Genomic DNA, 50,917 nt, shown 5'->3' on the forward strand with positions numbered 1-50,917 from the left:
AGGCCGGCGGCGCCGACTGGCAGACCATCATGTACGAGGGCTACGCCCCCGGCGGCATCGCGGTGCTGATCGAGTGCCTCACCGACAATCGCAACCGTGCGGCCTCCGAGGTCCGTGTCGCGCTGACCCGCAACGGCGGCTCGCTGGCCGACCCGGGCTCGGTGTCCTACATGTTCAACCGCAAGGGCGTCGTGCTCGTCCCCAAGGGCGAGCTGGGTGAGGACGACGTGCTGACCGCGGTCCTCGACGCGGGCGCCGAGGAGGTCAACGACCTGGGCGACCAGTTCGAGGTGGTCTCCGAGGCCACCGACCTCGTCCCGGTCCGCAAGGCCCTGCAGGAGGCCGGGATCGACTACGACTCGGCCGAGTCGAGCTTCATGCCGACGATGAACGTCCCGCTCGACGAGGACGGCGCCCGCAAGGTCTTCAGGCTGATCGACGCCCTTGAGGACAGTGACGACGTGCAGAACGTCTGGGCCAACTTCGACGTCTCCGACGAGGTCATGGAGAAGCTCGAAGCGTGACGGCCGGAGATCCAGTGTGATCTTGTGGTGTCCATGAGATTTACCCGTGTGCTCCAGGGCAGATCTCGTGGACAATGGGAAATCCTGATCTGATCTACGCCGTGGCGGGCATCGCCGCTCTGTTCGCGGCCACCCTGCCACGGTTGCTCAACCGTCTTCCCTTCTCGCTCCCCCTGGCGTGCCTGCTGGGCGGCGTCCTCCTGTACGTCCTTCCCCTACGGCTGCCGGAACCCGATCCGGTGGTCCATCGGGCGCTCATCGAGCACGCCGCCGAGCTCTGCGTGCTGGTCTCACTCATGGGGGCGGGGCTGGCCGTCAACCGGCCCTTCGGACTCCGCGGCTGGTCCTCGACCTGGCGCCTGCTGGGGGTGACCCTCCCGCTGACCGTGTTGGGCGTGGCCGGCGCCGCCGTTCTGCTCGGCTGGCCGCCGGCGGCAGCGTTCCTGATGGGCGCGGTGCTCGCGCCCACCGACCCCGTACTCGCCTCGGACGTGCAGGTCGGGGAACCCGTCGACTCGGAGCAGGACGACGACGAGGTCCGCTTCGCCCTTACCTCCGAGGCGGGCCTCAACGACGGCCTGGCCTTCCCCCTGGTGTACGCGGCGATCGCGCTGGCCCTCAGCTCGGGCACCGGCTGGATCGGCGAGTGGGCGCTGGTCGACCTGCTCTACCGTTGCGGGGCGGGCGTGGTGTGCGGTCTGCTGATCGGTAAGGGGCTGGGGCGGCTGTTCTTCCGCGCCCGTGTCTCCGACCTGCGGCTGGCCGAGCACCGCGACGGCTTCGTGGCGCTGGCCGCGACGTTTTTGGCCTACGGCCTCACCGAGCTGGTCCACGGGTACGGCTTCATCGCGGTGTTCGTGACCGCCTGCACCATCAGGGCCGCCGAGCGCAGCCACGGCTACAACGGAGTGCTGCACGGGTTCATCGAGCAGGTCGAACGGCTGTTCACCGCCTGGCTGATCGTGCTGCTCGGCGGTTTCGTCGCGACGGGTGGCCTGGCCGCGCTCACCTGGCGCGGCGCCGCCGTCGGCCTGCTGCTCCTGCTGGTCATCCGGCCGCTGACCGGATGGCTCGCAGAGCTGGGCGGCCAGGCCGGGCCGCGTGAGCGCGTCGCCACGGCGTTCTTCGGCATCCGCGGCATCGGCTCGCTGTTCTACCTCGCCTACGCCCTGGGCCAGGCCGACTTCGGCGTGCCCGCGGCGGAGCTCTGGGCGGTGATCGCCTTCACCGTACTGGCCTCCTTGGTCGTGCACGGCGTCTCGGCCACGCCGGTGATGAACCGTCTGGACCGGCTGCGTGACAGGGCGGGACGCGCGCGGAACGCCGAGCCCTCCTCCCAGCACCTGTGAGCACGGCCCCCAGGGAAAATCCGCGTCGGGCCGCAAAGGACCCGTGGGGCCCCGCCACGCTCCTTTCGAGGGCCGTGCGCGGCCTGCTCTCACGCGGTAGAGTCTGGCACCGAACAGGTGTTCGGCGAGCGGAGGCGTGCCGGTGCGATTGCCCGAACTGCGGGTCATGGGGGTCGATCCCGGGCTTACCCGATGCGGGCTCGGCGCCGTCGAGGGGAGGCCGGGTGCGCCGCTGAGCCTGGTCAAGGTCGGGGTGGTCCGCACCCCCGCCGACGACGAGATCGGCGCCCGGCTGGTGGCGATCGAGGCCGGCATAGAGCAGTGGCTCGACGAGCTCGAACCCGACGCGGTGGCCGTGGAGCGGGTTTTCGCCCAGCACAACCTCAGGACCGTGATGGGCACCGCGCAGGCCTCCGCCGTGGCGATCCTGTGCGCCTCCCGCAGGGGGCTGCCGGTCGCCCTGCACACGCCGTCCGAGGTCAAGGCGGCGATCACCGGCAGCGGCACGGCCGACAAGCAGCAGGTCGGCACGATGGTGACCCGACTGCTGCGGCTGGACGCCATGCCCAAGCCCGCCGACGCCGCCGACGCGCTCGCCCTCGCGATCTGCCACGTGTGGCGGGGCGGAGCCCAGAGCAGGCTGGCCGAGGCCGCGGCGAAGGCCGCGAGCGGCCCCGGCACGACCGCCGCGGCCTACTTCCGCGGCCGGGGCAGGGCCGGATACCCGAGAGGAACCACGAAGTGATCGCCTCGGTGCGAGGACAGGTGACCGTGATCGCCCCGGACGGGGCGGTCGTCGAGGTGGGCGGGGTGGGAGTGCTCGTGCACTGCACGCCGGGCACGCTGGCGACGCTCAGAACAGGCGAGGAGGCCCGGCTGGCCACCTCGCTGGTGGTCCGCGAGGAGTCGCTGACGCTGTTCGGCTTCGCCACCGACGACGAGCGAGGGATCTTCGAGATGCTGCAGACGGCCAACGGGGTCGGCCCCAAGGTCGCCCTGGCGATGCTGGCCGTACACACCCCCAACGCGCTCAGGGTGGCCGTGGCCACCGCCGACGTCAAGGCGCTGACGAGGGTCCCCGGGGTGGGCCCGAAGGGCGCCCAGCGGATCATCGTCGATCTCAAGGGCAAACTCGGCACGCCTGAGGAGGCGGTCAACGCCGCGCTCAACGGCCGCGCCGCCGCGCCCGTCTGGCGCGATCAGGTCCACTCCGGCCTGGTCGGCCTGGGTTACTCGGCGCGGGACGCGGACGAGGCGGTCGCCGCCGTCGAGCCCCGGGCCGACGCCGAACTGGCCGAGGGCCGCACCCCGCAGGTGGCGGCGCTGCTCAAGGCGGCACTCAGCGCGCTGAGCACGCGATGAGAGGCTCGACGGCGAAGGCTCGGCGGCAGGGGCGCGGGCGCCTCCGCCGTACGGTGAGCAGAGGTGGGGCGGCGTGAGTTTCGAACGGGATCTGGTGTCGCCGGACGTCGAGGGCGACGAGAGGAACATCGAGGCGGCGCTGCGGCCCAAGCGGCTTGAGGAGTTCATCGGTCAGGCACGGGTGCGCGAGCAACTGTCCCTGGTGCTGCAGAGCGCGCTGCGGCGCAACCGGCCGCCGGACCACGTGCTGATGAGCGGCGGTCCCGGGCTGGGCAAGACGACTCTCTCCATGATCATTGCGACCGAGCTCTCCGTGCCGCTCCGGATCACCTCGGGGCCCGCGCTTGAGCGGGCCGGCGACCTCGCGGCGATCCTGTCGACCCTCTCGGCGGGCGAGGTCCTGTTCATCGACGAGATCCACCGCATGGCCAGGCCCGCCGAGGAGATGCTCTACCTCGCGATGGAGGACTTCCGCGTCGACATCGTGGTGGGCAAGGGGCCGGGGGCGACCGCGATCCCGCTGGAGATCGCCCCGTTCACCCTGGTCGGGGCCACCACCAGGGCCGGCATGCTCCCCGCGCCGCTGCGTGACCGCTTCGGCTTCGTCGCACACATGGACTTCTACGGGGTCGCCGAACTGGAGGAGGTGCTGCACCGCTCCTCGCGCCTGCTGGGCGTGACGCTGCCGGGCGACGCCGCCACCGAGATCGCCGGCCGCTCGCGGGGCACGCCCCGTATCGCCAACCGTCTGCTGCGCAGGGTCCGCGACTTCGCCGAGGTGCGCGCGGAAGGCGTCATCACCAGGGACGTCGCCTCCGCCGCGCTCAATCTCTACGAGGTCGACGCCGAGGGGCTCGACAGGCTCGACCGGGCGGTGCTCGGAGCGCTGCTGCGCAAGTTCGGTGGCGGCCCGGTGGGGCTGTCGACGCTGGCGGTCGCGGTGGGGGAGGAGCCGGAGACGGTCGAGGTGGTCGCCGAGCCGTTCCTGGTGCGGCAGGGCCTGCTGGCCCGCACCCCCCGTGGCCGGGTCGCGACCGCCGCGGCCTGGATCCATCTGGGGCTGGTGCCCCCGCCGGACGCCTTCGGCGCCTCGCTCCTCATCGATCTTGGGGATGATGCTGAGCAAATCTAGCGTTGTGGATCGGTAGGGGAGACGTACAAGCTTGATCACAGATAGATGACAACTGTATCGAAATGGGAACTTCCCTGCGTGCCGGATCGTGACCTCGTTGCCGTGCTTCTAACAACTCGCCTAAACTCCGAGCCTTGGCTGGCTGTGTAGGCTGACGTGCTGAGCGGCATGGTCGTATATGACGTCCGGTTTCACGCCGGTCATTCTCAAGAGAGGGAGCGGCCCTGTGGGCGGCAACTATTCAAGTCTGATCATGATCGCTCTCATGGTCGTGGTTTTCTACTTCCTGCTGATCCGACCGCAGCGCAAGCGGCAGCAGGAGCAGGCCAAGATGCAGAACAGCCTCGCGCCGGGCACCGGTGTCATGACCACGACGGGTCTTTTCGGGACCGTGGTGGCCATCGACGCCGACGACGTGATCCTGGAGATCGCCCCCGGTGTGGAGACCCGCTGGGTGAAGGCGGCGATCGGCCGCGTCCTGGTTCCCGTCGACGATGTGGAGGAGGATGTCAAGGCCGCCGACCACGATGTCGCGGAGACCGCCGAGCAGCAGAGCGAAGAGCGCGACTCGACGAGCAAGAAACTGTGAATAGGTTCACCACCAATCCCCTATAACCGAAAGTCGACCAGTGGCCCGACCGACCAGCGGCCAGAGCAAACCGGGGCGTATGCTCCTGCTGCTTCTGGCGATCATTCTCGCCATGGGAGGGGTGATGCTCCTCAACAAGGCGTACACCCCGGAATATGGCCTCGACCTCGCCGGCGGCACGACAGTGACGCTGCAGCCCATCACCCCGAACGGAAGCGCTCCCTCCCAGGAGAGTCTCGATCTGGCGGTGAACATCATCCGCGAGCGGGTGAACGGCAGCGGCATCTCCGACGCCGAGGTCGCCAAGTCCGGTGACAACATCGTCATCTCCGTCCCCGGAGTTGGCCAGGAGGAAGTCGTCAAGCTGGTCGGCACCACTGCGGAACTGCGGTTCCGCCAGGTGCTGGCGATCGGGGCCGGATCACCTCCGCCCCCCGGGGAGCTGGCTACCCAGGCGCCGACGCCATCCCCCTCCCCCACCACCTCCGGGGGCAAGGGAACCAGGGCGCCCAGGCCCACCGAGTCCACGGTGCCGAAGCCGGCCACGACGGCCGCCCCCGGCGCGAGCACCTCGCCCGCCGGGCGCGCCCTGTCGTCGGGGCTGCTCAAACCAAGTCCAAAAGCCAGCCCCGAGTCCTCTACGGAGCCTGCTCAACCCGGTGACCAGTCTGCCAAGCCGGGTGGCGGCACCACCGCGCCGACGGCCCCGCCGATGGCGGCCGACGACCCCATGGCGGGCGTCGACCCCACCGGGATCGACCCGGCGGCCCTCAAGGAGTTCCAGACGCTCGACTGCGCCAAGCAGACGAACCGAGGGGCACAGGACGCGCCGGACAAGCAGTACGTGGGCTGCAGCACCGACGGCAGCACCAAGTTCGTCCTCGACAAGGCGGCCGTGACCGGCACCTCGATCGACAGCGCGTCCTCGGGCGTCGACCAGACCACCGGGGAGTGGCTTGTCCAGCTCTCCTTCAAGGGCCAGGGCCCCGACCAGTGGTCGAAGGTCACCACCACCGCCTTCAACTCGCAGGCCCCCCGCAACCAGATCGCCATGGTCCTCGACGGCATGGTCATCTCCGCGCCCGTCATCCAGGAGCCGATCACCGGCGGCCGTGCGCAGATCTCCGGTAACTTCACCCAGGCGAGCGCCGACGAACTGGCCAACCAGCTCAAGTACGGCGCACTCCCGCTGAAGTTCGAGAAGAGCTCCATCGACGAGGTCTCCTCCACCCTGGGCGCCGACCAGCTGCGCGGCGGCCTCATCGCGGGCGCGATCGGCCTGCTGCTGGTCGTGATCTACTCGATGCTCTACTACCGGGGCCTGGGCGTCGTCTCGGTGCTGAGCCTTCTGGTGGCGACGCTCGTGACCTACCAGTCGGTGGTGTTGCTCGGCGCGTTCGCCGGCTTCCGGCTCTCGCTGCCGCACATCATCGGCCTGATCGTCTCGATCGGTATCACCGCGGACTCGTTCATCGTCTACTTCGAACGTATCCGTGACGAGATGAAGGAAGGCCGCCGCTCGCTGCGCACGGCGATCGAGGTCGCCTGGATCCGGGCCCGGCGGACGATCCTCATCGCGGACGCCGTCATGTTCATCGCCGCCGTGGTGCTGTACTTCCTGGCGGTCGGCGGTGTGGCCGGGTTCGCCTTCGCGATGGGCCTGACCACGCTCATCGACATCGCGGTGGTGTTCATGTTCACCAAGCCGTTCGTCGCGATGCTGGCGAGGCTGAAGTTCTTCGCCAAGGGTCACAAGCTCTCCGGTCTCGACGCCGAGCGCATGAGCGAGACCGTCACCGCTCCCAAGTCCGCTCCGCAGGAGGCCTGATGTCCGGCATCGCGCGCCGGTTGTACCGGGGCGAGGTCAACGTCGACTTCGTCGGCCGCAGGAAGCTCTGGTACGGCCTCTCCGCAGTCCTGCTGGTGATCTCCATCGCCGGTCTGATCTTCAACGGCCTCAACCTGGGCGTGGAGTTCAAGGGCGGGTCCGTCTTCTCCTTCAAGGCCCCGGCATCCGTCAACATCGAGCAGGTGCGTGACACGTTCTCCGAAGCCGGTGTGCACCAGGTCATCGCGCAGACGACCCAGAGCGGCTGGCGGGTCACCACGGAGAGCCTCCCGGCCGAGCAGGTCACCGCGGTCCAGAAGGCGGTGGCGGGCGAGTTCAAGCTGCCGCAGAACGAGGTCAACCTGCAGGTGATCGGTGCCTCGTGGGGCGGCCAGGTGGCCAACAAGGCGGTCATCGGACTGATCGTCTTCATGCTGGCGATCATCCTGTACCTGACGATGGCCTTCGAGTGGAAGATGGCGCTGTCGGCCGTCGTGGCGCTGCTGCACGACCTGGTGATCACCGCCGGTGTCTACGCCTGGTCCGGCTTCGAGGTCACCCCGGCGACCCTGCTGGGCTTCCTGACGATCCTCGGATACTCGCTGTACGACGCCGTCGTCGTCTTCGACATGATCAAGGAGGTCACCGCCAAGCTCGGCACGACCTCCAAGATGACCTACACCGAGGCCGCCAACAACGCGCTGAACCACACGCTGATCCGGTCGCTGAACACCACCCTGGTGGCGATCCTGCCGGTCGCGGCGATTCTCTTCATCGGCACCACGCTGTTCGGCGCCGGTACCCTGAAGGACCTGTCGCTGGCCCTGTTCGTCGGCATGATCGTCGGCACCTACTCCTCGCTGTGCGTCGCGACGCCACTGCTGGTCACGCTGAAGGAGCGCGAGCCGCGCTACCAGACGATCGCCCGCAGGCTCTCCGCCCACGGGGGTGGCTCCGGGGGCAGGACGACGCGTCAGCCGGTCACCGCCGGAGCGTCCAACGGGACCGCCAACGGTGCCGCCAACGTGGCCAACGGGGCCACGGCCGGTAGCGACAAACGCAAGAAGAAGTAAGCTCCGAGCAGTTCGCGCCTCCGCCCCTGCCCAGGGGGCGGAGGCGTTTTCCTTCCCCCTCCCCAAGGAGTGCCGACCATGACCGAGCTGAGCAGGCTGATCCTCGATCGCATCCGTGACGTGCCCGACTACCCGCAGCCCGGGGTGATGTTCAAGGACATCACGCCGCTTCTCGCCGACCCGGTGGCGTTCGGCGCGGTGACCAGGGCGCTCGCCGGGCTGTACGAGGTGGACAAGATCGTTGGAATCGAGGCGCGGGGGTTCATCCTGGCCGCCCCGGTCGCCTGCCAGGCGGGCGCGGGCTTCGTCCCGGTACGGAAGAAAGGCAAACTGCCCGCTGAGACGCTTGAGGCGTCCTACGATCTGGAGTACGGCTCCGCCATCATCGAGGTTCACCGGGACGCCTTCATCCCCGGAGAGCGCGTTCTCATCGTCGACGACGTGCTCGCCACGGGAGGGACGGCGCGCGCGGCGGTGGAGCTGGTCCGCGAGGCGGGTGCCGAGGTCGTCGGCCTCGCCGTGCTCATGGAGCTGTCCTTCCTCAAGGGGCGCGAGCGCCTGACGGACGTCGAGTTGCACTCCCTCGTCGTCGTTTGATCGACCCCGCGGACAAAAGCACACAACCCCGTCTGGATACACTGAGGGATCTGGACTCGAACGTGAGGAGTCTGAGTGCCCCGTGATGTGGTCGTCCCCGACACGACCGCCAACGGTGGCGGTCCCGAAATGGCCGTCCCAGCAGGCGACGCCGGTTCCGCCATGTCCGGAGCCGCCGAGGAGAAGCCGGCGGTAAGGCGAAGGCTCGCACGTTTTGGGGGGCAATGGGGTGGCGGCATGAATCCGGTTCTGGAGCCGCTGTTCCGTACGGTCCGTGCTACCCACCCGAAGGCGGATCTGCGGCTCATCGAGCGCGCCTACGACGTGGCGGCTTATCATCACCGCGACCAGAAGCGCAAAAGCGGTGACCCGTACATCACCCATCCGCTGGCGGTGGCGACGATCCTGGCCGAGCTCGGCACCGACGACGAGACGCTGTGCGCCGCGCTGCTGCACGACACCGTCGAGGACACCGCCTACGGCCTGGACGAGCTGCGCTCGGACTTCGGCGACAACATCGCACTGCTGGTCGACGGCGTCACCAAGCTCGACAAGGTCAAGTTCGGCGCCGCGGCCGAGGCCGAGACCGTACGCAAGATGGTCGTGGCGATGTCCCGGGACATCCGGGTGCTGGTGATCAAGCTCGCCGACCGGCTGCACAACATGCGCACCATGCGCTACCTGCCCGAGCACAAGCGGCACCAGAAGTCCCGCGAGACGCTGGAGATCTTCGCGCCGCTCGCCCACCGGCTGGGCATGAACACCATCAAGTGGGAGCTGGAGGACCTCGCGTTCGCCATGCTCTACCCCAAGCGCTACGACGAGATCGCCCGGATGGTCTCGGAGCGGGCCCCGCGCAGGGACCTGTTCCTGCAGGAGGTCATCGAGAAGGTCTCCGGCGACCTGCGCGACGCCAAGATCCGCGCGGCCGTCAAGGGCCGCCCCAAGCACTACTACTCCGTCTACCAGAAGATGATCGCCAGGGACGTCGCCTTCGACGACATCTACGACCTGGTCGGCATCCGGGTGCTGGTCGACACGGTCCGCGACTGCTATGCGGCACTCGGAACGATTCACGCGCGATGGAACCCGGTGCCCGGCCGGTTCAAGGACTACATCGCGATGCCCAAGTTCAACATGTACCAGTCGCTGCACACCACGGTCATCGGCCCGGAGGGCAAGCCGGTGGAGCTGCAGATCCGCACCCACGGGATGCACCACAGGGCCGAGTACGGTGTGGCGGCGCACTGGAAGTACAAGGAGGACATGACCACCTCCGGTCCTCCGGGGGCGAAGCTGAAGCCCGCCAGCGACATGGCCTGGCTGCGTCAGCTCCTCGACTGGCAGAAGGAGACCGCCGACCCGGGGGAGTTCCTGGAGTCGCTCAGGTTCGACCTGTCGGTCTCGGAGGTCTACGTCTTCACGCCCCGGGGTCAGGTCATCGCCCTGCCCGAGAACGCGACGCCCGTCGACTTCGCCTACGCCGTGCACACCGAGGTGGGGCACCGTTGCATCGGAGCCAGGGTCAACGGCCGTCTGGTGCCCCTGGAGTCGCGGCTGGGCAACGGCGACACAGTGGAGATCTTCACCTCCAAGTCGCCCGACGCGGGCCCCTCGCGTGACTGGCTGAAGTTCGTCAAGTCGGGACGGGCCCGTAACAAGATCCGGCAGTGGTTCTCCAAGGAGCGCCGCGAGACCGCGATCGAGGCGGGCAAGGAGGCGATCGGCCGCGCCATGCGCAAGCAGGGCCTGCCGCTGCAGCGCCTGATGTCCGGAGAGTCCCTCCTGGTCCTCGCCAGGGATCTGCGCTACCCGGACGTCTCCGCGCTCTACGCGGCCGTGGGAGAGGGCCACATCGCCGCGCAGGCGGTCGTGCAGAAGCTCGTGACGTCCATCGGAGGAGTGGACGGCGCGGAAGAGGACATCGCCGAGGTCTCCGTGCCGACCAAGCTGCGCGGCCGTCCCCGGGGCAGTGGCGGTGCCGGAGTGGTCGTCGCGGGCGACTCCGACGTCTGGGTCCGCCTGTCGCGATGCTGCACTCCAGTGCCCGGCGATGAGATCGTCGGTTTCGTCACCCGCGGGCATGGCGTGTCGGTGCACCGCACCAACTGTCCCAACATGGATCAGCTCAAGTCCGAGCCCGACCGCCTGGTCGAGGTCGCCTGGTCCGCGGCGGACGACTCGGTGTTCCTGGTCGCGCTGCAGGTCGAGGCACTCGACCGGCCACGCCTGCTCTCCGACGTGACCCGCACGCTCTCCGACCAGCACGTCAACATCCTGTCGGCGTCGGTGACGACGTCCAGGGACAGGGTGGCGATCAGCAAGTTCACCTTCGAGATGGGCGACCCCAAGCATCTGGGCCACGTCCTGAAGGCCGTCCGCAACATCCAGGGCGTCTACGACGTCTACCGGGTCAGCGGCGCCGGTTCCTGAGCGTCGGGCGCGCCCTCGGATTCTCTCCGAGCCGGGGGCGGCGCCGATGCCCCATCACGAACGTCAGGGCCGCGGAGGGCGCTCCCCGGTACGGGAGCCCTCCGCGGCCATGTCGGTCCTTCGGATCGCGTCAGCCGCTCGCGAAAGGGGTCAGGAGAACTCGGCGAGCGTGCGCTCGGCCTCCTCCAGCCAGGAACGGCGGGCGGCCAGGGCCTCCTCGGTGTCCTTGACGTCCTTGTCCTTGCCCGCGTCCCTGGCTTTGGTCAGGCGGCCCTCCAACTGCGCGATCGACTTGCGCAGCTGGTCGACCGTGTTCTGGGCGCGGGCACGTGCCTCGGGGTTGGAGCGCTTCCACTCCGTCTCCTCGGCCTTGCGGACCGCGTCGTCGATCTTGCGCAGGCCACCCTCCAGCCGGTCGCGCTGCTCGCGCGGGACCGGGCCCGCGGCCTCCCAGCGCTCCAGGATGCCGCGCAGGACGCTCCTGGCCGCACGGGCGTCGGTGACCGGGAGGATCTTCTCAGCCTCGGTCAGGAGTTGCTCCTTGGCCTCGGCGTTGGCCGCCAGCGAGGCGTCGCGCTCGGCGAAGACGGCCGAACGCGCCTGGAAGAACTGGTCCTGGGCGCCCTTGAAACGGCCCCAGAGCTCGTCCTCGACCTCGCGGGAGGCCCGGCCGGCGGACTTCCACTCCTGCATCAGCTCGCGGTAGGCCGACGCGGTCGCACCCCAGTCGGTGGACGAGGCCAGCGCCTCGGCCTCGGCCACGATGCGCTCCTTGGTGGAGCGCACGCCCTCGCGCTGCTCGTCCAGCCCCGCGAAGTAGGCCTTGCGCCGCTTGGCGAAGGCCGTGCGAGCCGCCGACAGGCGCTTCCATAACGCCGCCTCGGTCACCCGGTCGATGCGTTCGGCGGCCTTCCACTCCTCGATCAGCTGGCGCAGCCGCTCGCCACCGGTCTTCCAGTGGGTGGTGTCGTCGGCGATGCGCTCGGCCTCGGCGACGATCCGCTCCTTGACGCTCTTGGCCTCGGCCCTGGCCACGTCGCGAGCGGCCTTGACCTCCTCCCGGCGCTGGGCGACCAGCTCCGTGAGGGTGTTGAGGCGGTTCAGCAGCGCGTCGAGGTCGCCGACCGCGTGCGCGTCGGTGATCGCTTCGCGGAGCTTGACAATGGTCGCCTCCGCCTGGGCGGGCGGCAGGTCAGTGCCGCGGAGCCGCTGTTCGAGCAGGGTGACCTGCCCGGCCAGCTCGTCGAACTTGCGATGGAAGTAGGCGAGTGCCTCTTCCGGTTCGCCGGCCTGCCAGGACCCGACGGCCCGTTCTCCCTCAGCCGTACGTACGTAGACGGTGCCGTCGTCGTCTACCCGGCCCCACGGGTCGGTGCTCACCGTGTCCTCCCGCACTTTCATCAGCCTTTCGGGACTTACCGCCCCTTGTATGTATTACGTCAGCTCTTGCTGGACATTGTCACGTCTTTGATTTCGAGGGTTTCCTTCGGTGCCCCGGTGCCGTCAGATCCCGGGGTGATGACGCCCGCCTTGTTCACCTTGTCGAGGATCTCCAGGCCCTTGGTGACCGTACCGAAGGGGGTGTAGTCCGGCGTCAGCGGGGCGTCGCCGTACACGAGGAAGAACTGGCTGCCGTTGGTGTCGGGGCCGCTGTTGGCCATGGCCACGACGCCGCGCGTGTACTTGGCGCCCTCCAGGTTCTCGTTGACGAAGCGGTAGCCGGGGCCACCCTGACCGTCAGTGGGGTTCTTGCCGTCGGCCTTGGCCAGCGGGTCGCCGCACTGCAACATCGGGAACTGGTCGGAGCCCAGCCGATGACACTTGGAGCCGTCAAAGTACTTCTTCTGCGCCAGGAAGGCGAAGGAGTTGACGGTGCACGGCGTCTTGTCGGCCGACACCTTGATGACGATGTCGCCTTGGTTGGTCTTCAGGGTCATCGTCGTGGGAGTCTTGTCGACCTTCGCCGGAGGTAGGCCCACGTTCTTGGTCGTGCCGCCTTCCGAGGCGACGTAGCCGCAGGTGCCACTGGCCGCGTCGAAGGCCGTCGGCTGCGCGCCGGCCCCGGAGGTCGTCTCTGGGGAGGCCGTCTCCGAGGGGGCCGGATCGGCGGTCGCCGTCGTGTCGGAACCCCCGAACACGCTGGTCGCGACGATCACACCCGCCACGGCCAGCACACCGACCACACTGGTGCTGATGAGCGCGATGCGCTTGGCCCTGGCGACCTTGGCCTCACGTTCGATGCGTCGCTTCGTCTGCCGCTCGTAGTGCTCGCGCGCCAACTGCTTTTGGCGCTCCCTGCCGCTCACCGCTTCGCCCTCCCGAGTGCCGAGTCGTACTTAATGAGGTGGGCGAATCGTATCGGCCAATGGGTAATGGTTCGCAGCCCGCCGACCCGCACCGGTACCCTTCGGTTACATTCCCATCCGCATTCTTGACGAGATCAGCTGAGGCAGATGCTCATCGCCGGCTTTCCCGCAGGGTCCTTCCAGACCAACTGTTACGTCGTCGCTCCCGCCGCGGGCGAGGAGTGCGTGGTCGTCGATCCCGGCCAGAACGCCGTCGGCGACCTCGATGACCTGCTGCGCGAGCACAGGCTCAAACCGGTCGCGGTGCTGGTCACCCACGGGCACCTCGACCACATGTGGTCGGTCGCCCCGGTCTGCGGCGCGCGTGACGTCCCCGCGTGGATCCATCCCGAAGACCGCGAGCTGCTGTCCGATCCCGGCAAGGGAATGTCGCTGTCCGCGAAACAGCAGCTGTTCGGGGGACTGACCTTCACCGAGCCGGACGACGTGCGCGAGCTCACGGACGGCGAGGTGCTGCGGCTGGCGGGCCTGGAGCTCACCGTCGACCACGCCCCCGGCCATACCAGGGGGTCGGTGACCTTCAGGTTGCCCAGCACCGAGGAGATCCCCGACGTGCTGTTCTCGGGCGACCTGCTCTTCGCCGGCTCCATCGGCCGCACAGATCTTCCAGGCGGCGACTACCCGACCATCCTGCGCAGCCTGGCGGCCAAGTGCCTGCCGCTGCCGGCGGACACGGTGGTGCTGCCCGGCCACGGACCACAGACCACGATCGGCCAAGAGCGTGCCACCAACCCGTATCTCGCGGAGGCGGAGCAGGCCGCGGGCACAGGCCCCGCGGGTCTCGGGCACGACCGCGGCCCCGGCAGGGGACTTTAGACAATGACTTTGCAGGCGCCCAAGGGCACCTTCGACTGGCTCCCACCGCGTTCGGAGCGGGCACTCGCCGTACGCGAGGCGCTGACCGCGCCCGCCCGCCGGGCGGGTTACGGCTACATCGAGACGCCGGTCTTCGAGGACACCGCGCTGTTCGTGCGCGGCGTCGGTGAGTCGACGGACATCGTCTCCAAGGAGATGTACACCTTCGAGGACAAGGGCGGGCGCTCCATCACGCTGCGCCCCGAGGGCACCGCCTCGGTGGTGCGCGCGGTCCTCCAGCACGGCCTGCACAACGGGCAGCTTCCGGTGAAGCTCTGGTACTCGGGCAGCCAGTTCCGCTACGAGCGGGCACAGAAGGGCCGCTACCGGCACTTCTGGCAGGTCGGCGCCGAGGCGCTGGGCTCCGAGGACCCGGCGCTCGACGCCGAGCTGATCCTGCTGGCCGTCGACGGCTACGCCGCACTGGGGCTCACCGGGGTCCGGCTGCTGATCAACACACTGGGCGACAGGGAGTGCCGCCCCGTCTACCGGGCCGCGCTCCAGGACTTCCTGCGCGGTCTCGACCTCGACGAGCCCACTAGGCAGCGGATCGAGATCAACCCGCTGCGCGTGCTCGACGACAAGCGCCCCGAGGTGCAGGAGCGGCTGGCCGGCGCGCCGCTGGTCGTCGACCACCTGTGCGGGGCGTGCAAGGCCTATCACGAGGAGGTCCGCTCGCTGCTGACCGCCTCCGGCGTGGCCTACACCGATGACCCCCGGCTGGTCCGCGGCCTCGACTACTACACGCGGACCACGTTCGAGTTCGTCCACGACGGGCTCGGCTCCCAGTCCGCGGTCGGCGGCGGAGGCCGCTACGACGGGCTGAGCGAGATGCTCGGCGGGCCCGCCCTGCCCAGCGTCGGCTGGGCGCTCGGCGTCGACCGTACGGTCCTGGCCATGGAGGCCGAGGGCCTGTTCCCGGGCGACGGCGAACAGGCGCGCGTGCAGGTGTACGGTGTGCCGCTGGGTGAGGAGGCGCGCCGCCGGATGTTCCTTCTTGTCACCGAGTTGCGCCGGGCGGGCCTGGCCGCCGACATGTCGTTCGGCGGCAAGGGTGTCAAGGGTGCCATGAAGGGCGCCGACCGCTCGGGGGCGAGCCACGCGGTGATCCTCGGCGAGCGTGATATCGCCGCGGGGACCGCGCAGGTCAAGGACCTGGTCAGCGGAGAGCAGGCCGCCGTACCACTCGCTGAGATCGTCATGACGTTGAAGGAGAGACTGGACAAATGATCCGCACGCACGAAGCGGGATCACTGCGCGAGGAGCACGCCGGGCAGCAGGTGACGCTCGCCGGATGGGTGGGGCGCCGCCGCGACCACGGCGGCGTGGTCTTCATCGACCTGCGTGACGCCTCCGGCTCCGCCCAGGTGGTCTTTCGCGAGGAGGACGACGCCCACGGCCTGCGCGCCGAATACTGCGTCAAGGTCGTCGGGCAGGTGCGGGTCCGCCCCGAGGGCAACGAGAACCCCGACCTGCCGACCGGTGCGATCGAGGTCGTCGCCTCCGAGGTAGAGGTGCTCAGCGAGTCCGCCCCGCTGCCGTTCCCCATTGAAGGCGTGGCCGGTATCTCAGAGGAGGCCAGGCTCAAGTACCGCTACCTCGACATCCGCCGCCATCAGGTCGCGCACGCCATGCGCACCCGTTCCAAGGCCACCTACCTCGCCCACGAGGTGATGAACGAGCACGGGTTCGTCTACGTCGAGACCCCGACGCTGACCCGTTCGACCCCCGAGGGCGCCCGCGACTTCCTCGTCCCGGTCCGGCTCCAGCCGGGTAGCTGGTACGCCCTGCCCCAGTCGCCCCAGCTGTTCAAGCAGCTTCTCCAGGTCGCCGGGCTTGAGCGCTACTACCAGCTCGCCAAGTGCTACCGCGACGAGGACCTGCGCGCAGACCGGCAGCCGGAGTTCACCCAGATCGACATCGAGATGTCCTTCGTGGACCAGGACGACGTCATCGCCCTGGGCGAGGCGTTGATCGGGCGTATCTGGAAGGAGACGGCCGACTACGACCTGCCGGTGCCGCTGCCCCGGATGACCTATCGCGACGCCATGGCCCGTTACGGCTCCGACAAGCCCGACCTGCGTTTCGGCCAGGAACTCGTCGAGATGACGGAGTTCTTCGCCGACACCACCTTCCGCGTGTTCCAGGCGCCGTACGTGGGCGCGGTGGTCATGCCGGGCGGTGCCTCACAGACCCGCAAGGAACTGGACGGCTGGCAGGAGTGGGCCAGGTCGCGCGGCGCCAAGGGCCTGGCCTACGTGCTCGTCGGCTCCGACGGCACGCTCGGCGGGCCCGTCGCCAAGAACCTGTCGGAGACCGAGGCGGCCGGCCTTGCCGCCAAGGTGGGTGCCGAGCCCGGTGACGCGATCTTCTTCGCGGCCGGTGCGGCCTCCGCCTCCCGCGACCTGCTCGGCGCGGCCCGGCTGGAGATCGGCCGCCGCTGCGACCTGATCGACGAGTCGGTGTGGAACTTCCTGTGGATCGTCGACGCCCCCATGTTCGAGGAGGACGGCGAGGGCGGCTGGACCGCGGTGCACCACCCCTTCACCGGTCCCAAGCCCGAGTGGGCGGACAACTTCCAGGACCACCCCGGCGAGGCCCTGGCCTACGCCTACGACATGGTCTGCAACGGTATGGAGATCGGTGGCGGCTCGATCCGGATCCACCGTGCCGAGATGCAGCAGCGCGTCTTCGACGTGCTCGGCATCTCCAAGGAGGAGGCGGAGAACAAGTTCGGCTTCCTGCTGGAGGCGTTCAAGTACGGCCCGCCGCCGCACGGCGGCATCGCCTACGGCTGGGACCGGATCTGCATGCTCCTGGCGAGAGGTGACTCCATCCGCGACGTCATCGCCTTCCCGAAGACGGCCTCGGGCTTCGACCCGCTGACCGGCGCGCCCACCCCGATCACGGCGGAGCAGCGCAAGGAGGCTGGCGTCGACAGCAGGCCCAAGGCCGGCGCCTGATCCGAGATCCGCACCAGGAGTGACCGAGGGCCCCCGGAAGCCGTTCCGGGGGCCCTCGGTGTGCCCGGGGCAGGTGCCGGCCCCGGTGACGCTCTCCGCGGGCCTGCCGGGTACCCCGCGCGGCCTGGCACAGGGGCCGGGCCTTACCCGGCCGCTCCGCCCGGCCGCTCCGCCCGGCCGCGCCGCTCAGCGGTCCCACGGCGGCACGAGGAGCGTGGCCGGGCGGAGCGGCCTCACCCCGAGTCGTACGGGGCTGATACCGCGAGACGCCCCGGTGGTCGGATGACCACCGGGGCGTCTCGCGGGCGGCGGGCCGCCGTGGATCCGGCTAGGAGAGCCGTACGGTCTTAATGATCACGGGGATCTTGGGAGCGTTGGAGCCGCCGTCACCGGTGATGTCGTCGGGGTTGGTGATCCAGCCGCCCTTGTAGATCTTGTCGAGGATCTCCATGCCCTGGGAGACCACGCCGAAGGGGGTGTAGGCCTTCTCCACCTGGTCGGTCTCGTCGGACAGCGAGATCCAGAACTGGCTGCCGTTCTGGTTGACGGCGTCGATCGCCTGGGCCACCGCGACCGTGCCCTTGGTGTACGGTATCCCGCCGAGGTTCTCGCTGTCGTAGATGTAGCCCGAACTGCCCTGACCGTCGGTGGGGTTCTTGCCGTCGGCCTTGGCCTGAGGGTCACCGCACTGCAGCAGGCCCAGACCGGAGTTCTCCAGGGTGGCCAGGCGGTGGCACCTGGTGTTGTCGAAGAAGTGCTTCTTGGCCAGGAAGGCGAAGGAGTTGACCGTGCAGGGGGCCTGCGCGGTCGCCAGGTCGATCACGACGTCACCGTGGTTGGTGGTGATCGTCATGGTCTTCAACTTCAGGTTGGGCTTGGCCGGCGGCCTGCCCACGTTCTTCATCGGACTGCCGCTGGTGTCCTTGCGGTAGGAACAGGTCGTGTCGGCCAGGGCGGCCGTGTTGCTCGGCTCGGGCGTCGCGACGGGGTCCTCGGACGGTGTGCTGCTCGCGTCGGGTGTCGCGACGGCCTGGACGTTCTTGTCGTCACCTCCGAGGAGCCTCACCCCGGCGAACAGGCCTCCCGCGACGACGACCACCGCGATGACCGCTCCGATGACGGCGTTCCGCTTCGACGTGCTCTTCTGCTGCTCAGCACGTTTCGCCTGCCGTTCCTTGTGCTCCCGAGCCAATTGGCTCTGGCGGTCCTCGGCGCTCACCGCTATGTCCTCCAGGATTACTGTTACATGACTTACGGACTGGCGGAAAGCGTACCGGCCCTAAGGTGTGCTGCACGTAAGTGGCGGAATTCGCTAGATGGGGACAGAGGGGAAAGACCGGGATCTCTTCACGCTCTCCATAACTTGTTCATGGTGGGATCCGTACTTGCTGATGACGAGCCACGCACCACCGGAGCGCTCCATGTTCGACGAGATCCTCGGTCTACCCCTCCACCCCCTGGTCGTCCACGCCGCCGTGGTCCTGACCCCGCTCCTGGCGGTGCTCGCCGCCGGGTACGCGCTGCTGCCCCGTACCCGGCCCGCCCTCACCTGGGCGGTGGTCGGGCTCGCCCCGATCGTGCCGGTGAGCGTCTTCGTGGCACGGGAGAGCGGGGAGTCGCTGGAGGAGGGCCGTTTCGCCTCCGCGGGCGGGCGGGTCGGTGAACGCATAGCCGAGCACGCGAGCTTCAGTATCCCCCTGCTGCTCGTCACCCTCGCCCTCGGGGTGATGTCGCTGGCTCTCGTCCACGTCTCGCGCGGTGACCGGTTCGGCCATCAGGTGGGGCTGGCCGTCTCGGCGCTGACCGTGGTCCTGGCCGCCGTCGCGCTCTACTACGTGGTGCGGGCCGGGCACAGCGGGGCCGTCACCGTCTGGGGGAACTGAGGCGCAGCCGGGCAGCGGTACTGTCTCAGGAGTGGACAGCCTGTTCGATTCGGCGGCGGAGGAGGCCCATCGCGGCCAAGAGCCCCTGGCGGTGCGGATGCGCCCCAGGAGCCTGGACGAGGTGATCGGCCAGCGGCACCTGCTGGGCCCCGGTACGCCGCTGCGCCGCCTCGTCGAGGCCGAGGCGGCGATGTCGCTCTTCCTCTGGGGTCCGCCGGGAACCGGCAAGACCACCCTCGCCTACGTGGTGGCGGGCGTCACCAAACGCCGCTTCGTGGAGGTCTCCGCGGTGTCGGCGGGCGTCAAGGAGGTCCGCGCGGCCATCGAGCAGGCCCGGCGAGAGCTGGGCATGTCCGGTCGCCAGACCGTGCTGTTCGTCGACGAGGTGCACCGTTTCAACAAGGCGCAGCAGGACGCCCTGCTGCCCGCCGTGGAGAACCGCTGGGTCACCTTCATCGGCGCCACCACGGAGAACCCCTTCTTCTCCGTCATCTCGCCCCTGCTGTCGCGCTCGCTGCTGCTGACCCTGGAGTCGCTGTCGGAAGACGACATCCGGGTGGTGCTGGAGCGCGCGGTCGCCGACCCGCGCGGCCTGGAGGGAAGGGTACGCCTGGCGCCCGAGGCCGCCGAGCATCTGGTGCGGCTGGCCGGCGGCGACGCCCGCAGGTCGCTCACCTACCTGGAGGCCGCCGCACTGATCGCCGACGGCGAGGTCACCGTCGAGGTGGTGGAGCGGGCGGTGGACAAGGCCGCCGTGCGCTACGACCGTCAAGGCGACCAGCACTACGACGTGATCAGCGGTTTCATCAAGAGCATGCGGGGCTCCGACGCCGACGCCGCGCTGCACTACCTCGCCCGGATGGTCGAGGCGGGTGAGGACCCCCGGTTCATCGCCCGCAGAATCGTCATCTTCGCCTCCGAGGACGTCGGCATGGCCGACCCCACCTGCCTGCAGGTCGCGGTGGCCGCGGCCCAGGCGGTGGAGTTCATCGGCCTGCCGGAGGGGCGGCTCAACCTGGCCCAGGCGGTCATCCACTGCGCGCTGGCCCCCAAGTCCAACGCGGTGATCAATGCCATCGGCGCGGCCTCCGAGGACGTGCGGCGCGGCAACATCGGCCATGTCCCCGACCATCTGCGTGACGCCCACTATCCGGGGGCCAAGAAGCTCGGCCACGGCAAGGGCTACAAGTACCCCCACGACTTCGAGCACGGCCTGGTCCGTCAGGAGTACGCGCCCGAGGAGCTCAGGGACCGGCGCTACTACCGCCCCACCCGGCACGGCGCCGAGGCGGGCTTCGCCGACCGCTGGTCCAGGATCCGCACCTTCCTGCGCGGGGAGTGACCCCGGCCGGGCCGTGCCCGGCCGGCCAGATCGAACAGGGCCTCGGCACGCGAGCGGTCGGCGTCGAGGTGGGTGAACACGTTGACGCCCAGGTAGAAGGTGATCGTCGCGTGGGCCAGGTCGCGGGGCGGCATCAGCCTGGCCAGCGGTGAGCCGCCGATGACCCGTTCCAGCGTCTGTTCGACGAAGTCGATCCACGGCTCCGAGCGTTTGACGATCTCCTTCTTCAACTCTGGCCTGGCGATGCTCGCGCCGACGAGTTCGGAGAAGAGCGTGATGTGACCGCCTTCCAGGTCGGCCCGGTGCAGGAGACCCTCGGGGCTGCGAGTGCCGGCCGCGGAGGACCATCCCGGGGAACCGCGCCGGATCACCTACGAGTACACGGACGGACAGGCGTTCCAGGGCGTGGCCGCGATCGCGCACGTCCTTACCCACATCAACCTCGGCTGGGCGCCGGCCGGCTGGACTCTCATGATCCCCGGGATCGACCGGTTCGCGCAGCTGTGCGCGGACGCCTTCGGTTTCGGCCCGCGGACCGTGCGGCTTCCGGGCGGGATGGAGGGCGGTCCGAGTCCGGAGACGCGGTGATCCCGGCTCCCGGAACGCGGGCCGTCCCGAGTCACGCCACCCCGACCTGATCCGATCCGACCCGGAGGCATGAGCCGGCGGCGCGCGGTAAGTGAGGAGAGTGATATCGGGCACGATAGAGTTTGCCAATCCACCCGACCATGGCCGGGGTCACCTATGAGGGGACGGGTCCGCACATGCTTACCGCAGGAGAGGTCGCGGGGTTGATCGTCGCGATGGCCTGGGCGATCCTGGTCTGTTTCATGGCCGTCGTCATGGTCAGGCTGGCTCGCCTGCTCACCGAGACCACCAAGATGGTCTCCCAGCTGGGCGACCGCGTCGTGCCGCTGCTGGAGGACGTGTCGGCCGCCGTCGGCGAGACCAACCGCCAGCTGGTCGCCATCGAGGCGATCACCAGGGACGTCAAGCAGGTCAGCGGGCACGTGGCCAAGGTCAGCGACGTCACCCAGAACCTGGTCACCGGGCCGCTGATCAAGGTCGCGGCCCTCACCCACGGCGTCCGCCGGGCCGTGGGCGCCCGCAGGCGCGCCAGGCCCGCCGCGCAGGCGCTGGAAAGGCGGCGGAGATGATCCGCAGGCTGTTCTACATGGGCCTGGGCGCGTTCGGCGCGCTGTGGGTCATGCGTAGGCTTCAGGCACTGCACCCGAACCACCTGGCCCGTCGGGCCGTTCGGAACGCAGGCGGGGTCCTGGAGCAGGCGCGGGATCTCGCGGAGGACGCCCTGCGAGGTGCGGCCGAGCGGGAAACCGAGTTGCGATCCAGGTTCGGGCTCGACACTGTGGAAGACCCCTATCACTCCAACGTAAAGGATGGCCGCTGACATGGAGTCGGCAGAGATCGCCCGCCGCTTCCTGCGCTTCTTCGAGGAGCGTGGGCACACCGTTGTGCCCTCGGCCAGCCTCATCGCCGAGGACCCGACGCTGCTTCTGGTCAACGCGGGCATGGTGCCTTTCAAGCCCTACTTCCTGGGCCAGCAGAAGCCGCCCTACAAGCGGGCCACCAGCGCGCAGAAGGTCGTGCGGACCCTCGACATCGACGAGGTCGGCAAGACGACCAGGCACGCCAGCTTCTTCCAGATGCTCGGCAACTTCTCCTTCGGCGACTACTTCAAGGAGCAGGCGATCCCGTTCGCCTGGGAGCTGCTGACCAAGCCCGAGTCCGAGGGCGGGTTCGGCTTCCCCGAGGACCGCCTCTGGGTCACCGTCTATCTCGACGACGACGAGGCCGCCGACATCTGGCACCGGAAGGCCGGCGTGCCGCTGGAGCGCATCCAGCGCCGTGACCTGGCGGACAACTACTGGCACATGGGCGTGCCGGGTCCCGGCGGGCCGTGCAGCGAGATCTACTACGACCGCGGTGCCGAGTACGGGCGCGAGGGCGGCCCGATCGTCGACGAGAACCGCTACCTCGAGGTGTGGAACAACGTCTTCATGCAGTTCCAGCTCGGTGCGGTCCGCAGCAAGACCGACTTCGACATCGCCGGTGAGCTGCCGGCCAAGAGCGTCGACACGGGCATGGGCCTGGAGCGCATGGCGGCGATCCTGCAGGGCGTCGACAACATCTACGAGATCGACACCACGTACAAGATCCTTGACCGTGCCGCGGAGCTCACCAGGACACGCTACGGCCGCGACGAGCGCGCCGACGTGTCGCTGCGGGTCGTCGCCGACCACGTCAGGACCGGCGTGATGCTCGTGGCCGACGGGGTGCTGCCCTCCAACGAGGGCAGGGGATACGTGCTCCGGCGCATCCTGCGCCGCGCCATCCGTAACCTGCGCCTGCTCGGTGCGGGCGAGGAGCGCTACATGCACGAGCTCACCGCGGTGACCGTCGATGTCATGGGCCAGCAGTACGCGGAGCTCAAGGCCGACGCCCCGCAGATCCACGGCGTCATCGACGCGGAGGAGGGGTCCTTCCTCGGTACTCTGCGCACCGGAACCGCGATCTTCGACGTGGCGGCCGAGGAGACCAAGCGCAAGGGGCAGGGCACGCTCGCGGCCGACCAGGCCTTCCAGCTCCACGACACCTACGGGTTCCCGATCGACCTGACCCTGGAGATGGCCTCCGAGCAGGGGCTGCAGGTCGACGAGGAGGGCTTCCGCCGGCTGATGAAGGAGCAGCGCGACCGGGCCAAGGCCGACGCCGCCTCCAAGAAGACCGGCAACGCCGACATCTCGGTCTTCGGCCAGCTCCTGGAGAAGGCCGGCAAGGTCGAGTTCCTCGGCTACGACCACGTGACGGCCGAGGCCGAGGTCGCCGGCCTCCTCGTCGACGGTGCCTCCGTCGCCGCGGCGGGCGCGGGCACGACGGTCGAGGTCGTGCTGAGCCGCACCCCGTTCTACGCCGAAGGGGGCGGCCAGCTCTCCGACCAGGGCCTCATCCGCACCGGCGGGGCCGAGGTGGAGATCGTGGACGTGCAGTCCCCGGTGGCCGGCCTCGTCGTGCACCGGGGCAAGGTCCGCACCGGGGAGATCCGGGTGGGCGAGACGGCCCAGGCCGAGATCGACGTCGAGCGACGCCGGGCCATCTCCCGCAGCCACACCGCCACCCACCTGGTGCACCGGGGCTTCCGCAACGCGCTGGGCGAGACCGCGGCGCAGGCCGGTTCCGAGAACTCGCCGGGTCGTTTCCGCTTCGACTTCACCGCCGCTGGCGCCGTGCCGCCCAGCGTGTTGCGCGACGTCGAGGACGAGGTCAATGCGGTCCTGATCAACGACCTGCGGGTCAACGCCTTCCACACCTCCCAGGCCGAGGCCCGCGCGATGGGCGCGCTGGCCCTGTTCGGTGAGAAGTACGGCGACACCGTCCGCATCGTCGAGGTCGGCGAGTACTCCCGCGAGCTCTGCGGTGGCACCCACGTCGCCAGCTCAGGGCAGCTGGGCCTGGTCAAGGTGCTGGGTGAGGCCTCGATCGGTGCGGGTGTGCGCCGCGTGGAGGCCCTGGTCGGCCTCGACGCGTTCCGCTTCCTGGCCAGGGAGAGCGTGCTCGTCGCCCAGTTGTCGGAGCAGCTCAAGGCCCGCAGGGAAGAGCTCCCCGAACGCGTCGAGGGCATCGTCACCCGGTTGCGCTCCGCGGAGAAGGAACTGGCCACGTTGCGCTCGGCCCAGGCGCTCGCCGGTGCGGGGGAGATGGCGGAAAACGCCCGTGATCTGCATGGAGTCTCCGTTGTGACGCACCGTGCGCCTGATGGAACATCCCCTGATGATCTGCGTAAACTCGCACTTGACGTGCGCGGCCGGTTCCCGAGCGACCGCGCCGCGGTCGTCGTCGTCGCCGGTGTCCCCAACGACCGGCCGGTCGTCGTGGCCGCGGTCAACGAGGTGGGACGCGACCGGGGTCTGAAGGCGGGCCGCCTGGTCGGCGTCGCTGCGAAGGCACTCGGAGGTGGCGGTGGCGGCAAGGATGACGTCGCTCAGGGAGGCGGTGTGCGTCCCGAGGCGATCGACGAGGCACTCGCGGCCGTCGAGCAGGCGATCACGCAGACGCTCACCTGATGGGGAACGACACTCTCGCGCCGTATCCGGCGCGGGAGTGGAGACAGAGGTGTTGACTTCCTTCCCAGAGTCGAAGCCCGGGGTCTCCACGCTGAAAAGAGTCAGATGAGAAACGGCATTCGGCTGGGCGTCGACGTCGGCTCGGTCCGTATCGGCGTGGCCAGGAGCGATCCCTCGGGGTTGCTGGCCACGCCGGTGGAGACCGTCCGGCGCGGCAAGGGCGACCTCGACCGGCTCGCGGAGATCACGGCCGAGTACGAGGTCGTCGAGGTGGTGGTCGGCCTGCCGACCTCGCTCTCCGGGCGTGAGGGGCAGGCGGCGGTCGTCGCCCGTGACTTCGCGAACCGGATCGCACTCCGGCTGGCGCCCGTCCCGGTGCGGCTGTTCGACGAGCGGCTGACCACCGTCACCGCCCAGCAGGGGCTGCGGGCCAGCGGGGTGAAGGCGAAGAACCAGCGTGGCGTGGTGGACCAGGCCGCCGCCGTCGTGCTGCTCCAGGCGGCACTGGACGCCGAACGCGCCACCGGCAGGCCTCCGGGCAGCCCCGTCGAGCCACCGGGTGGAAGGCCCGGTGACAGGCCCGCCGAGAGGCCGGGCGGCGGGACCGTTCGGTGAGCCGCCCACGGCCGATATGGCTGCTGGTGGCCGGAGCGTCGGCGCTCGCCGTCGCCGCCGGAACGGCGACCGGACTCGTCGTGGTCCGCCCCTATCTACTGCCCGCCGACTTCGAGGGGCCGGGTTCCAGCACGGTCGTCGTCGAGATCCCCGAGGGGGCGAGCGCCGGTGCGATCGGGCTGGCGCTGGCCGACGCGGGAGTGGTGGCGAGTGCCAGGGCGTTCGTCAGGGCGGTGGAGGAGCAGGCCAGGACGGGCAGCCTGCACCCCGGCCACTTCAGGCTCCGCAGAGGCATGGACGCCCGCTCGGCACTCGGCATGCTGGTGGCACCCGAGTCGCGGATGGTGCGCAGGGTCACCGTCCCCGAGGGGCTCCGCCTGCCCGAACTGCTCGACCGGCTCGCCGAGGGCACCGGCATGCGCCGGGCCGACCTGGCCAGAGCCGCGGACGACGTGCGGGCGCTGGGCCTGCCACGGTACGCCAGGAACGCCGAGGGCTTCCTGTTCCCCGCCACCTACGAGATCGAGCCCGACACGACCGCTCAGGACGTGCTGGTCGCGATGGTGGAACGTTACAAACAGGCCGCCGAGCAACTCGACCTCAAGGAACGGGCCGCCAGGAAGCGGCTGACCCCCCTGGAGGTTGTCACGATGGCGAGCATCGTCCAGGCGGAGGGCGGGCGGGACCCGGACTATCCGAAGATCGCTAGAGTGATCTACAACCGGATCAGGGCAGGGACGCCACTTCAACTGGACACCACGGTGCTGTACGCGCAGCGGCGCAGGACCCTGGAGGTGTCCGAGAAGGACACCGAGGTGAGGTCTCCGTACAACACCTATCGCAGACCTGGCCTGCCCCCCGGCCCCATCGCGAACCCCGGGGAGAAGGCGTTGATCGCGGCACTTCAGCCAGATCAAGGTGATTGGTTCTGGTTTGTAACCACAGATCCGGAGCATAGAATCACGAAATTCACTGACAAAGAGAGTGAGTTTGTGAGATACCGGGAAGAGCTGAACAGATACCTCGGGAAGCGTTGATGCCCGGCGGAACACCCCTCGTTCCGCCGCATGCGGCGCCCCGTACCCGCGAACCAGAACACTTCCGGAACATCGGGAGGTCTGGCCGGGTGCTTTCCTTCGGTTTGGCACACCCGCTTGACGCCAGGCCGTCCCTAGCGGGAGATTGGCCAGCGTCTCTATGAACGATCTCGATATGGACTTCCTGGTCGGCTCCGACGACGAAGGTCGGCCGGGCCGAAAATCTCGCGCGTCCTCAGGACGCGACTCCGGCGGCCGACGTGGTCGGCGTAGGAAGCGCCGCCGTAACCGGGGCGGCTTCCTCGCCCCCATGCTCGCGGTCATCGTGCTGCTCGGCGGCATCGGCGCCGCCGGCTTCTACGGCTACACCTGGGTCCGCGACGTGATGACCCCGGACGACTACACCGGCCCTGGGTCCGGCGAGGTCGTCGTGGAGATCAAGGACGGCCAGAACGCCTCCGACGTCGCCCAGACCCTGGAGGAGCAGGACGTGGTGAAGAGCGTCAAAGCCTTCGTCAACGCCATCGCCGAGGCGGGCAAGAGCTCCTCTCTGCAGCCTGGCGAATACGCCATGCGCAAGCAGATGGCCGCCGCGGAGGCCGTCAAGCTTCTTGATCCGGAAAAGCGGTTGCTGGAGAGGGTCACTCTCAAGGAGGGGCTGCGCCTGAGCGACACCCTCAAGCAACTCGCCGAAAAGACCGGCAAGCCGCTCAGGGAGTTCCAGCAGGCGGCCAAGAACAGCCGGAAGCTCGGCCTGCCGTCCTATGCCAGGGGCAGGCTGGAGGGCTACGCCTTCCCGGCCACCTACGAGATCAGGCCCAAGATGACGCCCTCCGAGATCCTGATCACGCTGGTCGACCGCTTCACCCTGACGGCGGAGAAGGACGATCTGCAGGGCAAGGCAAAGGAACTCGGGCACACTCCGCACGAGATCATGACGATCGCCAGCATCGTCCAGGCCGAGTCCGGTACCAAAGATGACATGGGCAAGGTGGCCCGGGTCATCTACAACCGGCTCGACGGCAATCCCCGCCGCAAGCTGGAGATGGACAGCACGGTGATGTACGGGCTGAACAAGTACGGCATCGAGTCCTCTCACAAGGATCTTGAGAGTTCCTCGCCCTACAACACCTACAAGTTCGAGGGCCTGCCTCCCGGACCGATCGCCAACCCGGGAGACGACGCCATCCAGGCGGCGCTCAACCCCACCAAGGGGGACTGGGTCTGGTTCGTGACCACCTGCCCGGCGAAACAGATCACCAAGTTCGCCTCGACGGAGACGGACTTCTTCGCGCTCAAGGCCGAGTACGAGCGGAGCAAGGGGAACGGATGCTGAGAGCGGCGGTCCTGGGGTCGCCGATCGCCCACTCGCTCTCCCCGTACCTGCACCGCGCCGCCTACGAGGGCATGGGCCTGCACGACTGGCGGTACGAGGCGATCGAGTGCGACGAGGCCGGGCTCCCCGGCCTCCTCGACGGGCTGGACGCCGACTGGGCTGGGCTCTCGCTCACCATGCCGCTCAAGCGGGCCGTGCTGCCACTGCTCGGCACCGTCTCGGAGCTCGCACTCCAGGTGGGCGGGGTCAACACGGTGATCCTGCGCGACGGCGCCCGGCACGGGGACAACACCGACGTGTACGGCATCGTCCGGGCGCTCGCGGAGGCGGGCGTGGTCACGCCCGCCTCCGCGACCGTCCTCGGCGGGGGCGCGACGGCCTCCTCCGCGCTGGCCGCCCTGCGCGAGCTGGGCCTGGGCGAGGCGACCCTCGTGGTCCGTGACCCGTCCAGGGCGACGGAGACCATCGAGACGGCCGAGCGGCTGGGCATCGGCCTGACGGTGCGGACCTTCGACAAGCTCGACACCGTGCTGGGGGTCGACCTGGTCGTCTCGACCCTGCCCTCCGGTGCGGCCGACGCTTTCACCGAGTCGCTGGCGAACGTGCCGGCGCTCTTCGACGTGGTCTACGCCCCCTGGCCCACCCGGCCGGCAGCGGCGGTGGCCGAGCGGGGCGGGATTGTCGTCGGGGGTTTCCCGATGCTCCTGCACCAGGCGGTCCGGCAGGTCGAGATGATGACCGGCCGCGCGGACGTGCCGGTGGAGGCGATGCGCGAGGCGGGGAAGAGCGAGATCGTCAGGCGTGCCGCTCCGGCGGAATGATTCTGGATGAGCGTTCCGTTGTGATAGAGTGACTAATCGATCGGTCCGGCGTTCCTGCTGGACGCGCAAGCGGAGGTCATCCTCCCACCTCGTCGGCCGCAAGGCTGACAGGTCAGGATCACACCGGGTAGGTTTCCGGCGAGCTTAACGGCATAAAGCCTTCGAGTTCATGTGGCCCCGCATGCGTGACGTGCGGGGCATCTTGCGTTCGACGCGCCTTCACAGGATGCGTGTTCTGCGACTTCCCGGCACGATCGAGCATGTTGCGGCCTTTCGGGAGAAAGGCCGCGGATCGCAACCTAGGAGGCCCCATCAGCGCCGAGCCCCGCATCAATGACCGCATTCGCGTGCCCGAGGTTCGCCTCGTCGGCCCGAACGGCGAGCAGGTGGGCATCGTCTCCATCGGCGATGCCTTGAAGCTGGCTCAAGAGTCCGATCTCGACCTGGTCGAGGTCGCGGCAACGGCCCGCCCGCCAGTGTGCAAGCTCATGGACTACGGCAAGTTCAAGTACGAGTCCGCGATGAAGGCACGTGAGGCGCGCCGTAACCAGGCGTACACCATCATCAAGGAGATCAAGCTTCGGCCGAAGATCGACCCGCACGACTACGAGACCAAGAAGGGTCACGTGGTGCGGTTCCTCAAGGCCGGCGACAAGGTCAAGGTCACCATCATGTTCCGTGGTCGGGAGCAGTCCCGGCCCGAGCTGGGCTTCCGGCTCCTGCAGCGGCTGGCGGAGGATGTGACGGAGCTCGGCTTCGTCGAGTCCCAGCCCAAGCAGGACGGCCGAAACATGATCATGGTGATCGGCCCGCACAAGAAGAAGGCTGAGGCCAAGGCCGAGAAGGCGGCGGCCAAGGCGCGGCATGACGAGAACCCCTCAGAGGACAGCTCGCCGACCGCGGACGAGACGCACGTCAACGACGAGGTGTCCGTCAACGGAGCGGTGGCGGCCCCGCAGGAGTAACTCGCATAGCCTGGATCGTCAGGTAGTCGCGATATCACGTCGAGGCCGGGTCCGGTCTCGTAGTCAGGCATGCCCTTGACTTGGGTTACCGGCCCGGGACATCGGCACGATCGAGGGAGAGACGGCTGAGATGCCGAAGATGAAGACGCACAGCGGTGCGAAGAAGCGGTTCAGGCTCACGGGTTCCGGCAAGCTTGTGCGCCGCCGCGCCAACCGTGCGCACTACAACGAGCACAAGCCGTCCACGTTGACGCGTCGTCTCAAGCCCGAGGTCGTGCTCTCCGACGCCGACTCCAAGAAGATCAAGAAGCTGCTCGCTAAGTAACCGCCCCCGGGGAGATAGATACACATGGCACGCGTGAAGCGGGCGATCAACGCCAAGAAGAAGCGCAAGGTCGTTCTCGAGCGGGCGAAGGGCTATCGGGGTCAGCGTTCCAGGCTGTACCGCAAGGCCAAGGAGCAGATGCTCCACTCGATGACGTACGCCTACCGCGACCGCAAGGACCGCAAGGGCACCTTCCGCCGTCTCTGGATCCAGCGCATCAACGCCGCTGCCCGCCAGAACGGCATCACCTACAACAGGCTCATCCAGGGCCTGCGGCTCGCCTCCATCGAGGTCGACCGCAAGATCCTCGCTGACCTCGCGGTCAACGACGCCGCCACGTTCGCGACGCTGGTCGAGGCCGCCAAGAAGGCGCTCCCGGCCGACGTGAACGCGCCGGTCGCCGGCTGAGCGAGACACTGACGAACATGCGGCCCGCAGCGATCACGCTGCGGGCCGCATTCGCATTCTTGGGGGACGGGCATGGCCGGGTCTGAACTGACCAACATCAAGTCACCGCGGGTCAAGGCCGCGCGGAGGCTGACCAAGCGGGCCTTCAGGGACCGTGACCGCTCCTTCCTGGCAGAGGGGCCACAGGCGGTCCGTGAGGCGCTGGCGCTGGACGGCGTCGTGGTGGAGCTGTTCGCCACCGCCGAGGCCGAACTGCGCCATGCCGACGTCGTCACCGCCGCCACCGCCGCGGGGGTGCCCCTCTTCCGGGCCAGTGGCGAGGTCATGGCCGAGCTGGCCCAGACCGTCACCCCCCAGGGACTGCTGGCCGTGTGCCGCTTCGTGCACGTGCCCCTGAACGACTCCGTCACCTCCGACGCCAGGCTGGTGGCCGTGCTCGCCCACGTTCGCGACCCGGGCAACGCGGGCACGGTGCTGCGCACCGCCGACGCCGCGGGTGCCGACTCGGTGATCTTCACCGACGCCTCGGTCGATCCCTACAACGGCAAGTGCGTGCGGGCCAGCGCGGGCAGTCTGTTCCATCTCCCGGTCACCACGGGTGTCCACGTGACCCGGGTGGTGGAGCACCTGAGGGCTTCCGGGCTGCGGGTGCTCGCCGCCGACGGCGCGGGCAAGCAGACCCTGGACGACATGGACCTGTCCGGCCCGACGGCCTGGATCTTCGGCAATGAGGCCTGGGGGCTTCCCGAGGAGATCCTGGAACTGGCCGACGACGTCGTCCGGGTTCCGATCTACGGGCGGGCCGAGAGCCTGAACCTCGCGACCGCCGCCGCGGTCTGTCTGTACGCATCTGCCCGGTCTCAGCGCACCGGTCCCGGCGCCAGGTGACGCCCCCCGCCTCGAGGCTGCCGTACGGCGCGGGAAACCCGCTATTGTCGGCCATGTAGCGTCGAGGAGGCGGGGTCGTGCACGGCGAACACACCGGCGAGCGGAGCACCGATCCCGCTTCTGTGATCGACGTCGACGAGCTTCCCGACGGTCTCGTGGTGACCGATGGAGACGGCCACGTGCTGACCGTCAACCGGGCCGCGGCCCGGCTGACCGGGGTCACCCGGGAGCAGGCCGCGGGGCGGCACCTGCGCGACGTGTTCTCCTTCCACGACCACGACGGGCGCGACTGGTGGAAGTGGCTCGACACCTACGGCGGGTTGCGCACCCGCACCCGCCAGCCCGAGCTGCCGCTGCGCACCCTCGGCGGCCAGGAGATGCTGGTGGCCGCCCGCCTGGTGCGAGAGCCCCGGCGGGGCGGTGAGGTGGTCCGGGTGGTCATCACGCTGCGTGACACCGGAGCCCGTGCCCGCCTGGAGCGCAGCCGCGCAGACCTGGTCTCCACGGTCGCCCACGAGCTGCGCTCCCCGCTGACCAGTGTCAAGGGGTTCACCGCGACCCTGCTGGCCAAGTGGACCCGTTTCACCGACGACCAGAAGCTGGTCATGCTGGAGACGGTCAACGCCGACGCCGACCGGGTGACCAGGCTGATCACCGAGCTGCTCGACGTCTCGCGTATCGAGTCGGGGCGGCTGGAGATCCATCGCCAGGTGGTCGACATTCCGGCCAGGGTCTCCAAGGTCATCGCGGGGCGGGTGGCGGCGGGTGAGCCGGGCGACCGCTTCCTGCTCCAGGTGCGCGGTGAACTGCCCGAGACCTGGCTCGACCAGGACAAGATCGATCAAGTGCTTGCCAACCTGGTGGAAAACGCGGTGCGGCACGGGCGCGGTACGGTGACAATAGTCGTCGAACCGAGCGAATGGGGAGTGACCGTGTCCGTCCGTGACCAGGGAGAGGGCATCCCGCCCGAGCTGGTCACGCGCGTCTTCCGGCAGTTCTGGCGGGGCAACGCCCGCCGCCGCGGAGGCACCGGGCTGGGCCTGTTCATCGTCAAGGGGCTGATCGAGGCTCACGGTGGCACCATCTCCGTGCAGCGTGGACCCGAGGGCGGCGCCGAGTTTCGATTTATGGTGCCCACCGGCACCCCTGACTTCGCCTGAGCGTGAATGCCAGCCCGGTGGGCTTACCCGACTAGACTCGTGGCCGCTCAAGCCCTGGATTCGGAGCTCTCTCTTGTCAAACTACGACCCGGTCGAGGTGACCCCGCTGCACGCCGACGAGATGGCGCGTATGCAGGCCGACGCGATCGACGCCGTCAAGGCGGCGCGCGACCTCGAAGAACTCAAGCAGGTGCGTCTCGCGCACGTCGGTGACCGCTCACCGATCGCCCTGGCCAACCGCGAGATCGGCGCCCTGCCCCCGGCGGCCCGCGCCGAGGCGGGCAAGCGTATCGGCGGTGCCCGCAAAGCCGTCGCCGACGCTCTCGCCGAACGGCAGGCACAGTTGGAGGCCGAGCGCGACGAGCGGGTCCTCGTCGAGGAGACCGTCGACGTCACGCTGCCCTCTGGCCGCGCCTCCCGGGGCGCCAGGCATCCGCTGACCACCCTTCAGGAGCGCATCGCCGACGCCTTCGTCGCGATGGGCTACGAGGTGGCGGAGGGCCCCGAACTGGAGGGGGAGTGGTTCAACTTCGACGCGTTGAACATCTCCACCGACCACCCGGCGCGCTCGGAGCACGACACCTTCTTCGTGGAGTCCGTCGACTCGGGCAAGGTGCTGCGCACCCAGACCTCTCCCGTCCAGATCCGGGCGCTGCTCAGCAGGGAGCTTCCGATCTACGTGATCTCGCCGGGCAAGGTGTTCCGCACCGACGAGCTTGACGCCACCCACACCCCGGTCTTCCACCAGATCGAGGGGCTGGCGATCGACGAGGGCCTGACCATGGCCCATCTCAAGGGCACCCTGGACCGGTTCGCCGAGGTCATGTTCGGTGAGGGCATCACCACCCGGTTCCGGCCCAACTACTTCCCGTTCACCGAGCCCTCAGCCGAGATGGACCTGAAGTGCTTCGTCTGCCGTGGTGCCTCCGCGGTGCCGGGAAACCCGTCCTGCCGTACCTGTAAATCAGAGGGCTGGATCGAGTGGGGCGGCTGCGGCATGGTCAACCCACGGGTGCTCATCGCCTGCGGCGTCGACCCCGCCCGCTACAGCGGCTTCGCCTTCGGCATGGGCGTCGAACGAACCTTGATGTTCCGCCACAACGCCGAGGACATGCGCGACATGGTCGAGGGAGACGTCCGCTTCACCCTCCCCTTCGGAATGGAGGTCTGATGAAGGTCTCGCTTTCATGGCTGCGGGAGTATGTCGATCTTCCCGCCGTCACGGCGCACGAGATCGCCGAGAAGCTCACCGCGGCCGGGCTCAAGCTCGAGTCCGTCATCTCCTACGGCCACGACATCAAGAACGTCGTGGTGGGCGAGGTGCTCTCCATCGAGACCCTGGAGGGTTTCAAGAAGCCCATCCGCCACTGCCAGGTGGAGGTGGGGGAGGCCGCGCCTCGCGAGATCGTCTGCGGTGCGACCAACTTCGAGGTCGGCGACCGTGTCCCGGTCGCGCTGCCCGGCGCCGTGCTGCCCGGCGGGTTCGAGATCGCCTCTCGCAAGACCTACGGACGCCTGTCGGACGGCATGATCTGCTCGGAGGCGGAGCTTGGGGTGGCCGAGTCCTCCCCGGGCATCCTCGTGCTGCCCGGAGACACTCCGATCGGTGCCGACGTGGTCGAACTGCTCGGCCTGCGCGACGACGTGATCGAGCTTGAGATCACCCCGGACATCGGCTACGCGCTCTCCATCCGGGGCGTGGCCCGCGAGGCCGCCGCCGCCTTCGACTCGGCGTTCATCGACCCGGCGGACGTCTCCCCGCCCGTCGCGTCCGGTCCCGCCTACCCGGCCTCGATCGCCGACCCGTCGGCCTGCGACCGCTTCGTGCTCCGCGAGATCCGCGGGTTCGACCCGTCGGCGAGCAGCCCGCTGTGGATGCGCGCGCGGCTCACCCGCGCCGGTATGCGCCCGGTCTCGCTGGCCGTCGACGTCACCAACTACGTCATGCTGGAGCTCGGCCAGCCGCTGCACGCCTTCGACGCCGCCAGGCTGACCGGTGAGATCGTGGTGCGCAGGGCCGAGCCCGGTGAGACGCTGGAGACGCTCGACCACGTGGTCCGCAAGCTCCACCCGGACGACATCCTGATCACCGACGGGTCGGGCGTGATCTCGATGGCAGGCACCATGGGCGGCCTGCACACCGAGATCTCCGACGCCTCCACCGACATCGTGATCGAGGCAGCCCACTTCTCCGCCAGCGGCATCGCGCGCATGTCGCGCCGGCACAACCTGGTCAGCGAGGCGTCCAAGCGCTTCGAGCGAGGCGTCGACCGGGAGCTGCCGCTGTACGCCTCCTGGCGCGCGGCTCAGCTCCTGGCCGAGCTGGGCGGCGGCACGATCCAGCCGGGCGTCACCCACGCCGAGGTGCGGGTCGAGCCGGTCCAGGTCGCCATCCCGAGCGGCTACCCCGGCAGGGTCGCGGGCACCGTCTACGACCGGGAGACGGTGATCCGCCGCCTGGAGCAGGTCGGCTGCGCGGTCGAGAGCCCCGCCACCGAGAGCGGCGGCACCGCCGCCGACGGGATCGCCGCGAAGCTCGCGGTCGCCGGCGACGACATGCTGGTGGTCACCCCACCATCGTGGCGGCCTGACCTGACCGACCCGAACGACCTCGCCGAGGAGGTCATCCGGCTGGAGGGCTACGAGAACCTGCCCTCGATCCTTCCCTCCGCCCCCGCGGGTGCCGGTCTCACCGAGAGCCAGCGCCTACGCCGCAGGGTCGGCCGCTCACTGGCAGCCGCGGGCTACGTCGAGACCCTCTCCTACCCGTTCAGCGGGGAGCGCGACTTCGACAACCTGCAGCTGCCCGCCGACGACGCGCGCCGCCTGGCCGTACGGCTGGCCAATCCGCTCAGCGAGGACGAGCCGCTGATGCGGACCACCCTGCTGCCCGGCCTGCTCAAGACGCTGGTCCGCAACGTGGGCCGGGGTTTCGGCGATGTGGCGCTGTTCGAGACAGGTCTGGTCTACCGGCCCTCGCCGGACGCGCCCGCCGTCGCCCCCGTGCTGGGCGTCGACCGCAGGCCGAGCCCGGAGGAGCTGGCCTCGATCGAGTCCGCGCTGCCGGCCCAGCCGCTGCGGGTCGGGGTCGTGCTGACCGGGGAGTTCGAGCCGTCCGGCTGGTGGGGCAAGGGCAGGGAAGCCGACTGGGCGGACGCCGTCGAGGCGGCGCGGGTGGTGGCCGCCGAGGCCGGCGTCACCCTCGACGTCCGCGCTGACCGGCACGAGCCCTGGCACCCGGGCCGCTGCGCCGCGCTGTACTCCGGCGACGTGCTCGTCGGTCACGCCGGTGAGCTGCACCCGCGCGTGGTCGAGGCGTACGGCCTGCCCCCGCGCACCTGCGCGATGGAGCTGGAGCTGACCCGGCTGGAGCAGTCGCCGGTCGGCAGGCCTCAGGCGCCGGCGATCTCCGGTTACCCGGTCGCGAGCCAGGACGTCGCACTCATCGTCGACGCGGCGACCCCGGTGGCTCCGGTGGAGGCGGCGCTGCGCGAGGGCGCGGGCGAACTGCTGGAGTCGATCCGGCTGTTCGACGTCTACGCGGGTGCCCAGGTGGGTGAGGGCAAGAAGTCTCTCGCCTACTCCCTGCGCTTCCGGGCGGCTGACAGGACGCTCACGGCGGAGGAGACCACCGCGGCCCGTGACGCGGCCGTGGCCCTGGCCACCGAGCGCACCGGGGCGCGGCTGCGCGGCGCCTGACCGCTCCACGAAGGAGGCTCGGGGCATGCCCCGAGCCTCCTTTTCGCTGCTTTCACGGTCCGTGACCTCGGCTCCGGACGGACCTTCACCCTGCCGGGTACCACCTGACCGACCTCCGCCCTGGCAGGGGCCGCGAGAAAGGGCCTAAAGCCGGTCGATCTCCGTCAGGTCGATGTCGATGTCGAAGGGGGCCGAGATCTTGAGCCGGTCGTGGTGGATGCCGGTCAGAACGTAGGACCGGGCGAGCGGGTCGAGCTCGTAGACGTAGATCGCGGGCCTTCCCGACTGGTTCTCGACCAGCCAGAAGTGTGTGATGCCCGCCTCGGCGTACAGCGTCGGTTTGCGGTCGCGGTCACGCCGCTCGGAGTCCGGCGAGATGACCTCCACGGCCAGCACGACGTCCTCCGCCCGGTAGAAGGTCTGTTCCGGGCTGTGCTCGGCGGAGGCGTGAATGACGCTCATGTCGGGCTCGGGCCGCTGCTGCCTGCCCAGCACGACGCTCATCTCCCGGCGCGCGCGGAGATCTTCCGGCATGGTTCGACGGAGGCCAGCCTCCAGGAGCCACATGGTACGCGTGTGAAAAGAAGCCTGAGGACTCACGAAGACCAGGCTTCCATCGATTAACTCTGTGTGTGCGGGAAGTTGCGGAATGCGATCGAGATCCTCGGCGGTGAACCCCTCCGGTGGGGGGAACACCCAGTCGGGCAGCGAGGAATCCGTCATCTCGGGGCTCCGTACGTCGACCGTCATGACCTCACAGTAGCAACAGGATTCCGTTCTGTGAGGGTGGTTGCGGGTGGCTTATCCCTGGACGGGAGTGGCTTCCTCGCGGCGGGCGCGTTCCCTGAGCGCGTGCTCGTCGGTGCGGGCGTCGTAGTCGCGGAACCTCGGCAGCAGAGCGGCCATCGCCGCCACCGCGCCGACGCACAGCAGGCCGCCCGCGCCCAGGGAGAAGCGGGTTCCGCCGAGCTGGGCCATCAGGCCGGCCCTGGCGTTGCCCAGCATCGGGCCGCTGCTGTAGGAGAGCAGTTCGATACCCGCCAGGCGGCCGCGGAACTCGTCGGGGATGGTCTGGTTCCAGATGGTCGAGCGGAAGACGCCGCTGATCATGTCGGCGGCCCCGGCCACGGCCAGGAAGGCGAAGATGCCCCAGACGCTGGGCATCAACGCCGCCAGCGCCACCGCCACGCCCCACACGGCCGCCGCGACGATCACGCCGAGGCCGTGGCGATGCACGTGCCTGGTCCAGCCGGAGGTGACCGAGGCGATCAGTGAACCGACGGCCGAGGCGGAGAAGAAGAGCCCCAGGGCTTCGGGGACGCCCAGTTCGTCGGCCAGGAACGGGTACAGCGCGGTGGAGAAGGCGAAGACCATCGCGGCGATGTCGACCAGGTAGGTGCCCATCAGGTCGGGGCGGCCCACGGCGTAGCGGACCCCGTCGACCAGTGCCCTGATCGAGGCCGCGGGGGCGTTCTCCCGCTGCGGCTGGACCCGCACCATCTGCAGCAGGACCAGGGAGACCAAGAAGGTCACCACGTTGACGCCGTACGCGACGGCGACGCCGAACCAGGCCGCGATCAGGCCGCTGAGGCCCGGGGCGACGATGGCGCCCAGGTTCCACCGGAAGGCGCTGAGCGCGGCGGCCGCGGTCAGCTGGTCGTGCCTGACCACACGGGGCAGCAGGGACTCCAGGCTGGGCCGTTGCAGGCTGCCCAGCCCGGCCGAGAGCGCGCCGACCACGTACAGCACCCAGACCTGCGGCTTGGGCAGTAGCGCGTTGACGGTCAGGATCAGGACCGTGAGGCAGAGTCCAACCTCGGTGTAAAGGATGATCTTGCGCCGGTCCAGCGCGTCGGCGATCGCCCCGCCCCAGAGCCCGCACACCACCATCGGGACGAACTCGGCCACGCTGACCAGGCCGACCGCCAGGTAGGAGCCGGTCAGCTCCTTCATCTGCAGCGGGACCGCGACCAGGGTCAGGAAGGTGCCGAACATCGTGACGACGCCGGAGCCGAAGAGCAACCGGAAGTCGCGGGAGTCGCGGAGCGGACTGAGGTCCATCGTCAGGTGACGGAGCAGGGTTCTGATGGACCGGTCAGCGTTTTCTGGCACGAACAGGTAGTCTCGGCGGTGACCTGCGCGGGGGCAACTCATTTTCCGCGCAGGTCACCGCCGGGTCGAACGCGGGGGGCGTCAGGAGCCCAGGACCTCCCTGCGCAGGTGGGTTTTGAGGATCTTGCCGCCGGGGTTGCGGGGAAGTTCCGTGTCACGCACCCAGAACCTGACCGGGACCTTGAAGGGGGCGATCCGCTCGCGCAGGAAGGCCCGCAGTTCCTCGGCGGTCGCCGGGGACGACAGCCGCACCACCGCGCCGACCTCCTCGCCCAGCTCGTCATGGGGGATGCCGATCACCGCGGCGTCGTCGACCGCCGGGTGCTCGAACAGGGCGGCCTCGACCTCGGCGCAGTAGACGTTCTCGCCGCCGCGGATGACCATGTCCTTGGCCCGGTCCACGATGAACACGAACCCCTCGGAGTCCACCCTGGCCAGGTCGCCGGTGTGCAGCCAGCCGCCGACGAAGGTCTCGGCGGTGGCCTCGGGGCGGTTCCAGTAGCCCAGGATGATGTTCGGTCCGCGCAGGCAGAGCTCGCCGACCGCGCCGACCGGTAGCTCGTCGCCGAGCGGATCGGCGATCTTCACCTCGACCACGGCCATCGGCAGGCCGATGCTGTCGGGTTTGGCCAGGTAGTCGTCGCCTGCGTTGTTGATGGCGAGTGCGGTGGTCTCGGTCATGCCGTACCCGTTGGAGGGGGCGCGGGTGGGCAGCTGCTCGGTGATGCGCTCCAGCAGTTTCGGCGGGGCGGGAGCACCGCCGTAACTGAGGGCGTTGAGGCTGGAGATGTCGTGCTTGTCCAGGTCCGGGTGGGAGAGGAGCTGCCATACGTTGGTGGGTACGCCGGTGAGCCCCGTGATTTTCTCGCGCTCGATCAGCTCAAGCGCGCGACCCGGATCCCACTTGTACATCAGCACCAGGCCGCTTCCGCTGAACATGGTGGTGGTCATCACCGCGAAGCAGCCGGTGACGTGGAAGAGCGGAACGGTGAGCAGGGTGACGCGGCGCTGTCCCGCCGTCTCACCCGGGTCCCTGCCGGCCTTGACCACGCTGCGGTACATGCTGTAGGCGACGGTCATGGGTGACTGCCCGATGTTGCGGTGGCTGCCGAGCGCGCCCTTGGGGCGGCCCGTGGTACCAGAGGTGTAGAAGATCGTCGCCGGATCCTCGGGGGAGAGCTCGACCGGCGGCAGCGTCACGTCCGCCGCCACCTCGCCCATCACGTCCTCGAACGCGCGGGCGCCCTCGGGCACCTCGCCGCGGGTCACGATCAGGGCCGGGGACAGGCCGGTGAGCCTGGCCGCCCGCTCGCCGTCGGTGATCAGCACCTTGGCGCCGGAGTCCGACAGGCCGTACTCCAGTTCCTGCGGGGTCCACCAGGCGTTGAGTGGAACGGCTATCGCCCCGATGGCCAGCGCGGCCGAGAAGGCGATCACCCACTCGGGGTAGTTGCGCATGGCGATGGCGACCCGGTCGCCCTTGGCCACGCCGTACTCGTCCGCCAGACGCCGTGCGAGCGTGGCCGCCCGCCTGAAGTGCTCCTCGTAGGTGATGTGTTCGTCCTCGTACGTCAGGAAGATCTTGTCGCCGTGAAACCGGCTCGTCTCAAGGAGCGCCCGGAAGTCGCGGGGGGCGTGCTTCCAGGTTTTGACGGTCCCGCCGTGGCCGGGGACCTCGTCCATCTCGAAAAGCTGTCCGGGACCGGTGAGCTGGGCCTGGACCTGGTCATGGGTGACAGTCATACGTTCGCACTCCCGAAGGGTGGAAGGACCGGAGGTCGCCACGATACTGACCGGTAGGTATGCGCAACAATGCCGAAACGCAACTAATTGCCTCTCCCTGTAATCGCGAGCCAAAAAGCATGATTTTTGTGACTTTTCCGCTGCTCTGGGCATCTCGTGGGCCGGTAACCTCCGCGTAACCGGCTTGCATGACAATCCCTGGAGATGCATAATCTCTCTAGCAAGAGCATGAGTGAGTGTGTATGAACATGCAGAAATCAGGGGGGCCGATGAGAGCGGCGATCGCGGGTGCCAGCGGCTACGCCGGAGGTGAGCTCCTGCGCCTGCTGCTGTCCCACCCCGGCATCGAGATCGGCGCGCTGACCGCGGCCTCAAGCGCCGGCACGGCGCTCGGTGCCCACCAACCACACCTGACCCCGCTGGCCGGCCGGATCCTGCTGGAGACCACCCCGGAGACCCTGGGCGACCACGACCTCGTCTTCCTCGCCCTGCCGCACGGCCAGTCGGCCGCCGTCGCCGAGCAACTCGGTGACGGCACCCTCGTCGTCGACTGCGGCGCCGACTTCCGGCTCACCGACCCCGCCGCCTGGGAGCACTTCTACGGCGGAACCCACGCCGGCAGCTGGCCGTACGGGCTGCCCGAGCTGCCGGGCCGGCGTGAGGAACTGCGCGTGGCCTCCAGGATCGCCGTGCCCGGGTGTTACCCGACGGCGGTCACCCTGGCGATGTTCCCCGCCTTCGCCGCCGGCCTCGTCGAGCCCGACGTGGTGGTGGTAGCCGCCAGCGGCACCAGCGGAGCGGGCCGTGCGCCCAAGCCGAACCTCCTGGGCAGCGAGGTGATGGGCTCGGCCAGCGCGTACGGCGTCGGCGGCGTCCACCGGCACACCCCGGAGATGGAGCAGAACCTCTCCCCGTTGGCGGGTGAGCCGGTCACCGTCTCCTTCACCCCCGTGCTGGCGCCGATGAGCCGCGGCATCCTCGCCACCTGCAGCGCGCCCGCCAGAGCGGGGCTCACTCCGGCGGTCCTGCGCGAGGCATACGAGGTCGCCACCAAGGACGAGCCGTTCCTGCGGCTGCTCCCCGAGGGCCAGTGGCCCGCGACCTCGATGACTCTCGGAGCCAACACCGCCGCCCTCCAGGTCGTCCTGGACGAGCGTGCGGGCCGCGTCGTCGCCGTCGTCGCCATCGACAACCTGACCAAGGGAACGGCGGGCGGGGCCATCCAGAGCGCCAACCTCGCCCTCGGCCTGCCGGAAGAGCTAGGCCTTCCTCTCAATGGAGTCGCCCCATGAGCGTGACCGCCCCCCTCGGCTTCCGGGCGGCGGGTGTCGCCGCCGGAATCAAGTCCGGTGCCGCCCGCGACCTGGCACTGATCGTCAACGACGGCCCCTCTCGCGCCGCGGCGGGAGTCTTCACGGCCAACCGGGTGAAGGCCGCGCCTGTCCTGTGGTCCGCGCAGGTGCTGTCCGGGGGCCGGGTCCACGCGGTGGTCCTCAACTCCGGCGGCGCCAACGCCTGCACCGGGCCGCTGGGTTTCCAGGACACCCATGCCACCGCGGAGAAGGTCGCCGAGGCACTGGGAGACTCGGCCGGCGAGATCGCGGTCTGCTCCACCGGCCTGATCGGTGAGCGCCTGCCGATGGAGCCGCTGCTGGCCGGGGTCGATCTCGCGGTCTCCCAGCTAGCCAGGGACGGCGGGCTGGCCGCCGCCGACGCCATCCGCACCACCGACACCGTCTCGAAGATCTCCTTCAGGAAGGGCGCCGGCGGCTACATGGTCGGCGGCATGGCCAAGGGCGCGGGCATGCTCGCCCCGGGCCTCGCCACCATGCTCTCGGTGATCACCACCGACGCCGACCTGCCCGCCGAGCGGCTCGACGAGGTGCTCCGCAAGGTGACCCGGGTCACCTTCGACCGGCTCGACGCCGACGGTTGCATGTCCACCAACGACACGGTGCTGTTGCTGGCCAGCGGCGCCTCCGGTATCACTCCCGACCTCGCCGAGTTCGAGCAGGTCCTCCTCGCGGTCTGCGCCGACCTCGCCCGCCAGCTGCTGCTGGACGCCGAGGGCGCCTCCAAGGCGATCGCCATCGAGGTCGTCGGCGCCGTCTCCGAGGAGGACGCGGTCACCGTCGGGCGTACCGTCTCCCGATCGAATCTCCTCAAGTGCGCCATCCACGGAGAGGACCCCAACTGGGGCCGGGTGCTGTCGGCCGTCGGCACCACCGACGCCGTCTTCGAGGCCGACCGGCTCAACGTGGCCATCAACGGCATCTGGATCTGCCGGGGCGGTGCCGCGGGCGACGACCGCTCCAAGGTCGACCTCACCCCGCGCGATGTGACGATCATCATCGACCTGTCGGCGGGCCCGCACTCGGCGACGATCCACACCACCGACCTAACCGCCGAGTACGTCCACGAGAACTCGGCGTACTCCTCATGAGGCGGACCGAGGCCCTGGCGAAGGCCACCACGCTGATCGAGGCACTGCCCTGGCTCGCCAGCTTCCATGGTGCGACCGTCGTCATCAAGTACGGCGGCAACGCGATGACCGAGGAGCACCTGCGCGAGAAGTTCGCCGCCGATGTCGTCTTCCTGCGCTACGCCGGGCTCAGGCCGGTGATCGTGCACGGAGGAGGCCCGCAGATCAACGCCCACCTCGACCTGCTCGGCATCGAGTCCACCTTCACCGCCGGGCTCAGGGTCACCACACCCGAGGCCATGCGGGTCGTCAGGATGGTCCTCGTCGGCCAGGTCAACCGCGACGTGGTCGGTCTGATCAACAGGCACGGGCCGTTCGCCATCGGCATGTCCGGTGAGGACGCCCACCTGTTCACCGCCGTGCGCAAGCACGCCGTCGTCGACGGCGCCAGCGTCGACATCGGCCAGGTCGGCGACATCGTCAACGTCGAGGCCGGAGCCGTGCGGGCGCTGCTGGGGGACGGGCGGATCCCGGTGATCTCCTCGGTCGCGCGCAGTGAGGACGGCACCGTCTACAACGTCAACGCCGACACCGCCGCCGCCGCGCTCGCCGTGGCGCTCCAGGCGTCCAAGCTGATCGTCCTGACCGATGTCGAGGGTCTGTACCGTGACTGGAGCCCCGACTCCGTTGACAACGAGGTCATCGACGAGCTGTCCGCCACCGAGTTGGAGAAGCTCCTGCCGACCCTGTCCAGCGGCATGATCCCCAAGATGGAGGCGTGCCTGACCGCCGTCCAGGGGGGCGTGCCGCAGGCCCACGTACTCGACGGCAGGGTGCCTCACTCGGTGCTGCTGGAGATCTTCACGGACAAGGGCATCGGAACCATGGTGCTGCCGGACGCCCCCGCGGCGCCGGTCACCGCCCAGCTGAAGGGGAACGACACGTGAGCCCGCAGGAAAGTCCCGCCACAGAGGCACTCACCACGCGCTTCGAGGCCGCCTTCATGGCCAACTACGGGGTGCCCCCGGTGGCACTGGCCCGAGGCGAGGGCACGAGGGTCTGGGACGTCGACGGCCGCGAGTATCTCGACCTGATCGGCGGCATCGCGGTCAGTTCGCTCGGCCACGCCCACCCGGCGCTGGTGGAGGCCGTCTCCAGGCAGGTCGCCACCCTCGCCCACACCAGCAACCTCTTCCTGCACGAGCCCGAGGTACTGCTCGCCGAGCGCCTGCTCGGTCTGCTCGGCGCCCCCGCCAAGGTGTTCTTCGCCAACTCCGGCACCGAGGCCAACGAGGCCGCGCTGAAGCTCGCCATCAAGTACGGCAAGTCGAACGGCCGCAACTACTTCGTGGCCGCCGAGAACGCCTTCCACGGCCGGACCCTCGGCGCGCTCGCCCTGACCGGCAAACTCTCCATCCGTGACCAGTTCGGGCCATTCCCGATTGACGTGCGTTTCGTGCCGTACGGTGACGCCGACGCGCTCAAGAGCGCGGTGACCGGTGAGTGCGCCGCGGTCTTCCTCGAACCCACCCAGGGGGAGGCGGGGGTCGTGCCCCCACCCGAGGGCTACTTCACAGCGGCCAGGGAGATCTGCGACGCCGCAGGCGCGCTGCTGGTCGCGGACGAGATCCAGTCGGCGATCGGCCGCACCGGGCACTGGTTCGCCCACCAGCACGAAGGCATCCTGCCCGACGTGCTCACCTTGGCCAAGGGCCTTGGCGGAGGTATGCCGATCGGCGCCTGCGTCGGCTTCGGCGCGGCGGCCACGGTTTTCGCCCAGGGCGACCACGGGTCCACCTTCGGCGGCAACCCCGTCTCGACCGCCGCGGCGCTCGCCGTGCTCGACACGATCGACACCGACGGTCTGCTGAAGCACGTGCGTACCGTCGGGGCCGAACTCGCCGACGGCATCGCCGCGATCGACCACCCGCTGCTCGCCGGTGTCCGGGGCAGAGGTCTGTGGCTGGCCGTTCTGCTGACCGGCGACCGCTCCGCCCACGTCCAGGCCGCCGCGCGGCGAGCCGGTTTCCTGGTCAACGCCCTCCAGCCTCACGTGGTACGGCTCGCGCCGCCGCTGGTGATCACTTCCGCTCAGGTCGCGGCCTTCGTGGCCGCGCTCCCAGCCATCCTCGACGAGGCCGCCGATGCCCAGTAACCTCTCCGCGCAGGCGCCCGTCAGGCACTTCCTGAAGGACGACGACCTCTCGTCCGCCGAGCAGGCACAGGTGCTCGACCTGGCCGAGGCGATGAAGAAGGACCGTTACGGCTACCGTCCCTTCGAGGGCCCGCAGACCGTCGCAGTCCTCTTCGACAAGCCCTCCACCCGCACCCGGGTCTCCTTCGCCGTCGGCATCGGCGAACTCGGCGGCCTTCCCCTGGTCGTCGACGCGGGCTCCTCCCAGATGGGCCGGGGTGAGTCGATCGAGGACACCGCCCGGGTCCTGGAGCGTCAGGTGAGCGCCATCGTGTGGCGCACCTCGGGCCAGGAAAGGGTCGAGGCCATGGCCTCGGCATCCTCGGTTCCGGTGGTCAACGCCCTCACCGACGAGTTCCACCCCTGTCAGATCCTCGCGGACCTGCAGACCGTCAGGGAGCACTTCGGCAGGACCGCCGGACTCACCCTGGCCTACTTCGGGGACGGCGCCAACAACATGGCCCACTCCTACCTGCTCGGCGGCGCCGTCGCCGGCATGCACGTGCGGATCGCCGCCCCCGCCGGGTACCTGCCGGACCCGAAGATCCTCCGGCGGGCCGCCAAGGTCGCCGAGGAGACCGGCGGATCGGTCACCGTGCTCGCCGACCCGGCCGAGGCCGCCGCGGGCGCGGATGTCCTCGCCACCGACACCTGGGTCTCCATGGGGCAGGACGGCAAGGAACAGCGGGTCGCCGACCTCATGCCCTACCAGGTCAACGCCGCGCTGGTGGACCGGGCGGCGCCCGGCGCCATCATCCTGCACTGCCTGCCCGCCTACCGCGAGCTGGAGATCTCCGCCGAGGTCCTCGACGGCCCGCGGAGCCTGGTGTGGGACCAGGCCGAGAACCGGCTGCACGCCCAGAAGGCCCTGCTGCACTGGCTGATCTCGGTGAGCGGTCCGGACGCGCCGGGGGGCGGGGTGGTCGCGTGACGATCCCGATGACCAAGGTCGCCCGTCAGGCCAGGATCGCCGACCTGCTGCAGCGGCAACCCGTCAGATCCCAGCCGGAGCTGGCCAAGCTCCTGCTGGAGAGCGGGGTCGAGGTCACCCAGGCCACCCTCTCCCGGGACCTGGACGAGCTCGGTGCGCTCAAGCTGCGCGCCGAGGACGGCTCCCTGGTCTACGCCCTACCCGGTGAGGGCGGCGGCCGGATAAGGCTGGCCAGGCTCGGCACCGGCGAGTCCCCGGCCGCCCGGCTCAGCCGGCTCGCCGAGGAGCTCCTCGTCTCGGCCGAGGCCTCCGCCAACCTGGTCATCGTCCGCACGCCACCGGGCGCCGCACAGTTCCTCGCCTCCGCCATCGACCACGCCGACTGGGAGTCCATCCTCGGCACGGTCGCCGGAGACGACACGATCCTCGTCATCAGCCGTGACCCGGTGGGCGGGGCCGCGGTCGCAGAGGGGCTTCTCAGGCACGCCGACCGACGTATGTAGCCCGCTCGGGCGGGCGACCCTGGCACCATCTGAGATCTGTGACGAATGAATAACTTGGAGTGATCAATTATGACCGACCGGGTCGTACTCGCCTTCTCCGGCGGCCTCGACACCTCCGTGGCCATCCCCTTCCTCGCCGAGAAGACCGGTGCCGAGGTGATCGCGGTCGCCGTCGACGTCGGTCAGGGCGGCGAGGACATGGAGATCATCCGTAAGCGGGCCATCGACTGCGGCGCCGTGGAGTCCGTCGTCGTGGACGCCCGCGAGGAGTTCGCCACCGACTTCTGCGTGCCCGCCCTGCAGGCCAACGCCCTCTACATGGACCGCTACCCGCTGGTCTCCGCCCTGTCGCGGCCCCTGATCGTCAAGCACCTGGCCGCCGCGGCCAAGGAGTTCGGCGGCACCCACGTCTCGCACGGTTGCACCGGCAAGGGCAACGACCAGGTCCGGTTCGAGGCCGGCCTGGCCGCGCTCTTCCCCGAGCTCAAGGTCATCGCTCCGGCCCGCGACTACGCGTGGACCCGGGACAAGGCGATCGCCTACGCCGAGGAGAAGGGCCTGCCGATCGAGACCACCAAGAAGAACCCCTACTCGATCGACCAGAACATCTGGGGCCGGGCCGTCGAGACGGGCTTCCTTGAGGACATCTGGAACGGGCCCATCGAGGACGTCTACTCCTACACCGCCGACCCCGCCCAGCCGCGCGAGGCCGACGAGGTCATCATCAGCTTCGTCAAGGGCGTCCCGGTGGCGCTGGACGGGCGACACCTGACCCCGTTCCAGATCATCGCCGAGCTGAACCAGCGCGCGGGCGCCCAGGGTGTCGGCCGCCTCGACATGGTCGAGGACCGGCTCGTCGGTATCAAGTCCCGTGAGGTCTACGAGGCACCGGGCGCCATCGCCCTGATCACCGCGCACATGGAGCTGGAGAACGTCACGGTCGAGCGCGACCTGGCCAGGTTCAAGCGGTCGGTGGACCAGCGCTGGGGCGAGCTCGTCTACGACGGCCTCTGGTTCTCCCCCCTCAAGAAGGCCCTGGACGTCTTCGTCGCCGAGGCCCAGGAGCACGTCACCGGCGAGATCCGGATGACCCTGCACGGCGGCCGGGCCACGGTCACCGGCCGGCGCTCGGAGGCGTCGCTGTACGATTTCAACCTCGCCACCTACGACACCGGCGACACCTTCGACCAGTCCCTCGCCAAGGGCTTCGTCGAGCTGTGGAGCCTTCCCTCCAAGATTGCCTCCGCCCGGGACGCCCGGTTGGGCTGAGTGGGCTAAGGTCGCGGATTGAATGGGGAGGGAGAACAACGGTGACTGATAGTGGCAAGCCGATGCGGCTGTGGGGCGGCCGGTTCGAAGGAGGTCCGGCCGACGCGCTGACCAGGCTCTCTGTGAGCGTGCACTTCGACTGGCGGCTGGTGCCGTACGATCTGCTGGCCTCGCGCGCGCACGCCCGGGTGCTGCACCGCGCGAACCTGCTGACCGACGACGAGCTGGCACGCATGCTCGGTGCCCTGGACGACCTGGAGCGAGCCTGCAAGGAGGGCGAGTTCCGGCCGACCGTCGCCGACGAGGACGTCCACACCGCGCTGGAGCGCGGCCTGCTGGAACGCCTCGGCACGCTCGGCGGCAAGCTCAGAGCAGGTCGCAGCCGCAACGACCAGGTCGCCACCGATCTGCGGCTCTACCTCCGCGATCACGTCAGGCACATCGTGTCCCGGCTGGTGGAGCTGGAGACCGCGCTGATGAGCCAGGCCGAGGAGCACGCCGAGACGGCGGCCCCCGGCATGACCCACCTGCAGCACGCCCAGCCGGTCTCGTTCGGCCACCAGCTCCTGGCGCACGTCCACGCCTTCGCTCGCGACATCGAGCGGCTGCGCGACTGGGACCGGCGCGCGGCCGTCTCCCCGCTCGGCTCCGGGGCGCTGGCCGGGTCCTCCCTGCCGCTCGACCCGCAGGCCGTGGCCAGGGAACTCGGCTTCGACTCCGCCGCGCCCAACTCGATGGACGCGGTCGCCGACCGTGACTTCGCCGCCGAGTTCCTGTTCGACGCGGCGATGATCGGCGTGCACCTGTCCCGGCTGGGCGAGGAGATCGTCCTGTGGGCCTCGCAGGAGTTCCGCTGGATCGAGATGGACGACGCCTACTCCACCGGCTCGTCGATCATGCCGCAGAAGAAGAACCCCGACGTGGCCGAGCTCGCCCGGGGCAAGAGCGGCCGCCTCATCGGCAACCTGATGTCGCTGCTGACCACGCTCAAGGGCCTGCCGCTGACCTACAACCGGGACCTGCAGGAGGACAAGGAGCCGGTGTTCGACTCCGTCGACAGCCTGCTGCTCGTCCTTCCCGCCATGGCCGGGCTCGTCGCGACCATGCGCGTCAACACCGCCAAGCTGGAGGCTTCGGCCCCCGACGGGTTCGCGCTGGCCACCGACCTGGCCGAGCTGCTGGTCCGCAGGGGCGTCGCCTTCCGCGAGGCCCACGAGGCGGTCGGGCACCTGGTCGTCTGGTGCCAGGTCAACGACAAGGACTTCGGCGAACTCACCGACGACGAACTGGCCAAGGTCTCGCCGCACTTCACCCCTGACTCCCGCGAGGTCCTCTCGGTGCCGGGTGCGCTGGCCGCCCGCAAGGCACACGGCGGTACGGCGCCAGACCGGGTCCGTGACCAGCTCGTCGCGCTCCGCGAGATCGTCGACGCCCAGGCGGCCTGGGCGATCGGGAACTGATGCCCGCTGAAGAGCACGGCGGGCACTCGCTCGCCGCGCCCGTGCCGCTGGCGCGCGACTTCTTCGACCGGCCCGCCCACGAGATCGCTCCGGACCTGCTGGGACGAGTACTCGTGCACGGGCCGGTCGCGCTGCGTCTCACCGAGGTCGAGGCGTACGGCCTGCCGGGTGAGGACCCCGCGTCGCACACCTACCGGGGCCGGACACCGCGCAACGCGGTGATGTTCGGCCCGCCGGGCCACCTGTACGTCTATTTCACCTACGGCATGCATTTCTGCGCCAATCTCACCTGCCTTCCCGAGGGGACGGGGGCCGGGATACTGCTCAGGGCCGGAGAGGTGATCTCCGGTATCGGGACCGCCATGGCCCGCCGGAGAGCGGGAAGCGCCCGTGTCGTCCGGGAAGTCGATCTGGCCAGGGGGCCGGCACGTCTGGCCGTGGCGCTCGGGTTCACCCTGGAGCACAACGGACTCGATGTCTGCGTCCCGGGCTCGCTCTCCGTGATCGAGGGCGAACCCGTCGTGGCCGCATCCGTCCGGTCGGGGCCGCGCACCGGGGTCTCGTCGGGGAAGGAGACACCCTGGCGGTTCTGGATCGACGGCGACCCCACCGTCTCGCCCCATCGCCCGCACGTACCGCGCCGCCGGTAGGCCACCCGTGCGCTCCTCCTCGCTTCCCCGCTGGTCGACTCGCGATCGAGGATAGGTTTCGAGTGGCGCGACGGTGCCGCGATCGGGCAGGGTGTACAAGAGCGCTAAATGTCCCTTCGAGCATTGGAAAGCAAGGATCGTGACCGACATTCTGGATGACCTCGCCTGGCGCGGCCTGATCGCGCAGTCCACCGACATCGACACCCTGCGCGGGGCGATGGCCGAGGGTCCGATCACGGTCTATTGCGGCTTCGACCCGACCGCGCCCTCGCTGCACGTCGGCAATCTGGTCCCGTTGCTGACCCTCACCCGCCTGCAGCGGGCGGGTCACCGGGTCGTCGGCCTGGTAGGCGGCGCGACCGGCCTGATCGGCGACCCCAGCGGCCGGAGCACCGAGCGCTCGCTGAACTCGTCCGAGGTCGTGGCCGAATGGGTGGCGCGGATCCGTGTCCAACTGGAGAAGTTCCTCGACTTCTCGGCGGAGACGGGCGGCATCCTCGTCAGCAACCTTGACTGGACCGAGGGCATGTCGGCGATCGACTTCCTGCGTGACGTCGGCAAGCACTTCCCGGTCAACCGAATGCTCGCCCGAGAGTCGGTCTCCGCCCGGTTGGGGGGAGAGGGGCTCAGCTACACCGAGTTCAGCTACCAGATCCTGCAGGCCAACGACTACCTGGAGCTGAACCGGCGCTACGGCTGCACGCTCCAGATCGGCGGCAGCGACCAGTGGGGCAACATCACCGCGGGGACCGACCTCATCCGCCGGGTGACGGGTGGCCATGTACACGCCCTCACCGTGCCGTTGATCACCAAGGTGGACGGGACCAAGTTCGGCAAGACCGCCGGTGGCGCGGTCTGGCTCAACCCCGAGATGACCTCGCCGTACGCCTTCTACCAGTTCTGGCTGAACTCGGACGACAGGGACGTGGTGAAGTTCCTCAAGATCTACAGCTTCAGGTCCCGTGAGGAGATCGAGGAGCTGGAGAAGGCCGCCGCCGCGCGGCCCGCCGCGCGTGAGGCCCAGCGGGCACTCGCGGAGGAGTTCACCACGCTGCTGCACGGTGCCGACGAGTGCGCCGCGGTGATCGCCGCCTCGGCGGCCCTGTTCGGTCAGGGTTCTCTGGAGGAGCTGCCCGCGCGCACCCTTGGGGAGGCTCTCGCCGAGGTGCCGCGTGCCGAGGTTCCCGCACTGGGAGCGTCCTTCGTTGACCTGCTCGCCGAGAGTGGCCTGGTCAAGTCGAAGTCCGAGGCGCGTCGCACCGTCAAGGAGGGCGGCGCCTACCTCAACAACACCAAGGTCACCGACGAGGCGTACGTGCCGTCGGCCGATGATCTGCTCCACGGACGCTTCCTGGTGCTCCGCCGCGGCAAGCGTTCGGTCGGTGGCGTCGAGATCGTCGAGGCCTGACCCCTCCCACACTGTCGACCTGCTCTTCCGCCAGGTAAAGGCGATGATTACGAGGGATGGACGCCCCGGCTTTGGCCGGGGCGTTCGCTGTCCCAGTGCGTAACATTCCGGTAGCGAACCTCCCTTGGTTCCTTAAGCAACCCCTCTGACCTGCGATTTTACCAAGGGTGGCTGATTTGACGATGTTCCGGGAGGGGCATAATCTTTTCAATGCCCCGGGAGCGAGCCGGACGCCTGAGTCGGCGGACGGGCCCCAGGGACACTCCACTGAACGAACTTGAGGGTTCGGACTCCATGTAGATCACCGGAAAACCGGTTGATTCGCTGTGGCCCGGATGACACGGTAGGTTCAGGGAGCTGCTCCGGAAGCGGGGCAAAGAGAATCCTAGTGAGCCTGCAGGGTTTGTGACAAATAGCTGAGAGCTAGCAATTTGACACGGTCTTGACAAGCGGTAGGATTTAAGTAAGAAGCAGAGCGCCCCGGGCGTTCCGGCCAAGTACTGATCGGGACGACGGTGTACGCGTCCGTTTCTTGAGAACTCAACAGTGTGTTAAAAGCCAGTGCATGAAGCACAACCCTGTCCAACCTGCCT

47 protein-coding genes (1 of these 47 running past the window's edge) are annotated in these 50,917 nt (G+C 69.2%); 40 read left to right on the forward strand and 7 right to left on the reverse strand.

Going from position 1 to position 50,917, the window contains the following annotated elements; all coding sequences use genetic code 11:
• From IG98_RS0130585 to IG98_RS0130630, 10 genes are all read left to right on the forward strand, one after another.
• Positions 1-524, forward strand: partial view of a YebC/PmpR family DNA-binding transcriptional regulator gene (locus tag IG98_RS0130585; RefSeq protein WP_030919969.1) — the 3' portion only. The gene continues 229 nt to the left of window position 1, outside the view; 524 of the gene's 753 nt are visible here — the last part of the coding sequence; the start codon falls outside the window, past its left edge; its stop codon occupies positions 522-524.
• Between the two features lie 74 nt (positions 525-598).
• Positions 599-1,873, forward strand: coding sequence for a cation:proton antiporter (locus tag IG98_RS0130590; protein ID WP_037971673.1), 1,275 nt, complete (start codon positions 599-601; stop codon positions 1,871-1,873).
• A 157-nt stretch (positions 1,874-2,030) separates the two neighbouring features.
• On the forward strand, positions 2,031-2,618 hold the full coding sequence (gene ruvC / locus IG98_RS0130595) for a crossover junction endodeoxyribonuclease RuvC (RefSeq protein ID WP_037971696.1): 588 nt from the start codon (positions 2,031-2,033) through the stop codon (positions 2,616-2,618).
• A complete protein-coding gene (gene ruvA / locus IG98_RS0130600) occupies positions 2,615-3,235 on the forward strand; it encodes a Holliday junction branch migration protein RuvA (RefSeq protein WP_030919977.1) in 621 nt (206 codons plus the stop codon). The genes ruvC and ruvA overlap by 4 nt, the downstream gene beginning before the upstream one ends.
• A gap of 73 nt (positions 3,236-3,308) precedes the next feature.
• Positions 3,309-4,367, forward strand: coding sequence for a Holliday junction branch migration DNA helicase RuvB (gene ruvB / locus IG98_RS0130605; protein WP_030919979.1), 1,059 nt, complete (start codon positions 3,309-3,311; stop codon positions 4,365-4,367).
• A 253-nt stretch (positions 4,368-4,620) separates the two neighbouring features.
• On the forward strand, positions 4,621-4,956 hold the full coding sequence (gene yajC / locus IG98_RS0130610; protein ID WP_051753196.1) for a preprotein translocase subunit YajC: 336 nt from the start codon (positions 4,621-4,623) through the stop codon (positions 4,954-4,956).
• A gap of 79 nt (positions 4,957-5,035) precedes the next feature.
• Positions 5,036-6,784, forward strand: coding sequence for a protein translocase subunit SecD (secD, locus tag IG98_RS0130615; RefSeq protein ID WP_037971675.1), 1,749 nt, complete (start codon positions 5,036-5,038; stop codon positions 6,782-6,784).
• A complete protein-coding gene (secF, locus tag IG98_RS0130620) occupies positions 6,784-7,857 on the forward strand; it encodes a protein translocase subunit SecF (RefSeq protein ID WP_030919989.1) in 1,074 nt (357 codons plus the stop codon). Before secD ends, secF begins: the two co-directional genes overlap by 1 nt.
• A gap of 78 nt (positions 7,858-7,935) precedes the next feature.
• Entirely contained in the window at positions 7,936-8,454 is a 519-nt protein-coding gene (locus IG98_RS0130625) for an adenine phosphoribosyltransferase (protein WP_030919992.1), read from the forward strand.
• 237 nt (positions 8,455-8,691) lie between these two features.
• Positions 8,692-10,887 (forward strand): RelA/SpoT family protein, encoded by a 2,196-nt coding sequence (locus IG98_RS0130630; protein ID WP_157594604.1) that lies wholly within the window; start codon positions 8,692-8,694, stop codon positions 10,885-10,887.
• A gap of 150 nt (positions 10,888-11,037) precedes the next feature.
• On the opposite strand, the gene IG98_RS0130635 is transcribed toward IG98_RS0130630, so the two are convergent.
• Together IG98_RS0130635 and IG98_RS0130640 are read right to left on the reverse strand one after the other, a co-directional pair.
• A complete protein-coding gene (locus tag IG98_RS0130635; RefSeq protein ID WP_030919998.1) occupies positions 11,038-12,267 on the reverse strand; it encodes a DUF349 domain-containing protein in 1,230 nt (409 codons plus the stop codon).
• A gap of 59 nt (positions 12,268-12,326) precedes the next feature.
• Positions 12,327-13,193, reverse strand: coding sequence for a peptidylprolyl isomerase (locus tag IG98_RS0130640; RefSeq protein ID WP_030920002.1), 867 nt, complete (start codon positions 13,191-13,193; stop codon positions 12,327-12,329).
• A gap of 147 nt (positions 13,194-13,340) precedes the next feature.
• Between IG98_RS0130640 and IG98_RS0130645 the strand changes: the two genes are divergently transcribed.
• The 3 genes from IG98_RS0130645 to aspS are packed head-to-tail and all read left to right on the forward strand — an operon-like array spanning position 13,341 to position 17,071.
• The gene (locus IG98_RS0130645) at positions 13,341-14,069 is read left to right on the forward strand and encodes an MBL fold metallo-hydrolase (RefSeq protein WP_030920005.1); all 729 of its coding nucleotides are present in this window, start codon (positions 13,341-13,343) and stop codon (positions 14,067-14,069) included.
• Between the two features lie 3 nt (positions 14,070-14,072).
• The gene (gene hisS / locus IG98_RS0130650; protein ID WP_030920007.1) at positions 14,073-15,338 is read left to right on the forward strand and encodes a histidine--tRNA ligase; all 1,266 of its coding nucleotides are present in this window, start codon (positions 14,073-14,075) and stop codon (positions 15,336-15,338) included.
• A complete protein-coding gene (gene aspS, locus IG98_RS0130655) occupies positions 15,335-17,071 on the forward strand; it encodes an aspartate--tRNA ligase (protein WP_030920011.1) in 1,737 nt (578 codons plus the stop codon). Before hisS ends, aspS begins: the two co-directional genes overlap by 4 nt.
• 328 nt (positions 17,072-17,399) lie before the next feature.
• Here the strand turns inward: aspS and IG98_RS0130660 are convergent, their stop codons facing one another.
• The gene (locus IG98_RS0130660; RefSeq protein ID WP_030920013.1) at positions 17,400-18,290 is read right to left on the reverse strand and encodes a peptidylprolyl isomerase; all 891 of its coding nucleotides are present in this window, start codon (positions 18,288-18,290) and stop codon (positions 17,400-17,402) included.
• A gap of 202 nt (positions 18,291-18,492) precedes the next feature.
• Here IG98_RS0130660 and IG98_RS0130665 point away from each other — a divergent pair, with 202 nt between their 5' ends.
• Both IG98_RS0130665 and IG98_RS0130670 read left to right on the forward strand, forming a co-directional pair.
• Positions 18,493-18,954, forward strand: a complete 462-nt coding sequence (locus IG98_RS0130665) for a hypothetical protein (protein WP_030920015.1) — start codon at positions 18,493-18,495, stop codon at positions 18,952-18,954.
• A 31-nt stretch (positions 18,955-18,985) separates the two neighbouring features.
• Entirely contained in the window at positions 18,986-20,296 is a 1,311-nt protein-coding gene (locus IG98_RS0130670) for a replication-associated recombination protein A (RefSeq protein WP_030920017.1), read from the forward strand.
• Here IG98_RS0130670 and IG98_RS52705 read toward each other — a convergent pair.
• On the reverse strand, positions 20,215-20,667 hold the full coding sequence (locus tag IG98_RS52705) for a hypothetical protein (RefSeq protein WP_211264174.1): 453 nt from the start codon (positions 20,665-20,667) through the stop codon (positions 20,215-20,217). The genes IG98_RS0130670 and IG98_RS52705 overlap by 82 nt on opposite strands.
• 34 nt (positions 20,668-20,701) lie before the next feature.
• Between IG98_RS52705 and IG98_RS0130680 the strand changes: the two genes are divergently transcribed.
• The 15 genes from IG98_RS0130680 to pheT all read left to right on the forward strand — a co-directional run bounded on the left by IG98_RS0130680 (position 20,702) and on the right by pheT (position 35,632).
• Positions 20,702-20,884, forward strand: a complete 183-nt coding sequence (locus tag IG98_RS0130680; RefSeq protein ID WP_030920024.1) for a hypothetical protein — start codon at positions 20,702-20,704, stop codon at positions 20,882-20,884.
• 176 nt (positions 20,885-21,060) lie between these two features.
• Complete coding sequence (locus IG98_RS0130685) at positions 21,061-21,453, forward strand: DUF948 domain-containing protein (protein WP_030920026.1); 393 nt, start codon at positions 21,061-21,063, stop codon at positions 21,451-21,453.
• Complete coding sequence (locus tag IG98_RS0130690) at positions 21,450-21,704, forward strand: hypothetical protein (protein ID WP_030920028.1); 255 nt, start codon at positions 21,450-21,452, stop codon at positions 21,702-21,704. The genes IG98_RS0130685 and IG98_RS0130690 overlap by 4 nt, the downstream gene beginning before the upstream one ends.
• 1 nt (position 21,705) lies before the next feature.
• Positions 21,706-24,378 (forward strand): alanine--tRNA ligase, encoded by a 2,673-nt coding sequence (gene alaS / locus IG98_RS0130695; RefSeq protein ID WP_030920030.1) that lies wholly within the window; start codon positions 21,706-21,708, stop codon positions 24,376-24,378.
• A 105-nt stretch (positions 24,379-24,483) separates the two neighbouring features.
• Positions 24,484-24,993 (forward strand): Holliday junction resolvase RuvX, encoded by a 510-nt coding sequence (gene ruvX, locus IG98_RS0130700; protein ID WP_030920032.1) that lies wholly within the window; start codon positions 24,484-24,486, stop codon positions 24,991-24,993.
• Positions 24,990-26,030, forward strand: coding sequence for an endolytic transglycosylase MltG (mltG, locus tag IG98_RS0130705; protein ID WP_051753189.1), 1,041 nt, complete (start codon positions 24,990-24,992; stop codon positions 26,028-26,030). Before ruvX ends, mltG (IG98_RS0130705) begins: the two co-directional genes overlap by 4 nt.
• A gap of 160 nt (positions 26,031-26,190) precedes the next feature.
• Positions 26,191-27,366, forward strand: a complete 1,176-nt coding sequence (mltG, locus tag IG98_RS0130710) for an endolytic transglycosylase MltG (protein WP_030920038.1) — start codon at positions 26,191-26,193, stop codon at positions 27,364-27,366.
• On the forward strand, positions 27,363-28,187 hold the full coding sequence (locus IG98_RS0130715) for a shikimate dehydrogenase (protein WP_030920040.1): 825 nt from the start codon (positions 27,363-27,365) through the stop codon (positions 28,185-28,187). Before mltG (IG98_RS0130710) ends, IG98_RS0130715 begins: the two co-directional genes overlap by 4 nt.
• Before the next feature lie 260 nt (positions 28,188-28,447).
• Positions 28,448-29,152, forward strand: a complete 705-nt coding sequence (infC, locus tag IG98_RS0130720) for a translation initiation factor IF-3 (RefSeq protein WP_051753190.1) — start codon at positions 28,448-28,450, stop codon at positions 29,150-29,152.
• A 130-nt stretch (positions 29,153-29,282) separates the two neighbouring features.
• Positions 29,283-29,477, forward strand: coding sequence for a 50S ribosomal protein L35 (rpmI, locus tag IG98_RS0130725; RefSeq protein ID WP_030920046.1), 195 nt, complete (start codon positions 29,283-29,285; stop codon positions 29,475-29,477).
• A 24-nt stretch (positions 29,478-29,501) separates the two neighbouring features.
• Entirely contained in the window at positions 29,502-29,885 is a 384-nt protein-coding gene (rplT, locus tag IG98_RS0130730; protein ID WP_012892552.1) for a 50S ribosomal protein L20, read from the forward strand.
• 72 nt (positions 29,886-29,957) lie between these two features.
• Entirely contained in the window at positions 29,958-30,773 is an 816-nt protein-coding gene (locus IG98_RS0130735) for a TrmH family RNA methyltransferase (RefSeq protein ID WP_030920049.1), read from the forward strand.
• Between the two features lie 77 nt (positions 30,774-30,850).
• The gene (locus tag IG98_RS0130740; protein WP_030920052.1) at positions 30,851-31,933 is read left to right on the forward strand and encodes a sensor histidine kinase; all 1,083 of its coding nucleotides are present in this window, start codon (positions 30,851-30,853) and stop codon (positions 31,931-31,933) included.
• Between the two features lie 121 nt (positions 31,934-32,054).
• Positions 32,055-33,104 carry a phenylalanine--tRNA ligase subunit alpha gene (gene pheS / locus IG98_RS0130745; RefSeq protein ID WP_051753197.1) on the forward strand — a complete coding sequence of 350 codons (1,050 nt, stop codon included), beginning with the start codon at positions 32,055-32,057 and terminating at the stop codon, positions 33,102-33,104.
• On the forward strand, positions 33,104-35,632 hold the full coding sequence (pheT, locus tag IG98_RS0130750; protein ID WP_030920058.1) for a phenylalanine--tRNA ligase subunit beta: 2,529 nt from the start codon (positions 33,104-33,106) through the stop codon (positions 35,630-35,632). The genes pheS and pheT overlap by 1 nt, the downstream gene beginning before the upstream one ends.
• A gap of 144 nt (positions 35,633-35,776) precedes the next feature.
• On the opposite strand, the gene IG98_RS0130755 is transcribed toward pheT, so the two are convergent.
• The 3 genes from IG98_RS0130755 to IG98_RS0130765 form a co-directional block, all read right to left on the reverse strand.
• Positions 35,777-36,382 carry a Uma2 family endonuclease gene (locus tag IG98_RS0130755; protein ID WP_342666863.1) on the reverse strand — a complete coding sequence of 202 codons (606 nt, stop codon included), beginning with the start codon at positions 36,380-36,382 and terminating at the stop codon, positions 35,777-35,779.
• A gap of 51 nt (positions 36,383-36,433) precedes the next feature.
• The gene (locus IG98_RS0130760) at positions 36,434-37,744 is read right to left on the reverse strand and encodes an MFS transporter (RefSeq protein ID WP_245651783.1); all 1,311 of its coding nucleotides are present in this window, start codon (positions 37,742-37,744) and stop codon (positions 36,434-36,436) included.
• Positions 37,745-37,825: 81 nt separating this feature from the next.
• The gene (locus IG98_RS0130765) at positions 37,826-39,487 is read right to left on the reverse strand and encodes a class I adenylate-forming enzyme family protein (protein ID WP_030920065.1); all 1,662 of its coding nucleotides are present in this window, start codon (positions 39,485-39,487) and stop codon (positions 37,826-37,828) included.
• A 269-nt stretch (positions 39,488-39,756) separates the two neighbouring features.
• Between IG98_RS0130765 and argC the strand changes: the two genes are divergently transcribed.
• The 10 genes from argC to tyrS all read left to right on the forward strand — a co-directional run bounded on the left by argC (position 39,757) and on the right by tyrS (position 50,324).
• A complete protein-coding gene (gene argC / locus IG98_RS0130770) occupies positions 39,757-40,779 on the forward strand; it encodes an N-acetyl-gamma-glutamyl-phosphate reductase (RefSeq protein ID WP_030920068.1) in 1,023 nt (340 codons plus the stop codon).
• On the forward strand, positions 40,776-41,930 hold the full coding sequence (gene argJ / locus IG98_RS0130775) for a bifunctional glutamate N-acetyltransferase/amino-acid acetyltransferase ArgJ (protein ID WP_030920071.1): 1,155 nt from the start codon (positions 40,776-40,778) through the stop codon (positions 41,928-41,930). Before argC ends, argJ begins: the two co-directional genes overlap by 4 nt.
• Positions 41,927-42,856, forward strand: coding sequence for an acetylglutamate kinase (gene argB, locus IG98_RS0130780; RefSeq protein WP_037971678.1), 930 nt, complete (start codon positions 41,927-41,929; stop codon positions 42,854-42,856). The genes argJ and argB overlap by 4 nt, the downstream gene beginning before the upstream one ends.
• Before the next feature lie 56 nt (positions 42,857-42,912).
• Complete coding sequence (locus IG98_RS0130785; RefSeq protein ID WP_051753198.1) at positions 42,913-44,064, forward strand: acetylornithine transaminase; 1,152 nt, start codon at positions 42,913-42,915, stop codon at positions 44,062-44,064.
• Entirely contained in the window at positions 44,054-45,034 is a 981-nt protein-coding gene (gene argF, locus IG98_RS0130790; protein ID WP_030920080.1) for an ornithine carbamoyltransferase, read from the forward strand. The genes IG98_RS0130785 and argF overlap by 11 nt, the downstream gene beginning before the upstream one ends.
• An 8-nt stretch (positions 45,035-45,042) precedes the next feature.
• Positions 45,043-45,537 carry an arginine repressor gene (locus IG98_RS0130795; RefSeq protein WP_030920083.1) on the forward strand — a complete coding sequence of 165 codons (495 nt, stop codon included), beginning with the start codon at positions 45,043-45,045 and terminating at the stop codon, positions 45,535-45,537.
• Between the two features lie 69 nt (positions 45,538-45,606).
• The gene (locus IG98_RS0130800; RefSeq protein WP_030920087.1) at positions 45,607-46,806 is read left to right on the forward strand and encodes an argininosuccinate synthase; all 1,200 of its coding nucleotides are present in this window, start codon (positions 45,607-45,609) and stop codon (positions 46,804-46,806) included.
• A 41-nt stretch (positions 46,807-46,847) separates the two neighbouring features.
• Positions 46,848-48,266 (forward strand): argininosuccinate lyase, encoded by a 1,419-nt coding sequence (gene argH / locus IG98_RS0130805; protein WP_245651784.1) that lies wholly within the window; start codon positions 46,848-46,850, stop codon positions 48,264-48,266.
• On the forward strand, positions 48,266-48,916 hold the full coding sequence (locus IG98_RS0130810; RefSeq protein WP_051753192.1) for a DNA-3-methyladenine glycosylase: 651 nt from the start codon (positions 48,266-48,268) through the stop codon (positions 48,914-48,916). Before argH ends, IG98_RS0130810 begins: the two co-directional genes overlap by 1 nt.
• Positions 48,917-49,055: 139 nt before the next feature.
• Positions 49,056-50,324: a tyrosine--tRNA ligase gene (gene tyrS / locus IG98_RS0130815; RefSeq protein ID WP_030920097.1), complete on the forward strand. Its 1,269-nt coding sequence runs from the start codon at positions 49,056-49,058 to the stop codon at positions 50,322-50,324.
• Positions 50,325-50,917: the final 593 nt, after the last annotated feature.

Source organism: Streptosporangium amethystogenes (genome assembly GCF_000721075.1).
Classification (GTDB): Bacteria; Actinomycetota; Actinomycetes; order Streptosporangiales; family Streptosporangiaceae; genus Streptosporangium; species Streptosporangium amethystogenes.

Excerpts from the sequence above, each read along its gene's own strand:
- rplT (WP_012892552.1), top strand. The coding sequence starts at position 29,502 with ATGGCACGCGTGAAGCGGGCGATCAACGCCAAGAAGAAGCGCAAGGTC.
- IG98_RS0130630 (WP_157594604.1), top strand. The coding sequence starts at position 8,692 with ATGAATCCGGTTCTGGAGCCGCTGTTCCGTACGGTCCGTGCTACCCAC.
- IG98_RS0130625 (WP_030919992.1), top strand. The coding sequence starts at position 7,936 with ATGACCGAGCTGAGCAGGCTGATCCTCGATCGCATCCGTGACGTGCCC.
- IG98_RS0130800 (WP_030920087.1), top strand. The coding sequence starts at position 45,607 with ATGACCGACCGGGTCGTACTCGCCTTCTCCGGCGGCCTCGACACCTCC.
- IG98_RS0130785 (WP_051753198.1), top strand. The coding sequence starts at position 42,913 with ATGGCCAACTACGGGGTGCCCCCGGTGGCACTGGCCCGAGGCGAGGGC.
- IG98_RS0130810 (WP_051753192.1), top strand. The coding sequence starts at position 48,266 with ATGCCCGCTGAAGAGCACGGCGGGCACTCGCTCGCCGCGCCCGTGCCG.
- secF (WP_030919989.1), top strand. The coding sequence starts at position 6,784 with ATGTCCGGCATCGCGCGCCGGTTGTACCGGGGCGAGGTCAACGTCGAC.
- alaS (WP_030920030.1), top strand. The coding sequence starts at position 21,706 with ATGGAGTCGGCAGAGATCGCCCGCCGCTTCCTGCGCTTCTTCGAGGAG.
- argJ (WP_030920071.1), top strand. The coding sequence starts at position 40,776 with ATGAGCGTGACCGCCCCCCTCGGCTTCCGGGCGGCGGGTGTCGCCGCC.
- mltG (WP_030920038.1), top strand. The coding sequence starts at position 26,191 with ATGAACGATCTCGATATGGACTTCCTGGTCGGCTCCGACGACGAAGGT.
- IG98_RS0130735 (WP_030920049.1), top strand. The coding sequence starts at position 29,958 with ATGGCCGGGTCTGAACTGACCAACATCAAGTCACCGCGGGTCAAGGCC.
- IG98_RS0130690 (WP_030920028.1), top strand. The coding sequence starts at position 21,450 with ATGATCCGCAGGCTGTTCTACATGGGCCTGGGCGCGTTCGGCGCGCTG.
- yajC (WP_051753196.1), top strand. The coding sequence starts at position 4,621 with ATGATCGCTCTCATGGTCGTGGTTTTCTACTTCCTGCTGATCCGACCG.
- argC (WP_030920068.1), top strand. The coding sequence starts at position 39,757 with ATGAGAGCGGCGATCGCGGGTGCCAGCGGCTACGCCGGAGGTGAGCTC.
- IG98_RS0130590 (WP_037971673.1), top strand. The coding sequence starts at position 599 with ATGGGAAATCCTGATCTGATCTACGCCGTGGCGGGCATCGCCGCTCTG.
- secD (WP_037971675.1), top strand. The coding sequence starts at position 5,036 with ATGCTCCTGCTGCTTCTGGCGATCATTCTCGCCATGGGAGGGGTGATG.
- pheS (WP_051753197.1), top strand. The coding sequence starts at position 32,055 with ATGGCGCGTATGCAGGCCGACGCGATCGACGCCGTCAAGGCGGCGCGC.
- IG98_RS0130765 (WP_030920065.1), bottom strand. The coding sequence starts at position 39,487 with ATGACTGTCACCCATGACCAGGTCCAGGCCCAGCTCACCGGTCCCGGA.
- argB (WP_037971678.1), top strand. The coding sequence starts at position 41,927 with ATGAGGCGGACCGAGGCCCTGGCGAAGGCCACCACGCTGATCGAGGCA.
- IG98_RS0130685 (WP_030920026.1), top strand. The coding sequence starts at position 21,061 with ATGCTTACCGCAGGAGAGGTCGCGGGGTTGATCGTCGCGATGGCCTGG.
- IG98_RS0130645 (WP_030920005.1), top strand. The coding sequence starts at position 13,341 with ATGCTCATCGCCGGCTTTCCCGCAGGGTCCTTCCAGACCAACTGTTAC.
- pheT (WP_030920058.1), top strand. The coding sequence starts at position 33,104 with ATGAAGGTCTCGCTTTCATGGCTGCGGGAGTATGTCGATCTTCCCGCC.
- IG98_RS0130755 (WP_342666863.1), bottom strand. The coding sequence starts at position 36,382 with ATGACGGTCGACGTACGGAGCCCCGAGATGACGGATTCCTCGCTGCCC.
- IG98_RS0130795 (WP_030920083.1), top strand. The coding sequence starts at position 45,043 with ATGACCAAGGTCGCCCGTCAGGCCAGGATCGCCGACCTGCTGCAGCGG.
- infC (WP_051753190.1), top strand. The coding sequence starts at position 28,448 with ATGTTGCGGCCTTTCGGGAGAAAGGCCGCGGATCGCAACCTAGGAGGC.
- ruvX (WP_030920032.1), top strand. The coding sequence starts at position 24,484 with ATGAGAAACGGCATTCGGCTGGGCGTCGACGTCGGCTCGGTCCGTATC.
- hisS (WP_030920007.1), top strand. The coding sequence starts at position 14,073 with ATGACTTTGCAGGCGCCCAAGGGCACCTTCGACTGGCTCCCACCGCGT.
- argF (WP_030920080.1), top strand. The coding sequence starts at position 44,054 with ATGCCCAGTAACCTCTCCGCGCAGGCGCCCGTCAGGCACTTCCTGAAG.
- IG98_RS0130665 (WP_030920015.1), top strand. The coding sequence starts at position 18,493 with ATGTTCGACGAGATCCTCGGTCTACCCCTCCACCCCCTGGTCGTCCAC.
- aspS (WP_030920011.1), top strand. The coding sequence starts at position 15,335 with ATGATCCGCACGCACGAAGCGGGATCACTGCGCGAGGAGCACGCCGGG.
- rpmI (WP_030920046.1), top strand. The coding sequence starts at position 29,283 with ATGCCGAAGATGAAGACGCACAGCGGTGCGAAGAAGCGGTTCAGGCTC.